A 41,037-nucleotide genomic window follows, 5' to 3' on the forward strand; every position below is an offset into this window, starting at 1 on the left:
AAACGCTGAAGGCATCTAAGCGTGAAGCCCCCCTCAAGATGAGATGTCCCATTCGAAAGAAGTAAACCCCCTTGAAGACGACGAGGTAGATAGGGCAGGGGTGGAAGTGCAGTAATGCATGAAGCTGACTGTTACTAATAGGGTGAGGGCTTGACCAACAATCGCAAGGTTGTAAAATGATTCCATTAGGATGTAACATGTATGTAGTTTTGAAGGTGCAAACCTTTGTTTGGCCCGGTGGCTCAGTTGGTTGGAGCGCCGCCCTGTCACGGCGGAGGTCGAGAGTTCGAGTCTCTTCCGGGTCGCTGTTGATGAAAATCAACAACAATTAAATATTGTGGGATCTTAGCTCAGCTGGGAGAGCATCTGCCTTACAAGCAGAGGGTCATAGGTTCGAGCCCTATAGGTCCCATATGGATGGATTCCCGAGTGGCCAAAGGGGACAGACTGTAAATCTGCTGGCGATGCCTTCGAAGGTTCGAATCCTTCTCCATCCATTTGATGAATATAATTCATCTGTTGTAGCCAGTGGTTACGTGCCGATGTGGCTCAATTGGCAGAGCAGCTGATTTGTAATCAGCAGGTTATCGGTTCGAGTCCGATCATCGGCTTTTGGTTTTAAAAGAATATATCGCGGGATGGAGCAGTCTGGAAGCTCGTCGGGCTCATAACCGAAGGTCATAGGTTCAAATCCTATTCCCGCTACTTATGCCCAGATAGCTCAGTTGGTAGAGCAGAGGACTGAAAATCCTCGTGTCGCTGGTTCGATTCCGGCTCTGGGCATTTTAAATGCCGAAGGTTGTTTAGAAAAAAACTTGGCGTTTAAGATGTGAAATATATGACAAATTTAATATGGAGCATTAGCTCAGTTGGTAGAGCACTTGACTTTTAATCAAGTTGTCCGGGGTTCGAATCCCCGATGCTTCACTTCAAGAAATGCCGGAAATTCTTTATTTATGAGGGTTTCCGGTCTTTTTATATTTTCTTATAATTCTTAAATAATTCTAGAGCGTGTTTGAAAAAGCATTCCTGCAATCTGCACGCCCCACTTTGCGGTATATTTTGCCCGAATTCGGTTGTCGTAGACCGCTACGACGCCCTCATCCGGACAAAATCTCCCACAAATTGTGACGCACATCTTGCAGAAAGCCTTTTTCAAACACGCTCTAATTAATCCCAAGCATATGTCCCATTTGTATCCCATTGAAAATAAGATGTCTCAGATATGTCTCATATAATAGTAAAAATCCACGCTTTAATTTTGAAATTTTCTTAAGGCCCAAAATTTGATTACTGAGAAAATTAGTGATTTTAAAGCGTGGATTTTCATTATTTAGAAGTTATTTAGAGAATTATAGGTTTATTGTTCACTGGTAATGTTCTGCAAGGTATTTTGTGAACGGAGTAAACAGTAATTATTATGGGCGCACGATAGTTCCTGCGCTTTCCATAATTTCTACAATTTCGTACATATTAGTAACGCCACCAACTGCCAGTTTTTCTTTTAAACCATAGAAATCAAGGCAGGTACCGCAGGTGAGAATCTTTACACCCTCGGCTTCCAAAGATTTCAGATCTTCCAGGGAATCGGAGTCTTCGCAGGTAAGGGATGCTCCAGAGTTGTAGCACAGAATGATCTCTGGGAGCTGATCCTGTTTGGTGAGAGCGAAAATGAAGGATTTCATAAGAATCTTTCCAAGCTGTTCTTCACCATTTCCCATGGTATTGGCGGAAAGGACGGCTACAAGACCATGTTTCTTGGAATCCGGGGTGCAGGCGGGAACGGCAGATTCAGCTGCTGGTGTTGAGGTTGTGCTGTTTTCCGGAATCTGGAAGGTTACGGTGAAATCTTTCTCTGTTTTTTTCTCAGAAGAGACTGTGAAGCCTTTGCTGTTGCCGAATTTGGTAAGGTTCTGGACGGCAATTTCATTGTCAACGAGAATGATAAGGGTGCCGCCATTTGTCATTTCTTCGGATTCTTTCTTTGCGTTTACAACTGGGAGTGGGCAGGCCATTCCTCTTGCATCAAATGTTTTGGTTTCCATGTGTAATTCCTCCTACTATCTATATTGTATTTTTTGAATTGATATTTTTTAACAGACTCTATAATACAGCATATATTAAGTAATGGATACTCTGACACAGTAAATTTTTAATATATTGCGTGAGTAATGCTGAAAATTAATTTGTACTGCATTAGAGCCTGTTTGAAAAATCATTCCCGCAATCTGCACATCCCACTTTGCGGGAGATTTCGCCCGAATTCAGTTGCCGTAGCCCGCTACGGCGCCCTCATCCGGGCGAAATCTCCCACAAAGTGTGACGCACATCTTGCAGAAAGCCTTTTTCAGACACGCTCTAGAGCCTGTTTAATAATTAAATTATACACTCATATATGCCCTCTGGATCCAGGTCTTGCTCCTGAAGTAGTTTCTCAAGGGCAGTGCGGCTTGTGGGGGGCGCACACCAGGAAAGTCCGCAGCTGGCAGAGATACTTCTTGGAACCGGAATCAGTCTTCCTGGAGCACCAGTGGCTTTGCAGGATTTCTCCATGGCGATGGCGTCGGTGGTGCAGCGAAAGGTGATGATTAAGCGTTTTTCCTGGGAAATCATGGGGTACCTCCTGATTGACCGCATATTTGGTCGAAAAAAATTTTATTGCTATTAAAGTGCGATATATGGTGCATTACAAACTTTCTGTAGAATAGGAAGTGGTCGTTATTTCACTGGGTTCTGCTGAAAGTTCTCTGCAATCTGATTCATTTAAGGATGAAACTGATCCCTGTTCCGGAGCCACTTCAGCAGGTGTCACCAGATACCCATGCGAAACCGGTTCAATAGTCTGTTCCATTACCCTGTGAAGGAGCTCCAGGCCGCCTGTTCCCTTGAAGGCTCCATAGAGAAAGTTGTTGGAGATTTCTTCGGTGATGGATTCCAGACCTTCCATGATCATGCCTTTGCCTGGTGTTTCGTACCAGCGGATGAGAATTTCATCTTCAGGCAGGAAGAAAATGTTGATTTTTCTTCGAACACATTCTTCAAGGAAAGTGAAGTCCAGCTTTAGGACGGCGGTTCCGTTTTCATCTGTAGTGAAATCTCCGGAGGCTGCAATCAGATAGCTTTCCTCGTGGAGGGTAAGCCAGGATTCTTTGAATTTTCCAAGTCCGGTCGGGATGCTGTGCCATTCGCCGGATTCCAGAAAGTTTACGGAGAAATTGCCTTTTTCACAGGCGAATGAAATCTTTTGCACACCTTCCGTCATATTATTGTGGAAAATCTGGATAAACAGCGGGAAAAGACCAATGCTCTGTGGAGAAAGTTCAAAAATTTTGCCATCAAGCTGTTGGGTGAACTGGTAAGGATTCGGTTCAGGAAGTCCTTTCACGTAATTCCAGGTATTCGGTCTGGTGTTAGTACTGTGGCGGAGCCTAGATGGATTTTTTTTCCAGCCGCCTTTTCGGAGGGCTGGAAGTGTCTGAGGCGCGTGAGTGCCGTTTTCAAGCTCGGCAGTCAGGCGGTTCAGGAGTGTCTGGGCACATGGGTTTTCAGGCAGAATATCTGCAGGATGAAAGTTGCGCGGAAAATGCTTGCGGATAATGTTCAGCATGACGCAGTTCTGGAAAAGTTCGTTATTTCCGGCGTTTGTGACGACTACCATGTTCATGTCAGGGTAAACGATTACATTCTGACCAAGCATTCCATTGAATTCAAAGCTGCCCGGGCGGGCTTCCATCCACAGCTGGTAGCCATAGCCGAAAGTACCTTCAATGCTTTCCTTATGCTTGGCGGTGGAGACTTCAACCCAGAATTCCGGGATAATCTGTTGACCGTTCCATTTACCTTTTTGTAGATAAAGCTGACCTAATTTTGCCATGTCTTCGGTGCAGAGGAAAAGTCCCCAGCCGCCTTTGGTAATGCCCTTAGGGCAGGTTTCCCAGAAATATCGGGTGATTCCAAGGGGAGCGAAAAGCCGTGGTTCCAGGTATTCGGTAAGTGACTGGCCGGTGCGTTCCGTGACGATGGCGGACAGAACGTAGGTATTCAGGCTGTTGTACTGGAAATTTTCCCCGGGGGTGCCGCTGATGGAAGAATTCAGGTAGCTGGTGAGCCAGTCGTTTCCAGAGACGATCCCGGATTCGTTGAAAGTGACGCCGCTGGTCATTGTGAGAAGATTTTCTACAGTGACTTTAGGGCGGAAAATCTTGTTAAAGGTGTTCAGCTTTTTCTGGAAAATGTCGTAAATGTTCTCGTCCAGAGAAAGCTTGCCTTCCTCAACCAGAAGACCAATTGCCATGCCGGTGATGCTTTTGCACATGGAATGGGTCACGTGCCAGATCCGGCTGCGGTAGGGGGCAAAATTGGCCTCGCAGATGACCTTTCCATTTCGGAGAACCATGAAATGGTGCATGTCTGTATAGTGTGAAGTGTCCAGATCCCGCAGCAGGTCGGCCAGCATGTCAGAGGAAATACCCTGGCTCTCCGGCGTGGCGCGGGGAAATGGCTGCTCGTATGGTTTGTCAAATGGAAATTTAGGCTTTTGCGGGAAGAAATCTACCCGGCTGGCTCCGTCCGTTTTTCCCAGAATAATGTTTGTAATCAGTTCTGCAACTGCAATCTGTTCTTTTGCCATAAGGTGCTCCTTTCTTTGGGAAAGCGGTAAAAGTTGTTGTTAGGGTTATTGTAGCAGTGGGGGACAAGTGTGTCAATAAGGGGTGAAATGGGGAAAATTTATAAAAAATGGTTCTATGGGTTGTATTGGCAGACATAAATATTACTAGAGCCTGTTTGAAAAATCATTCCCGCAATCTGCACGCCCCACTTTGCGGTATATTTTGCCCGAATTCAGTTGCCGTAGCCCGCTACGGCGCCTTCATCCGGACAAAATCTCCCACAAATTGTGACGCACATCTTGCAGAAAGCCTTTTTCAAACACGCTCTAGAACCTGCACAATCACGAAAAGTGCGCAGTTCGCAGAGGAGTTTTTTCAAACATATTCTGGCGGCTGTTTGCTGTGAGCTGTCCGTGCAGTCTGCCGGAGGCAGAAAAAGTGCCCGAAATGGTACAAAGTTAATTGCATTAGGAGACAGCAGCGGTGATAAGCTTTTGGATTTTGGACAGGCATGACAAGAAGGAGGGCCTTTATGAGATTATTGAAAAAATATTTCAACCGGGAAAATAAATTCAGTTTGAAAGAACGTTTCAATATGGTGATGACCGTGGTGACTTGTTTTTTCATGGGAGTGATGAGTGAAAATGGACGGGGTATGCAGGGAATAAAGGGACTGATTGATGGAATCGGCGGACTGGCTGTAAGGATGAATGGATGGCTGAGTGTGGTGACTGGCTGGGAGCTGGGCGCGCATGAAGCTTATGAGATATATGAAAAAGGTATAGTGGGAAGATTTTTCCAGGGAAAGATGCTGGAAGGAATAGATGTGGTGAAGCGTGGACAGGCTTTAGTGGAAAGGGCTGGGCTGCGAGGAAGAAGGGGAAATCGGATACGGGATGTTTCACATGAGAAAGGACTGCCTTGCATGGAACGATGGGGGTGCAGAGGCAGTCCGTAGGGGCATAATCGGTTGATTTAATGTAACTATAAAACCTATATTGTCAGGTGGATATGTGATGGTTGGCTCTGTATATAAATACAGTGAAGCATGGTTGGAATGGCTTAAAATCTGAAACGGCAATATTTGAAAAATTAATTGGTAACTGTGAACTATGTTCACGAAAACATCTCGCGGTATAGTATCTGTGGTATAGTTACATTAATTGTTAAAATGAACTGTAATCGGACAGATTTCGCTGTTGGTGCCGACTCTCATGTTCGGACCCCAGATCCCGGCCCCGGAAGTGACAATGTTGTGCATAGTTCCTTTTCGAAGGTAGCCACAGGAATTTTCCCAGAATAGATGGATAATCAGGTTTCCGGGGAAAATCTGGCCGTCATGGGTGTGACCACAAAGGTCAAGGTCAACACCGGCAGCAGCTGTCTCGTCTAATTCTTTTGGCTGATGGTCAATGAAAATAATTGGTTTTCCCTGGTCCAGCGATTCGGTAAGCTGGGCCGGAGTGGCTCTGGAGCCTTCTACTTTTTCACAGCGGGAGGCATCCCGGCGGCCGACAATATAAAATTTGTTGTCGATCAGAACAGATTCATCGTCTAGCAGGTGAATTCCTGCGTCTGTAAGAAATTCTTCCATTCTGGGATCATTGTAGTTATCTTCTGTTCCGTTGAAGGTGAAACCTGCCAGAATTGGTTCGTTCAGGTCGTGATTGCCCCAGCAGGCATAAACTCCATATTTGGACTTAATTCCTTTTAAAATTTCTTTTAATTTATCTGGTTTGGAAATGGCGTCATATTCATTATCGAAAATATCACCTGCGATACAGACTACATCTGGATTTTCAGTATTGATCTTTTTCACAATTCGTTTTGCCTGGGCGGTTCCCATGCTGTAGCCGAAATGGGTATCAGCGAGAAGGACTATTTTCAGGGAATCCATGCCGTCAACTGTTTTTTCAACGTTTATCTCATAAGGTGTAGTTTTCACATGGGTTACATGAAGGATTCCGTAAACACTGAGGCTGATGATCAGTATGGTGCAGATCAGGCCTGTGATGACGAAAGTGCTGCGGTGCCCGATAAACGGGGCATGGAATATGTATTTCAGTATCAGACGGCCAAAATCAACGACAGCGATTACCAGCAGAATATAGATGAAAGTTCCGAGAAAATAGTTACCTGTATGCTTGAGAATACGGTGCAGGTTGGCCGGCTTTTTGATGAGAAAGCCGGTGAGCAGGGCTGTTGCTAATATTATGTAAACTCCTATAAAGGAAGCGCGAAATGCCATTGTCTGAAAAAGTCTGTGACAGGCGCCCATCCATCGTATCATCCAACGGACAACGTATGCATTGATCAGGATGTATAGGGGTGCGAGAAAGAGTGCGGCCATGAAAAACCTCCGTTATATTTACTTTGAAAATTAGCAGTTACACGCTTTGTTACCGTGTCTGCGCAACAATGGGTACAGTATACTACGGTTAATAAGTTTTTGCAATTGTGCATATAATAAGGAGAAATGAGATAGACAGGAGAGCTGTTGCTTATGCGGGCAAAGCGAGAAAGATTCCTGAAACCTGGAACATCAGGTATGCCAATTATTTTTAAGCAATGGCAAAGGGCAGGAAATATATGAGAAAATGGTTTCGGAGCTTTTATTCTTCAGGGCTGTTTATTCCATTCATTTTATTACTACCGTATATGTGTACAATTGCCTTGAATGGGGCTGATAAAGCACTTTTACTGCATTCTCCGGGGGTGGAGGATATGGTTCCGCTGATGTTGATGGTACAGATGAAAGGGGATTATGCGGAGGAAGCGGTGAAAGCTCAGGCGGTGATTGCAAGGTCGGAGGTGTACAGGCGGCTGGAGGAGGGGGAAAGTGAAGGAGAAATTCTGGATGAAGTAAGTGAAAGTATCGCAGGGAAAAACAGGGAAAGAAGAGTTGAGCAAATGACAGCTGCGACAGAAGATGAAGAGGTGTTATCTTTCCGAATAGCAGAATTAAATAGTGGCAGGAGTTTTGTTGTTGGGTATGGAGGTGTCTGGAAATTACTGAGTGCGGTGGATAAGCTGCAGCAGTATGGAGCAGCGGCAGAGGCAACAGTCGGGCAGGTTCTTACATATAATGGAAAGCTGAAATTAGTTCCCTATCATGAGATCAGCAGCGGTAAAACCAGGGATGGGAAAGAGGTTTTTCACAGTGCAGATTATGGCTATCTGAAATCAGTGGAAAGTAGTCAGGACAGGGAGGCACCAGATTATGTAAACAGTACATATGTGCCTGCCAGTCAGCTTCCTGCGAAGCTGGTGGTCAAAAAGCGAGATAGTGCCGGTTATGTGACTGCGCTGACAGCTGATGGAAACTGGCTTGAGGGTGAGACTTTTCGCCAGGGCATGCATCTGGCTTCCGCAGATTTTTCAGTGCAGAAAGTAGGAAAAATGGTGCGCTTTTTATGCAAAGGAAAAGGACATGGAATTGGATTTTCCCAGTATGGGGGGAATGAGATGGCGAAGAAAGGGAGTGGCTGGGAGGAGATATTGGAGACATATTTTCCGGAGATGGAGGTTGAGACAGTGATGGAGATGGAGAGGTGAAAAATGTTGCTGAAAATCGAAAAATTACTTTTATTATAAAAGTTTTATAAAACCCCTTGAATTTTTCAAAAAAAGTGTTATAGTATAACACATACTTGATGACATAGTAATTAAAACTACATGATAAAGTTTGCAAAAACATTGCAGCTCAGGGATCAAACTGATTGCTTGCAAAGTTGCTTTGGAAAAGTTCTAGGAGGTGCTATCATGAAATTTAAATTAAAAGATCCGGGAAGTGCGATTACACATGGGATTGCTTTTCTTCTGGCAGCAGTGGGAGCAGCGCCTTTATTGATTCGCTCGTCAGAGTGGAGCGATCATATTCATATTGTGGCACTGGGAGTGTTTATTCTTACGATGATGCTGCTTTATGCGGCAAGTACTCTTTATCATTCCGTTGATTCTACGGCGAAGGTGAACCGCAGACTGAAGAAGCTGGATCATATGATGATCTTTGTAATGATCGCTGGAAGCTATACGCCGGTGTGCCTGATTGTTCTTCATAACAAGATTGGATATATACTTTGCGCACTTGTGTGGGCGACAGCAATTCTGGGAATTGTATTTAAGGCATTCTGGGTGACTTGTCCGAAATGGATTTCTTCTGTGCTGTATATTGGAATGGGCTGGTTGTGTGTGCTTGCGTTCATGCCAATTATTCATGCATTGCCTAAGGCTGGATTTGGCTGGCTGCTGGCGGGGGGAATTATTTATACGATTGGCGGTGTGATCTATGCACTGAAGCTTCCCATCTTTAATGCGAAACATAAGAATTTTGGGTCACATGAGATTTTCCACGTATTTATTATGCTGGGAAGCGCGTGTCATTTTATTGTGATGTATTGTTTTGTGGCGAATATGCCGATTTGATGATATGGTAAGGTAAAATATTTTAGACAAGTTTTTTAATAACTTTTAATATTTAGAGGGAACTGTGACCTCCTTTAAAATTCCATCAGGCTAATTTTTTCGCCCGGGTTAATTGTTTGATTGCATATTCCCGGCTCATGGCTTCTTCTTTGGTGGCGTAGCCTTCGTAGTAGACAAGAGTTACCGGACGTTTGGTTTTGGTGTATTTGGCTCCGTTTTTGCCGCTGTTGTGGGCTTTCAGGCGCTTTTCCAGACAGTTTGTCCATCCGGTGTAAAGAGTACCGTCGGCACACTGGACGATGTAGGTGTAATTCATGGGGCTCCTTTTTGGGGTGTAAGGTGAAAGTTCTTAATGTTTTACTATGAAAGTCCCGGACGGCAGCCAAGAATGAGCCATGCTTGCATGAGCGAATTATTGGATATCGGACGGGCTAGAGCGTATGAGTAAGTAGGGTGATAGCCCGGATTACGAATGCGGTCGGCAGCTGTGGGAGCGCTATAGGCGCGGAACAGCTGACTTTCATATATGGTGATGTTGCCAACAGGCGACATGTCCGTTTAGGAATTAAATAAATATTTATGTAAAGGAGTATCGTCATGCTGTTAACTGGCTGACAATGCTCCTTATTTTTATAAAAAGCAATCGGTAAGCTGGTATATTATTTGCAGTCCAAAAGAATGTTAGAGTGGGTCCAGGGCTCTTAGCTGCCTGGAAGGACTGGAAAAAAGCAGGTAGGACATAGGCACCGACTGCGGATTTTCCCACCTGCTTTATTATACGTTGTTTTTTTACTTTTGTGAATGTTGATATTTCATGGACTGAATTTTTTTACGGCAGATACGTGATCGGGTCGATTGGTTCTCCGTCTTTTTTCATGGCGAAGTACAGGTTACTGCCTTCTTCGCTGTAATAAATGGTAGGAGCTGCGACATAGCCTATGATGGAACCTTTGGTGACGGTATCGCCTTCAGCAACGTCCAGATCAGTAAGCTGACCATAGATTGCCTGGTAGCCGTTTCCAAGCTCCATGGTGACGGTAGTGCCAGTTTGGGCATTATTTTCAATCGAATATACGGTTCCGTTTACTGCGGAAACTACAGGGGCACCTTCCACTGCTTGTACGGAAATCGCAGGGCTCAGTTTATACTGATCCAGAGTTGGGAAGTAAACACTCTGATCCATGCTGTAATCAATGAGAACATGTCCGTTTACCGGCCACTCCATTAATGTATCTTCCGAGAAGTTGATTTCCGGTCCTTTGTGCAGGGAGATCTGGGCGTTTACGCTGGTACTTTCTCCAATGTCAGAGGAGCTGGAAATATCAGCGGTATCGTTAATGTCAGCAGAATTGGTTAAGTCCACGGTATTGTCAAGGCTTGCCATGTCTGTTGCGGATGAATTATCTGATTCGTTTATCAAAGACTCACTGTCTAGGATTCCGGTATCGGAAATTCCGTCCAAATCTGCTTCTACCATGTTAGTACCTGCTTCTGCAAGGGACGAATCATCAGTTGAGTTGGCTCCATCTGCTTTGGCAGTGTCATTTTCCTTGGTGCTTTCCAATGGAAGCACTTCCTGAATATGTTCTGGTTTGTTTGCAACCTGGTAAGCGGTCACTCCGAGAACTGCCATAACTGCAAGGAGAGCGCCGTTGAAAATAAATTTTGCTGTTCTGTTTTTCCTCATATTCTTTTCACCTCTACATACATTCTGTTCACAGCTGTTGTACCTGTCTGTATTTATAGGGTGTCCAGAAAATTGGAGGTTATTCATTAATTCATGAAAATGAGAAAATTTAAATTGGTGGCACTTATATAAGCGGCATGGTATAATAGGGGAAAACATGTGCGGTGCTGTGAAAAATAAATGATGTCGGCAGCTGTGGGAGCGCCATAGGCGCGGAACAGCTGACTTTCATATATGGTGATGTCGCCGACAGGCGACATGTCCGTTAAAAAATAATTTACAGGGGGTAACTTGTGGTGAAGATTACAGAGGAGCTTTTGCAGAAAGCTGATCAGATTCCGAATTTCTCAGATGGAGTCATTATGCCGGATGGGGATTACAGATTGATTGAGGAGAAGGGCCATCTTCAGACCATGATGGCGCTTTTGCCATATCCGGAGAAGGAGATTTGGAAGATGATCCCGGAGAATGATTCGGCACTGTTCTGGATGATCGAGAAGACAGGATGTGTGCTTACAGATTATAATTCAACTGTGGGTATGGTGATGACGCGGTCGCAGAAGGAGGTTTTTGATGCACTGGTTGCCCGTGGGATTATTTCGCCGGAGTATTTTGATATTACCAGGCAGAGGCAGAAGATGCGGGATCAGGGCAAGCAGGGTAGCACTGTATCTGAAGAGAAAACAGAACAGGATTGTTGAGGTATATAAATTCGAAAACTGCTGTACCATTTAATGGACTTTGAAGAGGGGCTAAATGGATACAGCAGTTTTTTAGTTTCTGTTCACTGGCAGATTGCGGGAATGATTTTTCAAACAGGCTCTATCGAGACGTTGACTGCAGCGATAACAAAATTATTGTTCCATCTGCCGTCCAAGAAACCCGGCAGCAGTCTGCGCCAGAAGCTTTTCGCTGGCACCGGGAATGTCTTTGTCGGTTTTTCCCATGAGGATGACACTGCCAATAGCATCTCCGGCGGCTATGATGGGCTGGATGACCTGGGATGTGGATGGAGCTGGCTGTTCATCCACCACAGGGACTTTGCCACGGTCTTTGGCACTAAGACATTTGGCTTCTCTGTCATTGATAACAGCTTCCAGCTGGCTGCTGATCAATTTTCCAATGAATTCCTTACTTCCCGGACCGGCAGCAGCTACTACCTGGTCGTGTCGGTGATGCAGGAAAGCATGCCGGTGGAATGGGAGAGGGACTCGGCGTATTCTTTTGCAAAAAGGCTAAGCTCTCCGATTGGGGAGTATTTTTTCAGAATGATTTCACCTTCACGGTCGGTGAAAATTTCAAGTGGGGTACCTTCTTTGATTCGCAGGGTCCGACGGATTTCTTTTGGGATGACCACCCGGCCCAGATCATCTATTCTTCTTACGATTCCTGTGGCTTTCATTTATCTGTTCCTCCTGTACTTTATGATGCAATTGTGGGAAACAATTGACTTTTTTAAACACACTATAGAGCTTGTTTGTTTTGTGGGTTTCCATATTTTGTAGTGTATGGATAGTATGTGAAAATATGGGGGAATTATGCGCACGAGATGAGGTAATTTTTTTGCTCGTGACAATAAGAAGGTATCATATTCAACAGTTTTTGAAAGGCAATTAGGCGAGTATGATTGGTTTACATAACAAAAAAATCTTATGAGTTGCCGGCCAGGTTGTGAACGCTACTTCTTGTGCTTGTCACAAGAAGGTTCGTCTTTTTGTGCATCGCAAAGCGCATTACTGTGAATGGAGTGAGCAGTAACGAACGGTGTTACTGTTCACTGGTAGCATTCCGCGAGGCGTTTTTTGTGAACAAAGTTCACAGAAAACCCGAGAATTGCGGCGCGAAATCATGCGAATGCATGATTTCTGTGCATCGCGAAGCGCGTTACTGTGAACGGAGTGAACAGTAACCGAACGGTAATTTCGGAGAAAATTCATGCAAATTATGTATGGTTTACATATGGAAATTATGATAAAATATATTTATGAAGAAAAAAAAGCTTGTTTTTTTAGCGTTTGCAACCATTGCGATTGCATTATTGCTTGAAGCCGGAATTTTAAAGTATGTCAATGACAGTAATACATACAGGATGTCAAAAGTACTGCTGGATCGTGTTATCACCGTGCTCAATAAAAATGATGATAGTGAAAATGGACTCATCGAATCGCTAAAGGACGATTATATAGTAAGAGCAAAGGCTGTATCCTATATTATAGATGCAAAACCACAGGTGGAATATGATGTAGAAGAATTGCAGAAAATAGCAGATTTGATATTAGTAGACGAAATTCATCTGTTTGATAAAAACGGATATATCTACAGTGGTACTTTGCCTAAATACTATGGCTTCAGTTTTGACTCCGGAGAGCAGATGGAATATTTTAAGCCTATGCTTACAGATAAAAAGCTTACCATGTGTCAGGATGTTACTCCGAATACCGCTGAAGGAAAGGAACTGATGTATGCCATTACATGGAACGAAGCCGGTACCAGAATGATCCAGATCGGCATCGAACCAAAGCGTCTGCTTAAAGAACTAAAGCAAAACGAAATCTCCGCTGTAGTAAGTGATATGCCTGTTTATAAGGGAATCGAAATTTTCGTGGCAGACTCTGAGACCAAAATTGTAAAAGGTGCTACGGATTCCAGACAGATAGGTGTGAAACTGGAAGGGCTTGTTGTATCATCTGATAAAAAAAGCGGCGAGACAGATGTCCGACTCATAAGGATAGGTGGAAAAAGCTGCAAATGTTTACTCAGTCAGTATGATAACTATATTGTTGCTGTAACTATAGACAGTTCCTTTTATCGGCAAGGGAATATTTTAGCGGTTCTCATAGTTGGCGTGTATCTTGTATTGGCTTCCTGCTGTATGTTCTACATGCTTTCAAGAGTTATGAAAGAAAAATATGAAAAAGAAAAACTGCTGTACATATCAAACACAGATGAACTAACAAGATGCTTTAACCGACATGCATACGAAGAAGGGATAAACAAGCTTGATCTCCGTGAAGAATGGATATATATTTCCATGGATCTTAATAACCTGAAACACACAAATGATTCTCTTGGACATGCTGCAGGCGATGAACTTATATGTGCAGCGGCCGATTGTATGAGGGAAAGTTTTGGAAAGTATGGAAATGTCTACAGAATCGGAGGAGATGAGTTTGTTGTGATCATCACCGGAAATACAAAGGAATTTCAAAGCATAATAGAAAGCTTTGACCGGCGTGTTGCACAATGGCATGGGAAACTGGTGGATTCTATGACAATCTCATGGGGATATGTTTTCAGTTCTGAGAAAGAATGGGATAACATCTATGACATTGCCAAAGAAGCAGATGAAAGAATGTATAAGAACAAGGAACGCTATTACCAGGAAAGCAAAATAGTCAGACGAAGGTAACAGATTGCGTTTTCCTTATATTTTCAAATATTCTAAATACAACAGAGTTGATTGAAATTCTTTTGGAATAACAAGAACCAGGATGAGACTTGTGCTCAGCCTGGTTCTTAGATTTTTTTCGCTTTTTATTCCTGACCGCCCCAGAAATCTACGGGCTCGTAGTCCTGTAATTTCGCAAGGAACCCCTTCTGCTGAAGTTCTTCCTGAATGGCATCCAGAATTTCTTCGCTTTCGGCGTAGATGGTGTGATAGTGGTAGCCGGAGGTTACATTTTTCAGAAGGCTGGATTTGCCAGTGCTGATTTCCTCCATGTAGGCGCGGATGTCGCGGCGGGATTTGATTCCCATGTCAGCTTTCAGCACGCCGTAGACCTTGTGGTAGACGAATACGTTGCGAATCTGGCCGCCGGCGTCTACGATGGTGCCTAATTCCTCTTCAACCTGATCATCTGTGTGATAAACCTTAAAAACTCTGGAATATTTCCTGTCCTCCTGGAGCAGATAGCCTTTGTTGGTGGAAAAAATGGTAGCTCCGTTGGCACGCAGGAGAGAAATATCCTGGACAATAATCTGGCGGCTTACATTTAATTCCTTAGCTAAGGTACCGCCGGAAACGGGATTATTGCTGGAAGATAGGATATTCAGAAGTTGTTTTCGTCTTTCTTCACCTTTCATTTTTTATCTCCTGTCTGCTGGTTTGTGATGAAAGTTACCTGTTACCGTGTAGAGCCTTTGTCAAACATGTTTTGGGACGTGTTGATGGCGGGAAACAGGTGACTTCCATTCTGATAATTACTGTCGGTGGGGGAGTTCAGCCGAATAGGGCTTACTCCACCGGATGAAGATTCTTCATAGATAAATCCATAATAGGAGCAGAATGTGTAAGTGCTCCGCTTGATACATAATTTACACCCAAACCAGTGAGTCTGGCAATATTTTCTTTTGTTACATTTCCGGAAACTTCAATTTCGGCACGTCCGGCAATGTAGTCGATGGATTCTTTCAGCTGTTCAGTGGTCATATTATCCAGCATGATAATGTCCGCACCAGCTTCTACTGCTTCTTTTACCATATCCAGGTTTTCTACCTCTATTTCAATTTTGCGGACAAAAGGAGCGTAGGCTTTTGCCATGGAGATGGCCTGTTTTACGCCTCCTGCGGCACCGATGTGATTGTCCTTGAGAAGAACGCCGTCGGAAAGATTATAGCGGTGGTTATTGCCGCCGCCTACACGAACGGAATATTTCTCGAAAATACGGTTGTTCGGGGTGGTTTTTCTGGTGTCCAGAAGCTTGATCCCGGTTCCCTCAAGAAGAGCTGCAACCTGGCTGGTGTAGGTGGCGATTCCGCTCATTCTCTGGAGATAGTTGAGGGCGGTTCTTTCTCCGCAAAGGAGCACACGGATATCTCCGTAAATTTTTCCCACAAACTGTTTATTTTCTACGTGGTCTCCGTCTTTTACATAGAATTCAGCTCTGGTGGATGGATCCAGAAGTGTGAAAACACGCTCAAAAACCTGGAGTCCGCAGATGATTCCATCTTCTTTGCAGATAAGATCTACAACGCCTGGAGTGGAATCTGGCATTACGCTGTTGGTGGATACGTCTTCGCTTGTGATATCTTCTTTTAATGCGCTTAAAATGAATGGATCAACATTTAATCCGAGAGTTACCTGATCATACATATAAAAATTCCTTTCTGCCTTCTGGATTTTGACCAAGGGTGATGGCCTGTGTGGCAAGATGGTGATAAGTTTCGGCCAGGGTCTGGATGTCCTGGTATGGGGTGAAGTCTACGTGGGAAGCAAGGTAATCAGCAACTTCGATGGCATTCTGGGGTGAAGCATTCTTAAGATCGTGCTCTGCCATATCCTGCGCTGCCCGTCTTGCGAAAACAAGGCTTTCCAGCAGGGAGTTGCTTGCCAGGCGGTTTTTGCCATGGACACCGTTGCAGGCAGCTTCTCCTACTACATAGAGATTTTCCATGGAAGAACGGCTCTGATAATCCACTTTTACGCCGCCCATGAAATAATGCTGTGCCGGAACAACCGGGATACATTCCTTGAAAACATCATAGCCCATTTCCCTGCAGTGTTCAACAATGTTTGGAAAATGGTGGCGAAGAGTTTCTGCCGGGATGGTGCGCAGGTCTTCCCAGACAAAGTCGGTGCCGTCTTTTGCCATCTGTTCGTGAATTTTCTGGGAAAGAAGATCACGGGGCAGCAGCTCGTTTACGAAACGGTTCATGTTTTTGTCGTAAAGTCTGGCACCTTCGCCACGGACAGATTCGGAAATCAGAAAGCTGCGGTCTTCCGGATGTCTGGTGTAGAAGGTGGTAGGGTGGATCTGCACGTAATCCGGGTTCTGCAGTTCAATATTATGCTTACCTGCAATAGCAAGTGCGTCGCCGGTAAGGTGGCGGAAGTTGGTGGAATGTCTGTAAAGTCCACCTACCCCTCCGCTGGCCAGAACGGTATAGGTTGCAGTAACGGTGTCAAGGGAACCATCTGGACGGCGGATCACAGCGCCGTAGCAGTGGTTGTTTTTTTCCAGAATATCAACCAGGGTGGTGTATTCCAGAAGTTCTACATTGGAAAGCTTCTGGACTTCGCGGAGCAGGGTGCTGGTGATCTCTTTTCCGGTTACATCCTCGTGGAAAATAATACGGTTGGTGGAATGGGCGCCTTCTTTGGTGTAGGCAAGACTGCCGTCTTCATTTCGCTCGAACTGGGCACCGTAAGAAACAAGATCCCTGACAACCTCCGGGGAGGTTTTAATCATGATCTCTACGGATTTTTTGTCATTTTCGTAGTGTCCGGCTTTCATGGTGTCTTCAAAAAAGCTGTCATAGTCGGACTGTTCTTTCAGCATGCACATGCCGCCCTGGGCGAGAAAGGAATCGTTACTGGTAAGGTCGGACTTGGTGATGACGGTGATTTTTTTGTCGCGGGGAAGCTGGAGGGCACAGTAAAGACCGGAGCAGCCGCTTCCTGCGATGAGGATATCTGTTTTCATAATTGATGGTCCTTTTTTCGTGGATAAATTTAGTGTACAGAGAAATTTTGCAAAAGTAATCTGAAGCGCAGGCTTATGAAATTTCTCTGTGAATGATTACAATGGTGCGTGCGGATTCAAATTTTCCGAACGACATGCCCTGTAGTATATCACTAAACTTTACAATTGACAAGATAGCTGTAAACTTTTTTGTTGACAGTGAGGACGGCAGGTAATATAATCCTAAGAAAATGTCCGAAAAGAGTGGAGCTATTAGCAGCCAATGAGGGTAAGAAGATATTTAAGAACACATTCGGGCATACATGGAAAATTAAAGTTCCGGAATAAATGAAAACACAGGAGTGAAAAACGATTATGATGACAACAAGACAGCTGCAGGATGAAATTCTGCGTTTAAAGAAGGAAAAAGATATCTGCATTCTGGCGCATGCATACCAGAGCCATGAGATTCTGGAGGTAGCAGATTACACAGGTGATTCTTATGGACTGAGCCAGCAGGCGGCTAAGGCTCCGCAGAAGAACGTGCTGATGTGTGGTGTAAGATTTATGGCAGAAACAGTAAAAATTCTTTCTCCGGAGAAAAAGGTTTACCTTTCCAATAGCGGCGCAGGATGTCCAATGGCAGAGCAGCTGGATGTGGAGATGCTTTCCGCACTGAAAGAGTCCAATCCGGACTATACAGTTGTAGCTTATATTAATACCACTTCCGAACTGAAAACGATTTGTGATGTGTGTGTAACTTCTTCTTCTGCGTTGAAGATTGTGAACAATATCGACAATGACAAGATCCTGTTTATCCCGGACTGCAACCTTGGCGCATGGGTGGAAAAGCAGGTTCCAGAGAAGACATTTAAGTTTGTTCATGGTGGATGCCCTACTCATCTTAGAATGTCCGTGAGAGATGTGAAAAAAGCAAGAGATGCCCATCCGGAAGCGAAGTTACTGGTTCATCCGGAGTGTCTGCCAGAGGTTTCTGCAATGGCTGATTATATTGGAAGTACTACCGGAATTATGAAATATGCCAAAGAAAGCGATGCCAAAGAATTTATTATCGGTACGGAGAACAGCATTGTTCAGCATCTCCAGTACGAGTGCCCGGACAAGAAATTTTATCCGCTGTCAAAGGACTGTGTATGTCACAATATGAAACTGACAACCTTGATGGATGTCTATAATTGCGTCTGCGGTCAGGGCGGAGAAGAGATCAAGCTGGATGAGAATGTGAGAGTGAAGGCGAAGGCTTGTATTGATACTATGTTGACGCTGGGGGAATAAAGATATTGACATACAGTAGAAGAGATTTTGGTACGAATATCCCAAAATCTCTTCTATAATGTTATGAATTTCTTAATTACTATTCTTTTTTGGTAAAAATAAGTCTGAAAACGTATCTATAATGTCAGCATAATATCTACGACATACAGCCCATTTTCCCAGTGGTTTTGAAAGTAGCCCTGATATTTAGTGACAATGGAGCGGATTACACGCATTCCAATGCCGTGGTTGCCGGAATCTTTTTTTGATGTGATTAGAAGTGGATTGCTTTTTAATACGTCAACTGAGGAACAGTTTTTTATGGAAATATAGAGATACTGGGAATCAGTGTGGATTTGCAGCTGAATGTCGCCATTTTTTTCCTTGCGGCAGGCATCGATGGCATTATCCATAAGATTCATGAGAAGACTGCACAGGTCATTTTCTTCGATGGAAATTTCAGGTGGAAGCTGAACATCTGCCATAAATTTAATATTGGAATCCTTTGCCTCATTTGCTTTTTGAGTCAAAAGATAGTCTACAAATTTGTTCCCGGTATTAAATTCTTCCAGGCGATCATAACGCTGTGAAAGGTTATGCTCTACAAATGTTTCCAGGTCATCATATTTTTTTAGTTGAAGTTCTGCCTGCAAATAAAAAAACAGGTTTTTCATCTCATGCTTATCGCGGCGCAGTTGTTCTACAAGCGCGGCAGAGCGTTCCAGATGTTCCAGTTGAAGTGCCTGTCTTTGATTGAGCATGGAAACCTCCATGAAGTGATCAAAGTTTCGGATCATCAGATAGGAAAGATAATATACAAGTACGATTAAAAAGCACAGCACAAATTCCTGTAAAAGTCCATAAAACGACTGAACCCGGTAACTTCCCCAAATAGAGAAATAAGATAATATCTGAAGTCTGTCTGCTGTATAGATAAGAACTGGTGCGAGAAACATGAAAAACCAGTAGGAATAAGGCTGTACAGATGTACTTTTTAAGGCATGGCGCTTATAGAAAGCAGATACTGCAATGATTGCCAGATAGTATAATAATGCGGAGAAAAAATTAAAACTATATTGGCTTACATAGCTGGAAAGCGTCAGTGAAAAAAGAATACCAATGCAGCCCTTTATGCTGACGAAAGTAAAAAGGCAGGAAACAAAAGTTGTCATAACATTTTTCAAATCGTAGTTCACAAAAAGCAAGGCATATAGCAGGCTACATCCGATTAACATAATGAGATAGAGATTAAATTCATCATAAAACACGTCAAACACATTAAATGGAATGGCAAAAATAATAGTAAACAGAATAATAGAAGCCCATTTGTTTATGTATTTATTTTCTTTAAAACTATAAGCGGAAACTAATGTAACCAGAAGGACGAAAAAAGTGATAACATCTTCCGGCCAGCTGACGATAATGCTTAATATTTCCATAAATAACTCCTCTTAATGCTGCATTTTCAATGAAATAAACTGAGCTCGTGTTTCAGTGATCCGATTTCTGCTTAAAGGAAGAACAGCGCCATTTTCCAATACAATCTGATTTTTTTCAATCCGGGAAATATAGCGGTGATTTACCAGATAGCTTCGATGAGGCTTTATAAATCCCTGATTGTTTAATTTGGTTTCAAAAAGGGAAAGGGTCTGGCGTAAAGAAACAGTTTCCTTGTTAGTGATAACTTTGCAGTGTTTTCCGTTTACTTCAATATATTGAATTTCGTTACAGTGAAAAGAGTAAACGGCAGTGCTTTTTTCTTCCTCTATTGTGATTGCTTTTTCTTCGTTGCGGGTCATTTCATAGATCAGATCACGGGTTAAAGGGGCAAGTTCTTCCAGAAAATGATTTTTGCGGATAAATCGAAACGGTCTCACTTCGAAAGACTGAAACACAAGCTCAGATTTGTTGCTGATAAATACGATCAGGGTTTGCAGACCAAGCTCACGTATTTTTGAGCTTAATTTTATGCCGTTTAATCCAGGCATTTCAATATCCAGAAAAAGAATATCGTAGGTGTTTCCTTTTAGAACAGACTGAAGCAGTGAATTGCCATCTGAAAACTCAGCACAGTCTGTTTGGTAATTGTGCTTTTGAAATGCTTCTATAATGTGAAGCGTCAGGTAATTTCGTATTGCCGCTTCGTCCTCTGCAATTGCAAAACGGACGGATTTGTTGATTACAGAATTCATAAGACCTCCCCATATTTATAAAACGCATTGCGTATTTGAAAAAGTTTCAAATCTTATATTCAGTATAGCACAATCCATTTCCGAACGTCATTGGAATATCTACATTTCAAGCCCTATTTTTACATTTCATGCCCCGTCCGAAACATCTGGAACCCCTATTTGACAATTGGTGCCACACTACTTCCTTTTTGAAAAAAAGTCTGTTATCTTCTCCTATACCAAAAGACATTGGGAAATGCAAAGAAAGAGAGGAAAGAACTATGAAAGAGAAGCTGAGAACAATATTTCTTAGCAGCAGTGTGTCCTTGTTGTGTTTTACATCAAAAGTAAGTGCGGCTGGCTTAGAGGTGCAGACAAGTGACGTAATAACGGTAGTAAAAAACTGTATTCCGTATGTGATCGGAATGCTTGCAGTAATTATAATTGCAATTGCAGTTGCTGTTGCTGCAAAAAAACAGGATTTAAAGAAAAAATTTATGATCAGAAAACAGTGCTTATGTGCAGGAATCCTTTCCTTTGTACTGTCCTTTAACTTAATCTGTAACGGACCCCTTAGTACGTTGCTGGATGTGCTTGTAAATCCGGTAAAAGAGGTTTCAGCAGAGACAAAAGAAGAGGCAAATAACCTGATTACAGATATTGCAGGAGAAGGTTCTGTTCTGTTAAAAAATGATGGAACCTTACCCCTTTCTTCCGACGTGAAAAACCTGAATGTATTTGGCTGGGCGTCTACCAATCCGTGTTATGGCGGAACCGGTTCAGGTGCAGTTGATACATCAAACTGCGTATCACTTCTGGATGGAATCCAGGCAGGTGGATATACTTTAAACCAGACTTTAATTGACATGTATACTTCTTACGCGGAAGCGAGGGGCGAAGCTGGAATGACAGCTGTTGATTGGACTTTGCCTGAACCTACAGCAGATTATTATACAGATGAAATTTTGGATGAAGCAAAAGAATTCTCTGATACAGCAGTGATCGTGCTTTCCCGAATTGGTGGCGAGGGAACCGATCTTCCTACTGACTTTGGAGCAAAAGATGCTGAAGGAAATAAAATTTATACATACAATGATAACAGCAGCGAATACAGCGATTTTGAAGAGGGACAGCATTACCTTGAACTTAGCCAGACTGAGAAAAATATGATAGACATTGTGTGTGAAAATTTTGCTCATGTAATTGTGATCTGCAACAGCTCAAATGCAATGGAGCTTGGGTGGGTAGAGAATTACGACCAGATCGGCAGCGTGATCAGTTGCCCAGGCGCTGGAGAAACAGGTTTCGCTGCACTGGGAAAAATCCTTAATGGAGAAGTAAATCCCTCTGGAAAACTGGCTGACACTTATGTATATGATCTGACAGCAACACCTGCATTCAACAATTTTGGTGATTTCACTTATGAAAATATGAATGAATTCGGCTGGGAAGAGGCCAATCCATTCAGCGGTGAGACAAAGCAGAACGATGTAAACTTTGTCAACTATGTTGAGAATATTTATGTTGGCTATAAATTCTATGAAACAGCATATGCAGAAGCGGAAGCTGGAAATATGGATTTTGACTATGATAAAGTAGTTCAGTATCCATTTGGCTATGGTTTATCTTACACCAGTTTTTCCCAGAAAATCGTAGATTCAAGCGAAACAGATGAGGGAATCAAGCTTACTGTCGAAGTTGAGAATACTGGTGATGTGGCAGGAAAAGATGTAGTAGAGGTTTATTATAATCCGCCATATACCAATGGCGGCATTGAAAAGTCAGCTGCTAATCTGATTGACTTTGGAAAAACAGGTGTGTTAAATTCTGGTGAGAAAGAAACTCTGGAGTTTACTATTAACAAGGAAGATATGGCATCTTATGATTATAAGAACGAAGGCTGCTATGTTCTGGATGAAGGCGACTATGAACTGAGTATTCGTTCAGATGCACATACGATTCTGGATACTGTAGAGTATAATGTGCCTGAAACCATCGTTTATGATGAGGACAATGCAAGAGAATCTGATCAGCAGACTGCAACAAATCAGTTTGATTTTGCAGAAGGAGATGGTGTTGTTTATCTGAGCAGAGAAAATGGCTTCGAGAATTACGATGAGGCAACAGCAGCTCCGATTGATTTCACAATGGATGAGGATAGAAAAGCAAATTATCAGAATATCACCAATTATGATATTGATAGTATGAATGATAATTCAGAGGAAATGCCAACTACAGGCGCTGATAATAAAATTAAGCTTGGTGCCCTCAGAGGAAAAGATTATGATGACGAAATGTGGGACAGCCTTTTGGATGAGCTTTCTATTGAGGATATGACCACATTGATTGCAGGCGGTGGTTATCAGACAACTGCAATTGATTCCATTGATAAAGCAGCAACAACGGACAATGATGGTCCGGCAACTATTTACAACAACTATACGGGAGCAACCGGAAGTGCATTTACAACAGAGGTTATGCTTGCAAATACCTGGAATAAGGATATTGCTTATGAAATGGGTAAGAGCGTAGGAAAAGAAGCAGACGAGATGGATGTTTCAGGATGGTATGCACCTGCAATGAATATTCACAGAACTGCTTTTGGCGGAAGAAACTTTGAGTACTATTCAGAGGACAGCGTACTTTCTGGAATTATGGCAGCAAATGAGATCAAAGGTGCTGATGAGTATGGCGTATACAGTTATGTGAAGCATTTTGCCCTGAATGACCAGGAGACAAACCGAATTTACCAGCTTTGCCTGTGGAGTACAGAGCAGGCAATCCGAGAGACTTATTTGAAGGCATTTGAGATTGCTGTAAAAGAAGGTCATACAGGTGCAGTAATGGATGCACATTGTTTTATTGGTGATAAGTGGGTCGGCGCAAGCAGTGAGCTGAATAACACAGTCCTTAGAGATGAGTGGGGCTTCCAGGGCTTTGTTTCTACAGATATGTTTGCTGGATATGGCTATTATGATGCGGATATAGCAATCCGTTCCGGTGTGGACAGTATGTTGAATCCAATGAATTCCCCAGACGCAACTGTAACGGATACACAGAGCGCTACTTCTGTGAATGCAATGCGTAAAGCCTGCCACAACATTTTATACACAGTGGTAAACAGCAGAGCATATAATGAGGAGAATGCATATTTTATGGTTCTTTGGAAGAAGATCCTGATTATGCTCGATGTGTTGGCAGCAGTTATTCTTGTTGTGATTGAGATACTTACAGTGAGAAAATATCGTAAGATCAAATAAAATGTTTTAATAATGATAAGGTCCTGCACCTGTGGAGAAATCTTCAGGGCAGGATCTTTTGTGCTTCCACAGCAGAAGGAATTCGGCAAAATGGGGGAATAATACCCACATCAACATTGTAACCGCGCATGCGAAGCTCATTATAGATGACATTTTCCATAGAATGAGTCTGTTCAAACTGGCGGAAATTGATCCTTGCATTGCGGAGTCCTAAATCTGTAAAATAATATTTTTTCGGCGTTTCGATATATGCTTTTCCCTTAATGTTATAACGACCGGCTGCTTCAATTAGAAAAGAATCTTCAAAATAATCCAGATATTTCTTTATAGTACTGGAAGTTATTTTGGATTTTTTTACTGTTCTGAAGGTGTTTTTCAGTTTTTCATCCATATTGTCTTTTCGGAGATAACCGTTTAGAACGGATTCGAAACAATCCAACATTTGCACTTCGTCCAGGAGAAGATAATACATTTTATCGTCTACAATCTGAGTACGAATGTAAGCCATAAATTTCTCTGAATCTACACCTCCTTGTAGAAGAGATTTTTGGTAATATATGTAAAATCTCTTTTAGAAAGTTCGTGCTTCGCTGAAAGATAGCCAGCCGTTTCGGCAGACTTTTTTCTTCATCTGCAACTGTCATCATACGTTTTCACACAAAGCAAAAGACTATAGTTGCAGGAAACTTGCAAAAAAGAACTGCCAAAATGGAAAAATAACCTAAAATTGAAGGAAATAATTGGTAGTAATTACATATTGCAAATAGAGTATGGTGAGATATATTATAAGCACATCAGATGAATTTAATAATAAAAAAGAAATATCTGCTAAAAAAATGGAGCTTATCTGTTGAAAATAAAAAAATGGTATGATGAATTCAATATATTCACAAAACGCTCATGTCTATTGTTAGACGGGATTTTCGTAGTGAATTAAGTGGTGAAAAAGGAGAAAGCATGAACACAGTATTAGAAAAAATCAGAAAAATGGGAATTGTACCGGTTGTAGTAATTGAAAATGAGAAAGATGCAGTGCCGCTGGCAGATGCTCTTTGCAATGGCGGACTTGCCTGCGCAGAGGTAACTTTCAGAACTGCAGCAGCAGGAGAGGCTATCCGTCTTATGAAAGAGGTACACCCAGAGATGCTGGTTGGTGCAGGAACCGTACTCACTGTGGATCAGGTAGACCGTGCTGTTCAGGCTGGCGCTGAATTTATTGTAAGCCCTGGTTTTGACCCGGAAATTGTCGATTACTGTATTAAGAAAAAAATCCCGGTGCTTCCAGGCTGCATTACACCATCTGAGGCTGCACAGGCAGTACGCAGAGGACTTTCCGTAATCAAATTTTTCCCGGCGGAGCAGGCTGGCGGACTGGCATTTATCAAGGCAATGGCAGCACCGTATACTTCCTTAAGCTTTATGCCAACAGGCGGAATCAATCCAGAGAATGTAAAAAAGTATCTGGAATATGACCGCATTTTTGCCTGTGGAGGAAGCTGGATGGTAAAAGGAAAACTGATCACAGAAGGCAGGTTTGATGAAATTGAGAAGCTGACCAGAGAAGCAGCAGAAATCGTAAAGAATATAAGAGGATAATAAAATGGGAAAAAAATTTGACATGCTGGCATTAGGCGAAGTGCTTCTTCGTTTATCACCAGAAGGAAACGAGCGTTTAACCCAAGGCACCAGATTTGAGAAACAGCTGGGCGGGGCAGAATTAAATGTAGCTGTTGGCGCAGCCAACCTGGGGCTTACTACAGGTATTATCTCCAAGATTCCATCTCATGCCATTGGAAATTATGCGAAAAGGGAGATCAGAAGAAACGGTGTTGACACGGATTACCTGGCTGGAGATGACAGTGCAGATTCCAGACTGGGAATTTACTATTACGAATATGGCGCAGATCCTCGTAAACCGCAGGTGGTTTACGACCGCAAGTATTCTTCTGTGAATAAATTATCTTTAGAAGATTTTCCAGAAGAAATGTATGAAAATACAAGATGCTTCCATACCAGCGGAATCACCTTGGGACTTGGCGGTCCGGTAAGGGAAAATGCCATTGAAATGATGAAAAAATTCAAAGAAAAAGGTGCACGGATTTCATTTGATGTAAACTTCAGAGGAAATCTGTGGACCGGAGATGAGGCAAGAGATTGCATTACAAAGATTTTGCCTATCGTAGACATTTTTTTCTGTTCAGAATCCACAGCTAATCTTACATTTGGAAAAACAGGGGACATAAAAGAAATCCTGAAAAGTTTTTCTGATGAATACGATATCGCTGTGGTTGCAGCAACCCAGAGAATCGTGCATAGTCCAAAGTCTCATACTTTTGGTTCCGTAATTTATGAGAAAAAAACAGACAGCTATTATGAAGAAAAACCTTATGAGAAAATTGAGGTTGTAGATAGAATCGGAAGCGGAGATGCGTATATTTCCGGTTTCTTATACGGATTATTAAAAGAAAATGGAAACTGTCAGGATGCGTTGGAGTATGGAAATGCAGCCAGTGCTATGAAAAATACCGTCAGTGGGGATATGTTATGGACAGACCCTCAGGAAATTCAACAGACAATCGAGATGCATCATAGTATAGGACAGGATTTTGAAATGAAGCGTTAGATAGCCAGTAGAGCGTGTTTGAAAAATTATTCCCGCAATCTGCACGCCCCACTTTGCGGTATATCCAGAGCAGGAAAAGATTAATTACGCTTTAAAGCAGCCGGAACACCTGCTCGGCAGTGGCAGTCATATTGGCTTTTGCAGTGGCTGAATCCATAGCTTCCGCAAGTGTGCAGATATTTCGTAAAATTGGGAAAAAAGCATCAATTCCCTCTTTATTGCAGGCGGCTGCTTCCTTTGTGACACTTCCGGCAAATGCGATAACCTTTGCATGGTGTTTTTTTGCCAGTTTCGCCACGCCTACAGGGGCTTTTCCCATGGCTGTCTGAAAATCCAGGCGGCCTTCACCGGTGACTACCACGTCCGCATCAGAAAGTTCCTGCTCCAGTCCTACAGCATTCAAAATCAGTTCGATCCCAGGCGTCAGCGTCGCCCCCAGGTAGGAGAGAAAGGCGAAGCCAAGCCCTCCGGCAGCACCGGCACCAGGGGTATTGCAGTAATCCGTTCCCAGAGCTTGGGAAGTGATTTGCGCAAAATGTGCCATATCTTTATCTAATTGCTTTTTCTGATTTTCTGTCACACCCTTTTGCGGACCGTAAACATATGTGGAACCAATTTCACCGCAAAGAGGGTTATTCACATCGCATGCCACCTGAATATGAGCTTCTCTTAAAAGCGGATTCAGGCCGGAAATGTCGATTCTGGAAACCTTCGCCAGTGCCTGTCCGCCTTCGCCTGCATCCACATCATTTTCATCCAAAAAACGTACGCCAAGAGCTTTTAACATACCGATGCCGCCGTCGTTGGTGGCGCTTCCGCCGATTCCAATGATAAAATTGCGGCAACCCTTTTGGAGGGCATGGTTTATCATTTCGCCCACACCGTAGCTGGTAGCAAGAAGAGGATCCTTTGCATCATCTGGAACCAGTGTGATTCCGGCAGCGGAAGCCATTTCCATGACAGCGGTATTGCTGTCTTTCAGATATCCATAATGAGCCTTGACCGGAGTGTGCATGGGTCCGGTGACGGTCAGATCGATCCGCTCTCCGTTCATGCCTTCGATCAAGCGTCCGTAGTGCCCTCTCCGCCGTCTGCGAGAGGTTTTACGATGACTTCTGCATCCGGCTTTGCCCGAAGAACTCCTTCCCTGATGGCCATTCCGGCTTCTATTGAGCTTAAGCTTCCCTTTAAAGAATCAATTGCGATGACAACCTTCATATGAAAAAATCCCCCAAAAAATAAATGGTAAAATATGTTGCGAAAAGATTCTTAATCTTATGTCTGTTTAAAGAATAGACCGCCTGGATTGTGGAGTCAAGTAGAAAAAAGCAAGAATTTTTGTATGGAGTTTTTATCAGATAATGATAAAATAGTAATATCTGTCTAGAAGGGAAAATATACATGGGAGGTTAAGACAATGAAGATAAAAACAGTTGCAGTTCTTGGCGCAGGTGCGGTTGGGTCTTATGTGATATGGGGGCTTTCCAGGCGGAAGGATATCCGGCTGGGAGTTCTTGCAGAGGGTAAGCGTGCGGAGAAATTGAAAAAAGGCTGCACGATCAATGATGAGGTTTATCATCCGGAAGTATGGACACCCCAGGAAGCAAAAGGGATAGACCTGCTGATCGTGTCTTTGAAATATGGAGCGCTGCCAGGTGCAATGGACAGCATCCGCCAGGTTACAGGAGAGAATACCACGGTCATGAGTCTTATGAACGGCGTGGACAGTGAGAAATTGATTTCCGATGAAATTGGAGCTTCCCATGTGATCTATTCGGTAATAAAAGTTGCTTCCCATAAAGAGGAAAATGGATATTGTTTTAACCCGGAAACCACCATTGGCATTATTTTCGGAGAGCCTTGCGCACCCTATGACAGTGAACGTGTGCAGGCCATTGAGGCTCTTTTTGCAGATACCGGACTGCATTATCGCTCTACAGAATATATCAGGGAAGAAATGTGGAGCAAATTCCGGCTGAATGTATGCAATAATCTGCCCCAGGCAATTCTAGGGGCAGGAGTTGGCTGTTACCAGGACAGCGTTCATATGAAAGCAATCAGCGACGGACTTAGAAGAGAACTGGAAGCCATTGCTTCTGCAAAAGGAATTGATATAAGTAAGGCTGCTGCATCCTCTGGACATGGAAGTGCCGTTCCCCCATCAGCCAGATATTCCACACTGCAGGATCTGGATGCGGGACGCCATACGGAGATTGATATGTTCTCAGGCGCGTTGGTCCGCATGGGGCGGGAACTTGGGATTCCTACGCCGTATAATGAATATACCTATCATATGATAAAAGCTTTGGAAGAGAAAAATGATGGGAAGTTTGACTATAGCAAAGAGGATGGAGAAGTAACCTGTTCCAGGTAAAGAATTACGGCTATTGAGAGGCGCAAAAATGAACGATAAATGGCTTGATTTTGCAATCCGTATTCAAAGCATCGGATGCACTCTCTTGTATCCACAGAGGCGGCTGGAGTCGAGAAAGCACATGAAGAAAAATGACGACATTATTGCATTTGTTAAAACAAAATGTTCGTAGTTTTTTGAGTGATTATAGAAGAATGGAAGAGACTGGAAATTTGAATTCTGGTCTCTTTTTTTATATCTTCAAATCTGTAACAAGGTGTAAATATTTAGATATGCTCATAGAAGGGAGAATTGGAACCAGAGCAGGTTCGGAACATTATGGACAGCATGATAAGAAAATTGTATGACATGGAACTGGAAGAACAGGGACGGAGCGACTGGCAGAATGGAAGCATTGCAGAAGAGGGGAAAAGATATCTGAAAGAACATTTTTTGCTGGATATTTCAGAATATGATGTGATCATAGGATATCGGGCGGATGATTCTTATTTTTCGTTTGCACAGGATTTTGTGGCAGGGGTAATCTCGTTACAGAAGCTTTCGGAAGCTATGCAGCTTGGGAAACTTGGTGAGCAGATTGTGTTGAAAAGTCCGCAGGCATTTGAAAAAATCCAATATGTAAAAAGTGAACCGGTTGACATGCAGGCGTACTATATAAAGAAAATAGAGCGGGAGCGTGCCGCCAGAAAAGAATATCGAATGAGTAAACGACAGAAAGCAGATTTAAACGAACTGTTTATATTGGATATTATGCGAGAGGAAATGGAAAATGATGATCCACGCTTATTCTGAAGATTATTTGAATAATGCACAAAAAATACTTGGAGATATGATGGATTATGCGGTAAATACGTATGAGTTTTCTCCGAATCAGTTTTATGAGATGTTTCTGGTATCGGATGTGTCAATGCAGTTTCAGACAGGAAATCCGACTTATGTGGCAGGAAAGACCGGGTGTGAACTGGTAAAAGAAGTAATTCGGAAATCAGGTCTGTTGATTCCAGAACTGGAAGATGAAATGTATCTGGATAAATCTCCGGAGTACTGGTGTGGTTGGGCACTGGCCTATTATCAATGGTACACAGGGCGAAGCTTCATGAAAATCTATCATGCGGTCTCAATCGAAGAGATTTTAAACATGTATCCAGTTTATCACGAAATGGATATTTCCAGATTTGTAGAAACCATAAATGAAAAATGGGATCAGTACTATGTGGAAACCAATTTGAAGCGGCTTCGGATGTTATCCGGTCTGTCCCAGAGCGAGCTGGCAAAGAGGAGTGGTGTGGCACTTCGTCAGATCCAGCTTTTTGAACAGCGTCAGAGGGATATCAACCATACAAGGGCGATTGATGTGTTAAGTCTGGCAAGAGAAATCGGCTGTAAAAGTGAAGAACTGCTGGAAATTTAAAAGATGTAGTAATACGAAAAAAGGGGATGTGAAATAAGTCCCCGCGCCGCAACTCTCGGGTTTTCTGTGAACTTTGTTCACAAAAAACACCTCGCGGAATGTTACCAGTGAACCAATGGTATTTAGATAATGCAAACAATACTTGATGAAATTCCATGTTAAACGATGCTGTAGGCTTCAAACATAGTTGAAAGCTTGATTGCCAGTAAATAAACTATTTATTTTCAACGACAAATAAGATGATGTGATTTTATTAAAAGGAAGAGTTTCGCCGGCGGATATGAATATGGCGGTAGAGGAAGCAAGAAAGTTTACACTGGATATATGTGAACAGTTTTGGTAAGGTGAAAGATTTAATTATTTAAAGTTTTTGACTTTAAACCCTAAAAGTACTTGCGCTTAAAGGTTAATATGGGCTATACTATTATGGTATCTGTCCGGGAATCAGGCTGTTGTAGATGACGTGAGCAGCATGTATCCCGGATGTTGTGAGTATGGAAGAGGGTTTAAAGTATGATAGTTACTCTGATTGAGAAAGTATATAGTTTTCTGTGGGGAGATCTGGTGCAGATTCCACTGCCGGGCGGCAGCACTCTGGGGATTTCGCTTCTGATTATATTACTGATTCCTACAGGAATTTATTTTACGGTTCGGACGCGTTTTCTGCCGATTCGCCTGTTCCCGGATATGGTGCAGGCACTGGTTGAGAAGAAACAAGAAAAAAACAGTCTGTCTTCATTTCAGACACTGATCGTTTCGACGGCAACTCGTGTCGGTATGGGAAATCTGGTCGGTGTTGTTGCGGCAATTTCGGCAGGCGGCGCCGGTGCGGTTTTCTGGATGTGGGTGACGGCAATTATCGGTTCATCAACAGCTTTTATTGAAGCGACACTGGCACAGCTTTATAAAGAAAAAGATCCGCTGTACGGAGGTTACCGCGGCGGTCCGGCGTATTATATTCATGCATATGTAGAAGAAAAACAGAAGAAAAAGAGAAACAAAGTGGTGATTTCTGTGTTGTTTGCAATCTCCGGTCTGATCTGCTGGTGCGGTATCAGTCAAGTGATCAGCAATTCTGTTGTTTCTTCATTTAAAAATGCATTTTCCATTCCGCCGATCTATATGACGGTAGTACTTGTTGCTGTGGCTGCTGTGATAGTGCTTCGTAAAGATGCGACAGTTAAGATCCTGGATATGGTAGTGCCGGTCATGGCGGTATGCTATTTTGCAATCACGATTCTGATCATTGTGATGAATCTTGGAAGTTTGCCGGGTGTTTTTGCAAGAATTTTTGAGGAAGCATTTGGATTCCGACAGGCAGCAGCCGGCGGTTTTGGCGCAGTCCTAATGAATGGAATCAAACGTGGACTGTTTTCGAATGAAGCAGGTTCCGGATCTGCTCCGTGTGCGGCAGCAGCGGCAGAATGTGACCAGCCGGTCAAAGCCGGATTGGTACAGGCGCTCGGGGTATTTGTGGATACGATCGTGATCTGCAGCTGTACAGCATTTATCATGCTGCTTGCGCCGGAAGAAAAAGTTACAGGACTTTCCGGAATGGATCTTCTGCAGACAGCAATGGAACATCATCTTGGCCGTTTTGGTGTGATCTTTATTGCGGCGACGCTGTTTTTATTCAGTTTTTCGACGTTTCTGGGCATCCTTTTTTATGCGAGATGCAATGTTGCATATCTTTTCGGAGATAACTGGGCTTCACAGACTGCATACAAAGTACTGGCGCTTGTGATGCTGTTCATCGGCGGCCTTGCAGCATATACATTTGTGTGGGATCTTGGTGATGTTGGAATCGGACTGATGACGATCTTTAATATCATCATTCTTTACCCACAGGGTGAGAAGGCTCTGAAAGAACTGAAAGAATACGAAAAAGAAAAAAGAAAATGAAAAGACAACGGTGCAGGCATCATCGCGGACGTTCAAATCAAATGGCAGAACCTATATGGAAAAGCATAATGACAATACACTTAATACGGTATTGTATCAAAAAGTTTCCGGACGTTACAAACAGGTTGCGAAATCGTCAAGATATCTCATCTACAGATTTTCTTATGGAAAGAAATTGTATTTTTCAAGTGCTGACGATGAAGGAACAGGTATTACCTGCACATATACGAAAGGCAAAAATGGATTTAAACTTGAACGAAGCAAGATGGTACTGACAGAACGCAGTGGAAGATATGCAGTCGGATATATCTGTATGATCGTGTATACAATTTTATGATCCCGTTTGTGGATGTTGTTTACGACGGGGATGATTATGAATTTGAAATTTCCCTTGAGCCAAAGGATCCGTGCTGCTTTGGATTTAAAGTAGTATATCATAACGGTTCATTTTTACTCCTGCAGAATATTGAGTCAATAGACATCTCCTGTGTCCCGGGAATGGAATATATTGAAAACGATGAAGAACTGTATGACCGTGAACCGTTTACGGTAGAAGTTGGAAATACAGAAGACATTGATAAAATCGCAGATATTCTCCGTGAGCTTGGAGACCATTATCTGGAAGAAGATGTAGCATCTATTCCGTTATCACTCACTGCTTATATGAAAGTCACATCTTTTAATCCAGTTGTATATGAAGTTTGCTACATGGATAAAGAAAGAAAACAGAGGACAGTAGAAGAGGAGAAACTTCGAAAAGAAGCAGTACAGGAACTTCTGATATACCAGGGGTAATTTTCGAACATTTTTTGGGGATGTGAAAAAACTCAATCGAGTTTTTTCACACCTCCTTTTCACGTTCAAATATATCAGAGAAAGGAGCTATGCCAATGGATTTTTCATGGGAGCTGTTATTTGAGCTGCTGGGTAAGGTTGCAGATACAATCGGTAATGTTCTCGGCGGTACAAAGAAAGATTAAATTAAGGTAAATGCAAACAGGAGGTGATGAAACGTGGGAAAAACTACGGTAATGCAGGAGGTACGGCAACTCTATTGTATTTATAAGATACAGCTAAGAGAAAGGAAAGCACCTGTATATCAGCGGATCAGCGGTACAGGGCAAAGGCGCTAGAGAATGATAAAAGAGGCTGAACGCTATCTGGACTATGCGCGGGTTGATTGGGAGTATAGGAAATGAGCTAAAAGTGATGGAGAAGAGAACAAAAAATATTTTCGAGTAAAGATCAATCGAATACCACCATATTACCCTATAAACGCAGCTTACGACTTTGAAGAGGATGTGTGGGCTTACTCAGACAAGGGAGCAGAAAATAAAGTAAAAGGGCAGTATAAGAAATGTTACGGAAGCCATGTTATAGAAGTGTCTAAGGCTGATTTCCGTGGAGACAAAAAAGTTGTGATGTAAGAGAAGAAGAGAAAATTCTATGTTCAATTACTACTGGGGATGTCGAAATGAGGTATTAATCGACATCCCCTTTTGGGGTGCTAGAACAAATGAAGAATTCTAAAATTTATGAATGGAATTGACTAAGAAGTTGAAAGTATAGACATTAAATGATATAATTTTCATATATAACAACAGGAGGTGCGTATTATGTTTGCTATGCAGGAAACTATCAGACCATCAGCGGATTTAAGAAATCATTATAATGAAATCTCAAAGCAGTGCCGTGAGGGAAAAGAAGCTGTTATCATAACTGTAAATGGAAGAGGCGATACAGTGTCTCTGTCCTATGAAGAGTATAAGAACATGAAATCAAGAATAGAATTGCTTGAAATCCTTACTGAAGCAGAAGATGATGTAAAGAATGGTCGCGTTGCGCCAATCAGTGAAACATTTGATGATTTACGTGCTATGCTGCAGGAGGGCTGAGTTTGAAATACAATATTGTTCGTACTGATACCGCAGATGCTGGTCTGCGAAAGATTGTATTATATATTGCACAAAATTTCGGCAATGATGTGGCACTGAAAAAGTTAGACGAAATAGAAGATCGTATACGACAGCTGGGAGAAAATCCAGATCTTGGAATTGATCCAAGATACCTGGTATTAAAGCGTCAGGGCTATAAGGTATTGATTCTTGAAAAAGACCTTGTATTTTATAAAGTTAATGAAGCCCGAAAGGAAGTTATTATATATGCTGTCGTAGACCAGAGACAGGATTATTTGAACATTATCCGAGGGCTGTGAGGCAAACGCCGAAATATAACTGACCAAGTAAGTCAATTAAGGTTCGCCTTCGGACAGAAGAATAAGCGGTGGGAGTACTAAAATGGATTTGTGCACTTGAAGTGTGGAAACTGTCTTGATTATGAGACGAAAATATCACAAAAGTAAACATAATTTTTTGTGCAAAAGGTAGAAAAAGTAGAATTTTGTCGATTTTTAGCTGATTTTCTTCATTTTTCCTGTTTTCAGCACCTTTTGGCAGCAACGTCATTTTAAATTGACCTATAATCGTTCCCAAATTGACCTATCACATCTGAAAACCACCGAAAATGTAGTAAAAATCAGTAAGCCAAATAAGGAAAAAATCGCCTTTCAGAGCCACGAAAAAGCGTTTCAGAAAAAATTTTAAAAGTCCCGCAAAGCCAGTAACTACACGCCTTCCGGGACTTTCATAACATGAAAAAAGCACCTCATCCGAGGTGCTCCACTTAGCAGGGCTACAAGGATTCGAACCTTGAAATGACGGAGTCAGAGTCCGTTGCCTTACCATTTGGCGATAGCTATGTGTCTTAGCAAGTCGTTTCTCGCTTGCGACATGTTGTATTATATATCAATGCATATATAAAAGTCAACCCCTTTTTTCAAATTTTTTAAAAATTTATTCAATTTCTGTGAAGCATTGATTTTTCGGGGAAAAATTAAGATTTCGCTTTTCTTTTTCCTGTGCATTTTGAGATGAATGTGTTATAATCAAGCAAAATATACGAAATCGCATAGGTCGCTGGCGGGAAGCTTTTGGAGTTTTTTTCGACACACTCTAAGGTAGTAGTGCCAGAAACTTTTTTACTTTATAAGAAATTACTTCGCTTTGTTCCTGTGAGTCTATGGTTACCGTATAAAATTTTTATAATTAAACAGCCTGTCTGGAGCCTGTTTAAAATTATTCAGGTAATTGGTTCTCAGACTGGCCTCATTAATAAGGAGAATAAACATGAGAGCAAATAACCTGACTCTGCTCACGGATCTCTATGAACTTACCATGATGCAGGGGTATTTTAAGAACCCAACTGACCAGACTGTCGTATTCGACATGTTTTACCGTGATAACCCATGCGGAGGCGGTTTTGCTATCTGTGCAGGACTGGAGCAGGTAATTGAATATATTGAGAATCTGAGATTTACAGACGCAGATATCGAATATCTTCGCGGTCTTTCCATTTTTGAGGAGGATTTTCTGGAATATCTTCGCTCCTTCCATTTTACCGGCGATATTTATGCCATCCCGGAAGGCACTGTTATTTTCCCAAGAGAGCCAATGGTGAAAGTGGTAGCACCGATTATGGAAGCTCAGCTTGTGGAAACTGCGATTTTGAACATTATGAACCATCAGAGCCTGATTGCTACTAAGGCAGCACGTGTCTGCTATGCGGCGAAAGGTGACGGAATCATGGAGTTCGGTCTTCGCCGTGCCCAGGGACCGGATGCCGGTATTTTTGGAGCCCGTGCAGCTGTGATCGGTGGTTGTGTCGGAACATCCTGTGTGCTTACTGGTCAGATGTTTGACGTGCCAGTGCTTGGAACCCATGCACATTCCTGGATCATGAGCTTCCCGGATGAGTATACTGCATTCAAGACATACGCAAGAATGTACCCGGATGCATGTATCCTTCTGGTAGACACTTACGACGTGCTGAAATCCGGTGTTCCCAATGCAATCCGTGTATTTGAGGAAATGCGGGAGGAGGGAATCCAGCTGAAAAAATATGGTATCCGTATCGACAGCGGTGACCTTGCTTACCTTTCCAAAGAGGCATATAAAATGTTATCGGCAGCTGGTTTTGATGATGCGACCATTTCTGCATCCAGTGACCTTGACGAATATCTGATTGAGAGCCTGAAAGCCCAGGATGCCAAGATCAATTCCTGGGGCGTTGGAACACGTCTGATTACTTCCAATGATAATCCGGCATTTGGTGGTGTATACAAGCTGGCAGCAGTGAAAAATCCTGAGACAGGTGAATTTGTTCCGAAGATCAAGCTTTCTGAGAACACCGCTAAGGTAACAAACCCTGGAAATAAGACAGTATATCGTATTTACAGCAAGTCCACAGGCAAGATTAAAGCTGATTTGATTTGTCTTGCTGACGAAAAGCTGAACCCAGATGAAACTATGGTAGTATTTGACCCGGTTGACACCTGGAAAAAAACTAAGATTCTGGGTGGTACTTACGAGGTTCGTGAGCTTCTGGTTCCGGTTATTAAGGAGGGAAAACGCGTTTATACGTCTCCTTCAGTAATGGAACTTCGCGCAATCTGCCAGAAGGAACAGAGCACTCTCTGGGACGAGTCCAGACGATTCTCCAACCCACAGAAGGTTTATGTGGATCTTTCTCCGAAGCTTTTTGAGGTGAAGAGAGAGCTGATTGAGGAGATGAGCCGTAAGGATCTGGAGTTTGAGGAAGAGTAATTTAATAAGAAAATAAAGTAAGTCTAAATGGGGCGATGTATCAGCGGAAACGATACATTTGCCCCATTTTTTGTTGAAATTAACCAGAAAAGTGCAGAAAAAAACATAGTGTACAGAATGTAAAAATGGTAAACTGTAGGAAAGAAAATTTTTTACAGGAGGAGTGTATGAAAAAAAGGAAATCCATTGGTTTGTGGGTGGGAATCTGTCTTCTGCTTCTGGGAATACTGGGCAGTGTAAATGTTTTTGCTGCAGTGACAGAGGGAAAGGCAGGGGAAATACTTACTGGGGAGTATGCAGTGATTATTAATACGGATACATCTGATTCGAGGAGTGCAGGCACACTGATCTTTGATGACAGTGGAAGTACTGCGTCAGTTTCAAGTGGAAGTGAGCTTCCCGCAGCTCAAAGCCTGGCCGGGCTGAATGCAGGGAGCACCAGCTCAGTCACTGCGTTGAAGGAAAAAAGCGCTATTTCGTCCATTACATCAGCAGATGAGACTGACGATGGTATATCCGTCCAGGCAGCGACTACCACTTATGCAATAGGAGAAGAGAAATATATTTACAGAAGCAATGGCAGCGGCAAGACCTATATATGTATTGGGATTGGTGAACATTGCTATATCTGGATGGACAAAAATATGAAAGCGGATTATGATGCCGCTGGAAAAACATCTCTCATAGCATCAGACATGGCGAGCATTTATGACAGACAGCCCTATCAAATCCTGAAAACACTGGCAGGAGGCGATCTTCCCTGGGAAGATGGATCCGGCAAACTCTCTATTGTGCTGGAAACCTTAAGCGGCGCAAGTGGTCAGTTTCAGTATGATGAGGGAATTACAGCAATCCATATCAACACTCCGGCGGCAGCATCCTATGTCTCCGGTGAAATGACCAGAAGAAACGGTCTGCTGGTTCACGAGGGACAGCACGCAGTATTCTGGCTGAAAACAAAATTCAATGCCTCCGAGAAATATATGTGGATAAACGAAGGTCTTGCAGTAACGGTCATGGATTATCTGTGGGGCGGTACGGACACAAATGGCTGGATGAACGGAATTGCAGGAAGTACCGCTATTCGTAACGGCTCTTCCTTGATGTATAAGAGTTATCGCGATGATATTGCCCAGGACTATGGAATGCCATACCTGTTTGTCAGATACGTAATTGACCGTATGGCAGGAAGCTATGAGCCTATGGCTGTGTTGCCGAGATTTTATACAGTAGATGCTTCCTCCCTTACCTGTGAAGCTTATCTGGAGAAGGTAACAGGAATTCCGTTTAAAACACTTCTTTCAGATTTTTATACAGCTGTGGCAGCAGGAGAAGCTTCTGGTGTATACAGTTTTCCAGGCGATCGGATAGCGGCAAAAAAGGCATCTGCATTTCCGGTATTTTCCGGAGACAGTGGCTCAAAATATTCCATTCCGGCAGCTTCCGCGATCCTTGTGAAACTGAAGGATGGAAAATTTACAGTCCCATCTGATGGGGAAAGCGGAATTGTTTATCGTGTAATAGGAAGCCGGACTTCATCTGTGAAACCGGCTGGCGGAAATGGTACAAGCAGCAGTCCTTATCAGATCGATTCTCTGGATGATCTGAATTTGATCGAGGAAAATCAGGGTGCATATTATCAGCTGACCTCAGATATTCAGACACAGGGAAGAATTAATTTTACCATCTCTTATTTTGGTGGAACGCTGGATGGAAACGGACATACGATCTATGGATTGAAAAAGCCTTTGATAGCCATGAATCAGGGGAAAATCAGGAATCTGCGCGTAGCTGCAGATTTTGATGATGATATGCAGAACGTGCAGGGAGTCATCACACAGTACAATGAAGGAAATATTGAAGACTGTATGGTGACAGGAACAATCAGCGGATATATGGGCGGAAACGGAGCTGTTGTATATCCGGAATTTGGCGGAATTGCAGGTGAAAATGCACTTGCCGGAATTATTTTTGGCTGCACATCAAAGCTGAATGTTAATTTGACAATGGCTCCTATGAAAAGCTGGGTAGGTGGAATTGCAGGTCTGAATATAGGTACTATAAGCAAGTGTGTCAGCACCGGTACGATTCGTGTTACCCAGACAAACGGAAACGAATATCCGGTCTATGTTGGCGGAATTGCGGGAGAAATCCAGAAGTTTGGAGGCATGGGCGGTGTGCTCAAAGAATGCCTCCATGCAGGAAAAATCACAGTAACTGCAGCAAACAACCGTGTAGGACAGATGTGTGGAACTGCTGCTGATAATGTACTCAGCTCTTCTTACGGTTTAAGCGGACATGTGCTGAACTGTTATGGAAAGAGTGGAGAGGGGAATCTTGTAGGCGGAACTGATGCTTCCATTGGAACAGGTGGACTTCTCACAGAGGCACAGATGAAAGATCCCAAATCTTACGTGGGCTGGGAGTTTGGAACTGACTGGAAGATTTCAGAGGATGGTTTGCCAGAGCGGGTGGAGAATCCGGAGATTACTTCATTGGAGGTAAAAAACAACTGGACTTCCTGCTACGTGGGAGAAAAACCGTGGTATTGGGGCAGGCTTTTGATAAATGGTACAACTTATTCTGAGATTACAGCCGATATGATAAGCGGCTTTGACAGTTCTGCTGAAGGAACTACTCATGTTTATGTAGAATATAAGGGGAAACAGGTTGGCTATTCAATGGAAGTTGTTGCGCCGAAAACCAGTGATATCAGCAGCATTGTAATATCAGGACAGCCGAAGAAATCTTATGTGGAAGGAGATATATTTAATCCATCCAGAGCCAGCATGTATGCAACGATTGGTGATCGTGCAGCTTATATTTACAGTGGATTTACCTATGACAAAACAGGCCCACTGAAAACCTCGGATACTAAGGTTACTTTTGATTACTTTGGAGTAAAAATACCGTGGGCGATTACGGTTGCAGCGAATGCACCAGCGGCCTTGACTATGCTTGCAGCTCCTGAGAAACTGAATTATGTAGCTGGAGATAAACTCGATCTGACTGGAGTGAAGCTTCAGATTACATATAGCAATGGAAAGGTATCGCCGGTTATTACAGGGGCTGATCTGAATACTTATGGAATACATTTGGCGCTTGGAAGTGGGAGCGGTTCATCGGCAGTTGTTGATAATGGCAGAATAATAGAGTCATCAGATAATGGAAAAGATCTTATTGCTTATGCGGCTGATAAGCTGCCGGGAGAATATGGTGCCGTGATCGCTGTGCTTGGAACAATGAGCGTAACAGAACCATTATCGATTACAGATACTGAGCTGTACGCAGTTACAGGAACTGGAAAAGAGCAGTGGATATATTCAGGCTTTGTTACAGGTGGAAGTGGTAAGTATGAAACTCAGGTTGTTTCTGAGAATTTACCGGCTGGTTTAACTGTCTTTGCGGTTCCTGGCGGAGGCTCTTATGGAAGTAAATATTTTACTTTTTCCGGGACTGTCACTGCACCAGTGGGAATTTATGAGTCACAGTATAAAATTGTGGATACAGGAACAAAGACAATTTTACCAGTTACAATAAAAATTATAGTGACGGCTTCTAATGAGGCAAGATTTTATAGTTTTGTACTTAACAAGGCGTTTAATTCCCAGTTAAAAGAGGATGTTGTTGGGGAAATTGATAATGAGAACCGTAAGATTACGCTGCGGTTGCCAAAAGGAACTGATGTTACCAGGCTGGCACCGAATATTGATTATGGTTCTGGTACAGGAACAGCGGTGGCAGATGAGTTTACCAGTGGCAGATCTCATGATTTTACAAATCCGGTACAGTATGTTCTGACAGCACCAGATGGCGTAACGAAGATAACCTATACGGTTACAGTCGTTCTTTATGATGAAACGCAGGGTGGTTCCGGGGAAACTGAGCATACGCATACCTGGGATGCCGGAGTTATAACGAAAGAGGCTACCACTTCAAGTACAGGAATTAAGACATATACTTGTACTGTGTGCCAGAGCAAACGCGAAGAGGAAATTCCGAAGTTGGTTGTTTTACCGACGAATACGCCAGTACCGACAAACACGCCGGTGCCAACGGCAACGCCGACGAATACGCCAGTACCGACGAACACGCCGGTACCAACGGCAACGCCGACGAACACACCAGTACCGACGAACACGCCGGTACCAACGGCAACGCCGACGAACACGCCAGTACCAACGGTAACGCCGACAAATACGCCAGTGCCAACGGCAACGCCGACAAACACACCGGT

General features: G+C 43.0%; 35 protein-coding genes, 7 tRNA genes, 1 rRNA gene and 5 pseudogenes. 31 read left to right on the forward strand and 17 right to left on the reverse strand.

Going from position 1 to position 41,037, the window contains the following annotated elements; translation table 11 throughout:
* The 8 genes from DW904_RS17550 to DW904_RS17585 form a co-directional block, all read left to right on the forward strand.
* Positions 1-158: ribosomal RNA gene (locus DW904_RS17550) — 23S ribosomal RNA — on the forward strand; the annotation flags it as partial.
* Between the two features lie 73 nt (positions 159-231).
* A tRNA-Asp gene (locus tag DW904_RS17555) sits at positions 232-305 on the forward strand.
* A 34-nt stretch (positions 306-339) separates the two neighbouring features.
* Positions 340-412: transfer RNA gene (locus DW904_RS17560), tRNA-Val, on the forward strand.
* A 3-nt stretch (positions 413-415) separates the two neighbouring features.
* Positions 416-497 (forward strand) — tRNA-Tyr (locus DW904_RS17565).
* A gap of 41 nt (positions 498-538) precedes the next feature.
* Positions 539-611, forward strand: a tRNA-Thr gene (locus DW904_RS17570).
* 21 nt (positions 612-632) lie between these two features.
* Positions 633-705 (forward strand) — tRNA-OTHER (locus DW904_RS17575).
* 5 nt (positions 706-710) lie between these two features.
* A tRNA-Phe gene (locus DW904_RS17580) sits at positions 711-783 on the forward strand.
* Between the two features lie 71 nt (positions 784-854).
* Positions 855-927, forward strand: a tRNA-Lys gene (locus DW904_RS17585).
* A 67-nt stretch (positions 928-994) separates the two neighbouring features.
* On the opposite strand, the pseudogene DW904_RS25895 reads toward DW904_RS17585, so the two are convergent.
* Positions 995-1,099, reverse strand: a pseudogene (locus DW904_RS25895) (DUF6783 domain-containing protein); the annotation flags it as partial.
* Between DW904_RS25895 and DW904_RS25900 the strand changes: the two are divergent.
* Positions 1,058-1,174: a DUF6783 domain-containing protein gene (locus tag DW904_RS25900; RefSeq protein ID WP_347562197.1), complete on the forward strand. Its 117-nt coding sequence runs from the start codon at positions 1,058-1,060 to the stop codon at positions 1,172-1,174. The pseudogene DW904_RS25895 and the gene DW904_RS25900 sit on opposite strands and share 42 nt — an antisense overlap.
* 244 nt (positions 1,175-1,418) lie before the next feature.
* Here the strand turns inward: DW904_RS25900 and yedF are convergent, their stop codons facing one another.
* Positions 1,419-2,045 carry a sulfurtransferase-like selenium metabolism protein YedF gene (gene yedF / locus DW904_RS17590; RefSeq protein WP_118583174.1) on the reverse strand — a complete coding sequence of 209 codons (627 nt, stop codon included), beginning with the start codon at positions 2,043-2,045 and terminating at the stop codon, positions 1,419-1,421.
* 126 nt (positions 2,046-2,171) lie between these two features.
* Here yedF and DW904_RS25905 point away from each other — a divergent pair.
* Positions 2,172-2,360, forward strand: a pseudogene (locus tag DW904_RS25905) (DUF6783 domain-containing protein); the annotation flags it as partial.
* Between the two features lie 16 nt (positions 2,361-2,376).
* Here the strand turns inward: DW904_RS25905 and DW904_RS17595 are convergent.
* The 3 genes and pseudogenes from DW904_RS17595 to DW904_RS25910 form a co-directional block, all read right to left on the reverse strand.
* Complete coding sequence (locus tag DW904_RS17595) at positions 2,377-2,613, reverse strand: DUF3343 domain-containing protein (protein ID WP_118583176.1); 237 nt, start codon at positions 2,611-2,613, stop codon at positions 2,377-2,379.
* Positions 2,614-2,686: 73 nt separating this feature from the next.
* On the reverse strand, positions 2,687-4,630 hold the full coding sequence (locus tag DW904_RS17600) for a serine hydrolase (RefSeq protein WP_118583178.1): 1,944 nt from the start codon (positions 4,628-4,630) through the stop codon (positions 2,687-2,689).
* 113 nt (positions 4,631-4,743) lie between these two features.
* Positions 4,744-4,908, reverse strand: a pseudogene (locus DW904_RS25910) (DUF6783 domain-containing protein).
* On the opposite strand from DW904_RS25910, the pseudogene DW904_RS25915 reads away from it, so the two are divergent.
* Together DW904_RS25915 and DW904_RS17610 are read left to right on the forward strand one after the other, a co-directional pair.
* A pseudogene (locus DW904_RS25915) lies at positions 4,846-5,016 on the forward strand (DUF6783 domain-containing protein); the annotation flags it as partial. The pseudogenes DW904_RS25910 and DW904_RS25915 sit on opposite strands and share 63 nt — an antisense overlap.
* Positions 5,017-5,142: 126 nt before the next feature.
* Positions 5,143-5,568: a hypothetical protein gene (locus DW904_RS17610; protein WP_118583182.1), complete on the forward strand. Its 426-nt coding sequence runs from the start codon at positions 5,143-5,145 to the stop codon at positions 5,566-5,568.
* 201 nt (positions 5,569-5,769) lie between these two features.
* Here DW904_RS17610 and DW904_RS17615 read toward each other — a convergent pair whose 3' ends face one another.
* The gene (locus tag DW904_RS17615; protein ID WP_330608472.1) at positions 5,770-6,555 is read right to left on the reverse strand and encodes a metallophosphoesterase; all 786 of its coding nucleotides are present in this window, start codon (positions 6,553-6,555) and stop codon (positions 5,770-5,772) included.
* Between DW904_RS17615 and DW904_RS25920 the strand changes: the two genes are divergently transcribed.
* The 3 genes from DW904_RS25920 to DW904_RS17625 all read left to right on the forward strand — a co-directional run bounded on the left by DW904_RS25920 (position 6,556) and on the right by DW904_RS17625 (position 9,035).
* Positions 6,556-6,819, forward strand: coding sequence for a hypothetical protein (locus tag DW904_RS25920; protein WP_313720459.1), 264 nt, complete (start codon positions 6,556-6,558; stop codon positions 6,817-6,819). It begins immediately after the preceding gene.
* Positions 6,820-7,199: 380 nt separating this feature from the next.
* Positions 7,200-8,165: a SpoIID/LytB domain-containing protein gene (locus DW904_RS17620; RefSeq protein WP_118583186.1), complete on the forward strand. Its 966-nt coding sequence runs from the start codon at positions 7,200-7,202 to the stop codon at positions 8,163-8,165.
* Positions 8,166-8,372: 207 nt separating this feature from the next.
* Positions 8,373-9,035 (forward strand): hemolysin III family protein, encoded by a 663-nt coding sequence (locus tag DW904_RS17625; protein WP_118583187.1) that lies wholly within the window; start codon positions 8,373-8,375, stop codon positions 9,033-9,035.
* An 85-nt stretch (positions 9,036-9,120) separates the two neighbouring features.
* Here DW904_RS17625 and DW904_RS17630 read toward each other — a convergent pair whose 3' ends face one another.
* The gene (locus DW904_RS17630) at positions 9,121-9,351 is read right to left on the reverse strand and encodes a GIY-YIG nuclease family protein (protein ID WP_118583189.1); all 231 of its coding nucleotides are present in this window, start codon (positions 9,349-9,351) and stop codon (positions 9,121-9,123) included.
* 513 nt (positions 9,352-9,864) lie between these two features.
* Positions 9,865-10,722 (reverse strand): M23 family metallopeptidase, encoded by an 858-nt coding sequence (locus tag DW904_RS17635; RefSeq protein ID WP_118583191.1) that lies wholly within the window; start codon positions 10,720-10,722, stop codon positions 9,865-9,867.
* 293 nt (positions 10,723-11,015) lie between these two features.
* On the opposite strand from DW904_RS17635, the gene DW904_RS17640 reads away from it, so the two are divergent.
* A complete protein-coding gene (locus tag DW904_RS17640) occupies positions 11,016-11,423 on the forward strand; it encodes a hypothetical protein (RefSeq protein ID WP_226837975.1) in 408 nt (135 codons plus the stop codon).
* Positions 11,424-11,576: 153 nt separating this feature from the next.
* Here the strand turns inward: DW904_RS17640 and spoVT are convergent.
* Positions 11,577-12,124, reverse strand: a pseudogene (gene spoVT, locus DW904_RS24640) (stage V sporulation protein T).
* A gap of 582 nt (positions 12,125-12,706) precedes the next feature.
* Between spoVT and DW904_RS17650 the strand changes: the two are divergent.
* The gene (locus DW904_RS17650; RefSeq protein WP_118583193.1) at positions 12,707-14,131 is read left to right on the forward strand and encodes a GGDEF domain-containing protein; all 1,425 of its coding nucleotides are present in this window, start codon (positions 12,707-12,709) and stop codon (positions 14,129-14,131) included.
* A 125-nt stretch (positions 14,132-14,256) separates the two neighbouring features.
* Here DW904_RS17650 and DW904_RS17655 read toward each other — a convergent pair whose 3' ends face one another.
* The 3 genes from DW904_RS17655 to DW904_RS17665 all read right to left on the reverse strand — a co-directional run bounded on the left by DW904_RS17655 (position 14,257) and on the right by DW904_RS17665 (position 17,144).
* Positions 14,257-14,805 (reverse strand): transcription repressor NadR, encoded by a 549-nt coding sequence (locus DW904_RS17655; protein WP_118583195.1) that lies wholly within the window; start codon positions 14,803-14,805, stop codon positions 14,257-14,259.
* 151 nt (positions 14,806-14,956) lie between these two features.
* Positions 14,957-15,814: a carboxylating nicotinate-nucleotide diphosphorylase gene (gene nadC / locus DW904_RS17660; RefSeq protein WP_118583197.1), complete on the reverse strand. Its 858-nt coding sequence runs from the start codon at positions 15,812-15,814 to the stop codon at positions 14,957-14,959.
* Positions 15,807-17,144, reverse strand: coding sequence for an L-aspartate oxidase (locus DW904_RS17665; protein ID WP_118583199.1), 1,338 nt, complete (start codon positions 17,142-17,144; stop codon positions 15,807-15,809). The genes nadC and DW904_RS17665 overlap by 8 nt, the downstream gene beginning before the upstream one ends.
* 357 nt (positions 17,145-17,501) lie before the next feature.
* On the opposite strand from DW904_RS17665, the gene nadA reads away from it, so the two are divergent.
* Positions 17,502-18,419, forward strand: a complete 918-nt coding sequence (gene nadA, locus DW904_RS17670; protein WP_187565860.1) for a quinolinate synthase NadA — start codon at positions 17,502-17,504, stop codon at positions 18,417-18,419.
* 116 nt (positions 18,420-18,535) lie between these two features.
* On the opposite strand, the gene DW904_RS17675 is transcribed toward nadA, so the two are convergent.
* A complete protein-coding gene (locus tag DW904_RS17675; protein ID WP_118583203.1) occupies positions 18,536-19,837 on the reverse strand; it encodes a sensor histidine kinase in 1,302 nt (433 codons plus the stop codon).
* 12 nt (positions 19,838-19,849) lie between these two features.
* Complete coding sequence (locus DW904_RS17680; RefSeq protein WP_118583205.1) at positions 19,850-20,590, reverse strand: LytTR family DNA-binding domain-containing protein; 741 nt, start codon at positions 20,588-20,590, stop codon at positions 19,850-19,852.
* 260 nt (positions 20,591-20,850) lie between these two features.
* Between DW904_RS17680 and DW904_RS17685 the strand changes: the two genes are divergently transcribed.
* Complete coding sequence (locus DW904_RS17685; RefSeq protein ID WP_118583207.1) at positions 20,851-23,829, forward strand: glycoside hydrolase family 3 protein; 2,979 nt, start codon at positions 20,851-20,853, stop codon at positions 23,827-23,829.
* A 43-nt stretch (positions 23,830-23,872) separates the two neighbouring features.
* Here the strand turns inward: DW904_RS17685 and DW904_RS17690 are convergent, their stop codons facing one another.
* The gene (locus DW904_RS17690) at positions 23,873-24,337 is read right to left on the reverse strand and encodes a hypothetical protein (protein ID WP_330608471.1); all 465 of its coding nucleotides are present in this window, start codon (positions 24,335-24,337) and stop codon (positions 23,873-23,875) included.
* 449 nt (positions 24,338-24,786) lie between these two features.
* On the opposite strand from DW904_RS17690, the gene DW904_RS17695 reads away from it, so the two are divergent.
* Positions 24,787-25,425 (forward strand): bifunctional 4-hydroxy-2-oxoglutarate aldolase/2-dehydro-3-deoxy-phosphogluconate aldolase, encoded by a 639-nt coding sequence (locus tag DW904_RS17695; RefSeq protein ID WP_118583209.1) that lies wholly within the window; start codon positions 24,787-24,789, stop codon positions 25,423-25,425.
* A gap of 4 nt (positions 25,426-25,429) precedes the next feature.
* Positions 25,430-26,452, forward strand: a complete 1,023-nt coding sequence (locus DW904_RS17700; protein WP_118583211.1) for a sugar kinase — start codon at positions 25,430-25,432, stop codon at positions 26,450-26,452.
* A 91-nt stretch (positions 26,453-26,543) separates the two neighbouring features.
* On the opposite strand, the gene DW904_RS17705 is transcribed toward DW904_RS17700, so the two are convergent.
* Positions 26,544-27,518, reverse strand: a complete 975-nt coding sequence (locus DW904_RS17705) for a glycerate kinase (protein ID WP_347562195.1) — start codon at positions 27,516-27,518, stop codon at positions 26,544-26,546.
* Complete coding sequence (locus tag DW904_RS25925; protein WP_347562196.1) at positions 27,515-27,670, reverse strand: glycerate kinase; 156 nt, start codon at positions 27,668-27,670, stop codon at positions 27,515-27,517. Before DW904_RS25925 ends, DW904_RS17705 begins: the two co-directional genes overlap by 4 nt.
* 199 nt (positions 27,671-27,869) lie before the next feature.
* Here DW904_RS25925 and DW904_RS17710 point away from each other — a divergent pair, with 199 nt between their 5' ends.
* The 10 genes from DW904_RS17710 to DW904_RS23035 form a co-directional block, all read left to right on the forward strand.
* Positions 27,870-28,826 carry a 2-dehydropantoate 2-reductase gene (locus DW904_RS17710; protein WP_118583213.1) on the forward strand — a complete coding sequence of 319 codons (957 nt, stop codon included), beginning with the start codon at positions 27,870-27,872 and terminating at the stop codon, positions 28,824-28,826.
* A 318-nt stretch (positions 28,827-29,144) separates the two neighbouring features.
* Complete coding sequence (locus DW904_RS17715; protein ID WP_118583231.1) at positions 29,145-29,618, forward strand: DUF3990 domain-containing protein; 474 nt, start codon at positions 29,145-29,147, stop codon at positions 29,616-29,618.
* Positions 29,596-30,237, forward strand: a complete 642-nt coding sequence (locus DW904_RS17720) for a helix-turn-helix transcriptional regulator (protein WP_118583215.1) — start codon at positions 29,596-29,598, stop codon at positions 30,235-30,237. Before DW904_RS17715 ends, DW904_RS17720 begins: the two co-directional genes overlap by 23 nt.
* Before the next feature lie 513 nt (positions 30,238-30,750).
* Positions 30,751-32,139, forward strand: coding sequence for an alanine/glycine:cation symporter family protein (locus DW904_RS17725; RefSeq protein WP_055174131.1), 1,389 nt, complete (start codon positions 30,751-30,753; stop codon positions 32,137-32,139).
* Between the two features lie 55 nt (positions 32,140-32,194).
* Entirely contained in the window at positions 32,195-32,476 is a 282-nt protein-coding gene (locus DW904_RS17730; protein WP_118583217.1) for a hypothetical protein, read from the forward strand.
* Positions 32,473-32,934, forward strand: coding sequence for a hypothetical protein (locus DW904_RS17735; RefSeq protein ID WP_118583219.1), 462 nt, complete (start codon positions 32,473-32,475; stop codon positions 32,932-32,934). The genes DW904_RS17730 and DW904_RS17735 overlap by 4 nt, the downstream gene beginning before the upstream one ends.
* Positions 32,935-33,755: 821 nt before the next feature.
* A complete protein-coding gene (locus tag DW904_RS17740; RefSeq protein WP_118583221.1) occupies positions 33,756-34,034 on the forward strand; it encodes a type II toxin-antitoxin system Phd/YefM family antitoxin in 279 nt (92 codons plus the stop codon).
* Between the two features lie 2 nt (positions 34,035-34,036).
* Complete coding sequence (locus DW904_RS17745) at positions 34,037-34,354, forward strand: type II toxin-antitoxin system RelE/ParE family toxin (RefSeq protein ID WP_118583223.1); 318 nt, start codon at positions 34,037-34,039, stop codon at positions 34,352-34,354.
* Between the two features lie 970 nt (positions 34,355-35,324).
* Complete coding sequence (locus DW904_RS17760; RefSeq protein WP_118583227.1) at positions 35,325-36,800, forward strand: nicotinate phosphoribosyltransferase; 1,476 nt, start codon at positions 35,325-35,327, stop codon at positions 36,798-36,800.
* Positions 36,801-36,967: 167 nt separating this feature from the next.
* Positions 36,968-41,037 (forward strand): DUF6242 domain-containing protein (locus DW904_RS23035; RefSeq protein WP_243110481.1); only part of this gene is annotated, 4,070 nt, incomplete at its 3' end.

Origin of the sequence: Ruminococcus sp. AM42-11, assembly GCF_003480145.1 — a bacterium.
GTDB classification, from domain to species: domain Bacteria; phylum Bacillota; class Clostridia; order Lachnospirales; family Lachnospiraceae; genus Blautia_A; species Blautia_A faecis.

Excerpts from the sequence above, each read along its gene's own strand:
- yedF (WP_118583174.1), bottom strand. The coding sequence starts at position 2,045 with ATGGAAACCAAAACATTTGATGCAAGAGGAATGGCCTGCCCACTCCCA.
- DW904_RS17595 (WP_118583176.1), bottom strand. The coding sequence starts at position 2,613 with ATGATTTCCCAGGAAAAACGCTTAATCATCACCTTTCGCTGCACCACC.
- DW904_RS17600 (WP_118583178.1), bottom strand. The coding sequence starts at position 4,630 with ATGGCAAAAGAACAGATTGCAGTTGCAGAACTGATTACAAACATTATT.
- DW904_RS17610 (WP_118583182.1), top strand. The coding sequence starts at position 5,143 with ATGAGATTATTGAAAAAATATTTCAACCGGGAAAATAAATTCAGTTTG.
- DW904_RS25920 (WP_313720459.1), top strand. The coding sequence starts at position 6,556 with ATGGGTTACATGAAGGATTCCGTAAACACTGAGGCTGATGATCAGTAT.
- DW904_RS17620 (WP_118583186.1), top strand. The coding sequence starts at position 7,200 with ATGAGAAAATGGTTTCGGAGCTTTTATTCTTCAGGGCTGTTTATTCCA.
- DW904_RS17625 (WP_118583187.1), top strand. The coding sequence starts at position 8,373 with ATGAAATTTAAATTAAAAGATCCGGGAAGTGCGATTACACATGGGATT.
- DW904_RS17630 (WP_118583189.1), bottom strand. The coding sequence starts at position 9,351 with ATGAATTACACCTACATCGTCCAGTGTGCCGACGGTACTCTTTACACC.
- DW904_RS17635 (WP_118583191.1), bottom strand. The coding sequence starts at position 10,722 with ATGAGGAAAAACAGAACAGCAAAATTTATTTTCAACGGCGCTCTCCTT.
- DW904_RS17650 (WP_118583193.1), top strand. The coding sequence starts at position 12,707 with ATGAAGAAAAAAAAGCTTGTTTTTTTAGCGTTTGCAACCATTGCGATT.
- DW904_RS17655 (WP_118583195.1), bottom strand. The coding sequence starts at position 14,805 with ATGAAAGGTGAAGAAAGACGAAAACAACTTCTGAATATCCTATCTTCC.
- nadC (WP_118583197.1), bottom strand. The coding sequence starts at position 15,814 with ATGTATGATCAGGTAACTCTCGGATTAAATGTTGATCCATTCATTTTA.
- DW904_RS17665 (WP_118583199.1), bottom strand. The coding sequence starts at position 17,144 with ATGAAAACAGATATCCTCATCGCAGGAAGCGGCTGCTCCGGTCTTTAC.
- nadA (WP_187565860.1), top strand. The coding sequence starts at position 17,502 with ATGACAACAAGACAGCTGCAGGATGAAATTCTGCGTTTAAAGAAGGAA.
- DW904_RS17675 (WP_118583203.1), bottom strand. The coding sequence starts at position 19,837 with ATGGAAATATTAAGCATTATCGTCAGCTGGCCGGAAGATGTTATCACT.
- DW904_RS17680 (WP_118583205.1), bottom strand. The coding sequence starts at position 20,590 with ATGAATTCTGTAATCAACAAATCCGTCCGTTTTGCAATTGCAGAGGAC.
- DW904_RS17685 (WP_118583207.1), top strand. The coding sequence starts at position 20,851 with ATGAAAGAGAAGCTGAGAACAATATTTCTTAGCAGCAGTGTGTCCTTG.
- DW904_RS17690 (WP_330608471.1), bottom strand. The coding sequence starts at position 24,337 with ATGGCTTACATTCGTACTCAGATTGTAGACGATAAAATGTATTATCTT.
- DW904_RS17695 (WP_118583209.1), top strand. The coding sequence starts at position 24,787 with ATGAACACAGTATTAGAAAAAATCAGAAAAATGGGAATTGTACCGGTT.
- DW904_RS17700 (WP_118583211.1), top strand. The coding sequence starts at position 25,430 with ATGGGAAAAAAATTTGACATGCTGGCATTAGGCGAAGTGCTTCTTCGT.
- DW904_RS25925 (WP_347562196.1), bottom strand. The coding sequence starts at position 27,670 with ATGAAGGTTGTCATCGCAATTGATTCTTTAAAGGGAAGCTTAAGCTCA.
- DW904_RS17710 (WP_118583213.1), top strand. The coding sequence starts at position 27,870 with ATGAAGATAAAAACAGTTGCAGTTCTTGGCGCAGGTGCGGTTGGGTCT.
- DW904_RS17715 (WP_118583231.1), top strand. The coding sequence starts at position 29,145 with ATGGACAGCATGATAAGAAAATTGTATGACATGGAACTGGAAGAACAG.
- DW904_RS17720 (WP_118583215.1), top strand. The coding sequence starts at position 29,596 with ATGATGATCCACGCTTATTCTGAAGATTATTTGAATAATGCACAAAAA.
- DW904_RS17725 (WP_055174131.1), top strand. The coding sequence starts at position 30,751 with ATGATAGTTACTCTGATTGAGAAAGTATATAGTTTTCTGTGGGGAGAT.
- DW904_RS17730 (WP_118583217.1), top strand. The coding sequence starts at position 32,195 with ATGGAAAAGCATAATGACAATACACTTAATACGGTATTGTATCAAAAA.
- DW904_RS17735 (WP_118583219.1), top strand. The coding sequence starts at position 32,473 with ATGATCCCGTTTGTGGATGTTGTTTACGACGGGGATGATTATGAATTT.
- DW904_RS17740 (WP_118583221.1), top strand. The coding sequence starts at position 33,756 with ATGTTTGCTATGCAGGAAACTATCAGACCATCAGCGGATTTAAGAAAT.
- DW904_RS17760 (WP_118583227.1), top strand. The coding sequence starts at position 35,325 with ATGAGAGCAAATAACCTGACTCTGCTCACGGATCTCTATGAACTTACC.